Genomic DNA, 56602 nt, shown 5'->3' with positions numbered 1-56602 from the left:
CAAGATGGAAGCGGTGTTTCCGGGATCGGCCGAATAATCCTCTCGCGCGATCCTGAGCACCTGTTCAAGGCACCAGGCGACTTGACGGCAACCGTCCGCCGCTGCCCGTTCCGGTCGCTGAGCAGGTTCCATCACTCCACGGCGTCGCCTGACCTTCCTCAGTCTGTTGCGCTGCAGGCCGCCGAGGCCGATCTCGCTCATCGCGGCCGAGCGCAGGCGCGGCAGTACTTCTACGGTTTATGATTTTCACACACGGATAACGATAAGCGACGATATTTTCGTAAACAGAGGAGAACCTGATGTTTACGTTTGAAACGACCGACCAGAAAGAGGTCCGGCGTTTTCGCATCGCGCAGTTCAACGGCCGCACCGCAACGGCCAGATCCGGCGGGTCGGCGGTCACGGGCCACGTGCGATCGGTGCTGGAAAGCAAGTCGAGCGTTCCGCCGCGGTGGATCATCACGATCATCCCGGCCGAGGCCAAGATCAGGACCGGGAACCTGCGGCCCTCGCCCCGCGTGCGCGCCTTCGCGGAAGACCTCGACTGAGCGGCTCTACACGGCACCCGGATGCAGCAGCGCGGTGCGGACGAGGTCCGCCGTGTTGCGCGCGCCGAGCTTTCGCATGGCTTCGGCACGATGGCTTTCGAAGGTCCTCGGGCTGATGCGCATCCGCAGGGCCCCCTCCTTGTTGGAGCACCCCTCGCTGATGAGGTTCAGAACCTCGCGCTCCCGCCTGGTCAGGGGTTTCTGACCCGGCTCCGACGCGAACAAGACGCCCGGTGCACGCTCATTGGCGCGGCCGGTTCGCGTCTCCCACCCGGCCGCGCGGCCCGGCACGGTGACGGTTTCCTCAGTCGTTCCGGCAATCTGCTTTATCATGGCGCAGACGCGCTCGGTTTGCTGAAGCGCATTCTCCACCACTTTCTGCAGGTAAACCCGATTGCCGTCGGTCTGCGAAAGCTGGTGGCTGTGTTGCTTGATTTCGCCCATGTAGAGCAGCAGCGCGGTCAGCGGCCCGTTGAGCTGGCGCGCGATTGCAGCCCCCGCTTCGTCCATCGCCTTGGATCGCGCGGCCGACAGCCGGATCATCTCGAGTTCGTCGCTGCCGACCGGCGTGCCGCCTTCCGTCCACTTCGAAAAGGGCGAATCAGCAATTCGGTTTTCCTGTTGCGACATACAATTTGTTTAACGAGCCGGTCCTGTATGAGGGTTAATTTTGTAGTCAGTAAGACTACTGGGATTTTAGCGAACCGTTCAGCCGCCGCCGGCCGCGATTTCCCGCCAAACCGCTGGTCCAGCGCCCGAAATATACGACTACCGCCGGAAATGCCATAATCCTACGGGTCGTAGAAGTCCCTCTGAGCCCCGGGCATTTCCCCGTAGTTTCACGGGACCGTCCTTTAACGTCTTAATCTGCCGCCAACTGTTTTCATGCTTCCATGCAGGGCACGGTCCCGCCCGCAGGCGGCGGGCCGATCGCTGACGTCGACTCCAATCGCGAACTCATGTGGCAATGGCACTAGCCGACCGGATTCAGGAATTTCTGCAGCGTCTGTCGCCGGTGACGCGCGGCACCCTGCTGACCGAACTCGAGCGGCTGGAAATCTGCGGCGCTGAAATTCCCGGCGCAGCTCCGGTGCTGGAGAAATTGCGCGCGGAGTTCCGCAAGGACGGATCGACCCAGATCCGCGTCAGCAATCCCTCGCGATATTTCTTCGCGCCGCTGGAGCCGCTGTTGATCGACGCCGATCCGGAGCACGCCAATTCGGGACGGATATCGCGTGGTTCGCTGGCTCCGATATGGGAGTGGATCAGCCGGGATTTGCTGCCGACGATGGCGCGCGACTACATCAAGGAGATCAACGATCTGATCGCCAGCGACAATCAGCGCGGGGCCCGCAAGGCGGCCGCCACGTTCCAGGTCAAGGTCGTCAAGTCTCTCGAGAACACGATCGGTTCGCCGGATGCCGCCACCCAGACCCGGGCCAAGCTCGCGGCCTACACCACCGCGCGTTCGGCCTATGACGATCTGGTCAAGATGCTTGCCGTGATCCGCGCGCAGGAAGCTCTTGCCAAGTTCAACGAGGGGCTGCCGGACAGGATCGCCAAATTCGACGACGCACAGGTCGCCAAGATTGCGTCTCTGCTGGATGCGTTCGCCAAGAAGAACGCCGAGGTTCTCCCCTTTGCTCTGACGCTGGTGGCCAGGCGACTGAAGACTCCCTGGGAGTTGATCCGCCTCGCCACCAAGGCGGCGCCGAGCAAGAACGCTTCCGACATCGCCGCCACGCCCTACGCAATCACGGTCACGATGGTGCTGGACCGGCTCGACAACAGGCGGACGACGCTCCGCGTCGCCCTGAAGAACAACCGCGTGCTCGTCGCCAAGGAAATCCTGACCGAGATCTACGACACCGAATACGCCCTGCGGGTCCGCATCGATCGGCTCGACGAATCCGAATGGGGGCAACGGCTCGACAGGCTGATCGACGCCATCGCCACTCTCGTTGCACTGGAGATCAGCCGGTTTCCCGAAAAGATCGGCCACGTGCTGGGATCGCGCAGCCTGCGCAGCCACCAATCGCTTTCCGGACGCCTGACTTATCTGGCGTGGAAGGGGCGCGACGCGCTGGCCGAAGGAGCCGCCTTTTGCCGCAAGCTGGTCCGCGCGGCCTGAAAAATCCGCACGCCTCAAAGCCGGTATGCGATCGCCGCTGCCGCAAGGCGCACGTAGCGCGCCTGCAGCGCGATCCGGCCACAGGGCGCGTTACGGGTTCTTGACGCTGCGCAGGTTCAGGAACTTCTCGAGAAAGCGTCCCGAGACCACGAACCTTAGCCACCAATACGCCATCCGCCGTGTGTTCATCTGCCCGGTCCTCGAATGCTGGAGCGTCCCCCGGCCGGCCCGTGCTTAGCGCCGAACCCCTCGGCCGCATGTGACATGCTTCACAATTGGCCCGACAAACGCGCGCGGCGGCGCCAGCAATATCGCACGAAAAAGCCCGCCGGTTTCAGCCGGCGGGCTCTGATCTCATCTCGCTGCAAGCGCCACCGATCTGGGATCCCGGTACGTCCGCGGTAATCCCGAATCGGCCTGCGTCACATCGCGCGGAGGTTTTCCGCGCTGGTCTTGCCGCGCTTGCTGTCGACCGTCGCTTCGAACGAAAGCTTCTGGCCTTCGTTGAGCGAGCTCATGCCGGCACGCTCGACGGCGCTGATGTGCACGAACACGTCGTTGCCGCCATCGTCGGGCTGAATGAAGCCGAAGCCCTTGGTCGCGTTGAACCACTTAACTGTTCCGGTAGCCATTTTTACTTCTCCAAGATGCGCAAAAGCGCGAACTGCCCGCACGACCTTCGCGCGAGCTTAGATCCGATTTCAGCGATGTCTTGGGGAGTAGAGCCGGTTCGGCGCGATCAACAAGCAAATCGATTGTTCGAATGGCATGCGTTTACGCCACACTACCCGAAATAGCAAGCGAAACCGGCCAACATGACAAAATGCTAATAAAAGCAATGGCCGTCGTTCAACGGGGCCGCCGATCTAGGTCTCGATCATCGGCCACGCCCGATGTTCCCGTCTCGCTCGATCCGAGCACGCTGCAATCGTGAACAACCTCCGCAAATTTTATTCGCATTGCGCGGTTTAACGTTACTCGAATAATTCAATTCTGCGCGCAAGATCACCATATTTGGAGCCACGCACGCCGCTAAGAAACTTTTCGCTTCAGGAGGAGGAGACTAGCGATGACGGATCAGATGTTCCGCGGCAAGCCGGAGGGAATTCACACAACCTTTGGGCGCCGCAAAGTCTCTCCTCGTGCATGTGTTGCAGACAGCAAAAAGCACCTTCGCGCGTTCCTTGCCGACGTCCTTGAAGATCTCGGCTTCGTCACCAGCGAATGCGCGAAGGCCGACGAATTGGGAGAGATCCTCGCGACCCAACTTCCGGATATTATTATCCTCGGAGTGTCGGTCGATGGAATCGAGGCCGGCAGACTTCTCGAAATCCTTGTCCGCCGAGAGTTCAGCGGCAAGGTTCTCGCCATCGGCGCCCGCGAGTCGATCATCGTCAAGGCGGTACGCCAGGTCGGCGAGGAATACGGCCTTGCGATGCTACCGCCGATCACCACGCCGTTCGCCGCCGAGACGTTGCGTGAACGCATTGCCATGCTCCTGCCGGAGGATCCAGTACCGAGCCCGGCAGTTCACGTGGCGGAAGCATTGCACGCCGGCTGGCTCGAATTGTGGTACCAGCCGAAGATCGATGCCCGCACCCTCGTGCGCTGCGGCGCCGAAGCGCTGGTACGAATGCGGCATCCGACCTGGGGCGTAGTGCCACCGGCCTATTTCATCCCGGAAGACGACGATCCACATCTGCTGCGCCTGTCGGAGTTCGTGATCGACCGCGCCATGGAGGATTGGCGACACCTGCTCGAAAGGCAAAATCCGACCGACATCTCGATCAATCTGCCGGCCTCCTTTCTCATGGATCGCCAGGCAGTGCGCGATCTTTGTCGAAGGATGCCGGCTCATCCGGCGTTCGGCGGCCTGCTCATCGAGATCAACAGCGCCGAGGTCGTCCTCAATCAGAAGCTGCTGATCGATGTCGCGAGGGAAGTGCGCCTTCACAACGTTGCGATTTCGATCGACGATGTCGGAGCCGACTGGCCGGCGCTGATGGGGATCGAAACTTTCCCCTTCGCCGAACTCAAGGTCGACCGGCAGTTCGTCACGGGCTGCGCAAACGACCGGCTAAAGCAGACGGTATGCCGCAGCATCATCGAACTCGCCAAGAGTCTTGGCGTCCGGGTCGTTGCCGAGGGAATCGAGACCCGCGCCGATTTCGTCGCGGCGAACGAGATGGGTTTCGACCAGGTCCAGGGCTATCTGTTGGGCAAGCCCATGGGGCTCAAGAAATTCGCGCGTTCCGCCCTGATCCAACCGGTGCTCGTGGCGAAGTGAAGTGAAGCCGATTGGCGCAGCAGGGGGCTACGGTCGAAGTCCATCCTCATCAGGCGCCGAAGCTGAGGCGGCAGATCAGCCGAGCCGGCTGATCTGTTCCTCGGTCACCACGCGCTCGACGTTCTCGGTCTTGCTCTTGATGCGGTAGCGCGGGCGGCCGTCGGCCTCGATCGGCAGGCAGGTGACGATGGTGTAGACGCTGCGCGGCTTGACGCCGGCGCGGCCCTGCGGCCCCTGCAGCTGGTGGAGGACGTCGTCGTTGATCGCGTAATTATGGGCCATCGCCTGATTTTTCCGGGTGAGACCGGGCTTTTAGGCGCAATGGGCCGAAAACGCAACAAAATTCGCTGGTTAACAGGGATGCAGATACGCTATTCGGGCGCGGTTCCGGCGGTATTTTCCGGGCCTGACGGCGCAGCCGCCGCCGTTATCGGCCGGTAAAGCGCGCCGGACGTTTCTCGACAAAGGCCGCCGCCCCCTCCCGCAGGTCCTCGGTGACGAAGGCACGGCTCTGCGAGGAGGCCTCGTCATCGAGCGTGGATGCCAGCGACGCGTTCCAGGCGCTGTCGATCTGGGTCTTGATCAGGCCGATGCTGACGGGCGGGCCGTCGGCAAGCCCCTGCGCGACCGCCAGGGCCTCGCTCGGCAAGTCGGCATCTTCCACCATTTTCCAGATCAAGCCCCATTGCTCCGCCTTTTCGGCAGCGAGCGGCTGGCCCGTCAGCGCCAGCGCGCGGGCGCGCGCGACGCCGATCGACCTTTGCAGGAACAAGGACGTCCCGCCATCGAGCGCGGCGCCCAGCCGCACGAAGCTCAGGATGAAGCGCGCCGAGCGCGCGGCGATCACGATGTCGCCCGCAAGCGCGATACCGACCCCCGCTCCCGCCGCAGCGCCATTGACGGCAACCACGATCGGCTTGGATGAAGCGCGCATCTTCTCGATCACGGGATTGATGCTCGCGCGCATGCTCGCGCCGATCTGCTCTCCCGCCGCGAAAGTATCGCCCCCGCCCAATTGCGCCCCGGCGCAGAAGCCCTTGCCGGTCCCGGTCAGCAGGATCGCCCGCACGCCGGAATCTTGAATTGCCGCATCGAGCGCCCGGCCCAGGTCGTTCAGCAGGCTGCCGGCGAGGGCGTTGTACTGCGCGGGATTGTTCAGCGTCAGGATCGTGACGGAACCGCGCCGTTCGGTGAGAACCATCGACATGCTATCTCGTTCCCTGGTCAATCGCTGGCGCCGCCAGCCGCCGTCTGGTTGTCCGTTTCCGGACCGGATGCCCGTTACAGGGAACGCGCGATCAGGAGCTTCATGATCTCGTTGGTCCCGCCGTAGATCTTCTGGATGCGGGCGTCGACGAACATCCGAGATATCGGATATTCCTGCATGTAGCCGTAGCCGCCATGAAGCTGCAGGCATTCGTCGGCGGTCTCCACCTGCTTTTGCGAGCACCACCACTTCGCCATCGATGCGGTGACGGTATCGAGTTCGCCGGCGATCAGACGCTCGATGCACCAGTCGACGAAGACCCGCGCGATCGTGGCCTCGGTCTTGCGTTCGGCAAGCGTGAACGCGGTGTTCTGGAATTCGATGATCGGCTGACCGAACGCCTTGCGCTCCTTGGTATAATCGGCCGTCAGCTTGATCGCGCGCTCCATCGAAGCCACGGCGCCGATCGCGAGCAACAGCCGCTCCTGCGGCAATTGCTGCATCAACTGAACGAAGCCGCTGCCTTCCTCGCCGCCGAGCAGGTTTTCCGGAGGCGCCACCGCATTGTCGAAAAACAGTTCGGAAGTGTCGGAAGCGTTCAAACCGATCTTGTCGAGATTGCGCCCGCGCCGGAAGCCGTCATTGTCGGCGGTCTCGACGACGATCAAAGAGAGGCCCTTGGCGCCCGGCCCGCCGGTTCGCGCCACCACGATGACGAGATCGGCGGCCTGGCCATTGGTGATGAAGGTCTTCTGGCCGTTGATCACGTAGTTATTGCCCTGCTTGCGCGCCGTCGTCCGCACCCCCTGCAGATCGGAGCCGGTTCCGGGCTCGGTCATGGCGATGGCGCCGACGAACTCGCCGCTTGCCATCTTCGGCAACCAGCGGCGCTTCTGTTCCTCGGAGCCGTAGTTCAGGATGTAATGCGCCACGATGCCGCTATGCACCGAAACCCCCGTGGTGACTTCCGGCACCACGCTTTCGATGTCCTCGATCACGGCGGCGTCATAGGCGAAGCTGGCGCCGAGGCCGCCATAGGCTTCCGGCACGCTGGGCAGCAAGGCGCCCATCTCGCCCAGCGCCCGCCAGGCCGAGCGGTCGACCATCTTCTGCCTACGCCAGGTCTCGGCGTGCGGCGCCAGGTCCTTGGCGAGGAATTTGCGGAACTGGTCGCGGAAGACGTCCAGTTCCTCGGTCATCCAGGACGAACGGTAGCTCATTCGGTATCGCCTCACACGAGAGAATGGTTGCAACGATGCGCTGCGCGACGGCAGCCGCATGTAACGCCAATATCCGCGACGGGACCAGAGCGTCCCGCTTCGAAATATCTGCGCCTCAAATCAGGAGGCCGCCGCCGGCGACCACCACCTGGCCGCTGATGTAGTTCGATTCCGGACTGCAAAAGAGGTAGACGGCATCGGCGGCTTCTTCCGGCGTACCGCCGCGGCCGAGCGGAATCATCCGCGACATGGCGTCGAGCATCTGCGGCTGGACGCCGACCTTGATGTCGCGCCCGGCGACATCGATGGTCTTCTGCTGGGCCTCGATCGGCTGGGTCAGACGGGTATTGATCAGGCCGAAGGCCACGCAATTGACGTTGACCTTGTAACGTCCCCACTCCTTGCACATCGTGCGCGTCAGCCCGATCAGCGACGCCTTGGCCGAGGAGTAGCTCGCCTGCCCGGCATTGCCGTAGAGCCCGGCGATCGACGAGATGTTGACGACCTTGCGGAATACCTCGCGGCCGGCTTCGGCTTCCTTCTTGGCCATGATCCGGATCGGTTCGGACGCCGCACGCAGAATGCGGAAGGGCGCGACCAGATGCACGTCGAGCATGGCCTGGAACTGCTCGTCGGTCATCTTCTGGATCGTCGAATCCCAGGTGTAGCCGGCGTTGTTGACGATGATGTCGAGGCCGCCGAAGGTCTCCATGGCCGCATTGACGAAACGATCGGCAAAGCCGGCCTCCGACACGCTGCCATTGACCGCGATCGCCTCGCCGCCGGCCGCCTTGATTTCGGCGGCGACGGCGTCACCGGGCGCCGCATCGAGATCGTTGACCACGACCTTGGCGCCCTCGCTCGCGAGCTTCAGGGCGATGGCGCGGCCGATGCCGCGTCCCGAGCCGGTGACGAGCGCGACTTTTCCCTTGAGTTTCGGCATTTGGTTTCCTCGATCAGAGCGCGATGATGGCTTCGCCGGCGAGCTTGACCTCGCCGCTGTCGTCCTTGGTGGTCAAAGCGAGCCTGGCCCGCTTTTCGCCCTTGTCCTCGAACAATTCGGTGACGCGGCCCTCGCAGGTCAGGCGCGCGCCGAGCTGCGTGATCGCCGCAAAGCGCGTCGAGAACGAGCGAATGCGATCCGGGGCAACCGCATCGGTCAGCGCCTGGCCGAGATAGGCCATGACCAGCATGCCGTGCGAAAATACGTCCGGGAAACCCGCGGCCTTGGCGAAATCGATGTCGACATGGATCGGATTGTGGTCGCCCGAGGCGCCACAATAGAGCGCCAGCGTGTGACGCGAGATCGGCGGGAAGGTCTTGTGCACGATCCGCTCGCCGACATCGGGAGCGTTGGTTGCCGTTTCGCTCATGATGCCCCCCGGTTCCGCACCACAATGGTGCGCGCGGTATCGGCGACGCGAACGCCGTGCTGATTGGTGACCTCGGTTTCGACGACCACCATCGTCATTGCGCCACCCTTCTTGTCGGCAACGTCGGTGACACGCGACTTGAAGGTCAGGGTGTCGCCGACCACCACGGGGGCGTGGTAGGTGAAGCGCTGCTCACCGTGCAGCACGCGGGCCAGATCGATGTTGAGATCGGTCAGAAACTCGAACGGGCGCTCGTTATCCATCAGTTCGAGGCAGAACAGATAGGTCGGCGGCACCGGAATCGCGGAATAGCCCGCGACGTGCGCGGCCGCCTCGTCGCGATAGACCGGATTGCGCTCGCCGAGCGTGTTGAGGAAATAGCGCAGGCGTCCGGGCTCGACATGCGCGGTGACCGGCGTGAAGCTGCGCCCGATGGCGGATTGATCGACCATATCCGCTGCCTCACGCGCGCTCGTACAAGGTCACCACGCAGGCGCCGCCAAGACCGAGATTGTGCTGCAGGCCCAATCGCGCGCCGTCGACCTGGGTGGCCGCGGCCGTTCCGCGCAATTGACGCGTCAGCTCGTAGCACTGCGCCAGCCCGGTCGCGCCGAGCGGATGGCCCTTCGACAACAGGCCGCCGGAAGGATTGGTGACGATCCTGCCGCCATAGGTGTTGTCGCCGTCGTCGATGAATCGCGCCGCGCCGCCCTCCGGACAGAGACCAAGAGCTTCGTAGGTGATCAACTCGTTCTGAGCGAAGCAGTCGTGCAGCTCGACCACGTCGAGATCCCCGGGGCCGATGCCCGCGGCTTCATAGACCTTGCTGGCGGCGTCGCGCGCCATGTCGAAGCCGACGACCTGCATCATGTCGCTTGCGCCGAAGGTCGACGGCGTGTCGGTGGTCATCGCCTGCGCGGCGATCCGGACGTCCTTGCGCAGGCCGTGCTGGCTGGCGAATTTCTCCGACACCAGAATAGCGGCCGCGCCGCCGCAGGTCGGCGGACAGGCCATCAGCCGCGTCATCACGCCCGGCCAGATCACCTGATCCTTCATCACGTCATCGGCGGTGACCTCCTTGCGGAACAGCGCCAGCGGATTGTTTTTGGCGTGCCGGCTCGCCTTGGCGCGGACCTTGGCGAAGGACTCCAGCGGCGTGCCGTACTTGTTCATGTGGCTGAGGCCGGCGCCGCCGAAATAGCGCAGCGCCAGCGGCACGCCAGGGGCGTCGACCAGCTTGGCCGCCGCGGCGTCGAAATCGTCGAACGCGCTCGGCCGGTCGGTGAACACCGCACCCAGCGCACCGGGCTTCATCTGCTCGAACCCGAGCGCCAGCACGCAATCGGCGGCACCGGATTCGATGGCCTGGCGCGCGAGGAACAGCGCGGTCGAACCGGTCGAGCAATTGTTGTTGACGTTGACGATCGGGATGCCGGTCATCCCGACCGGGTACAGCGCGCGCTGCCCGCAGGTGGAGTCGCCATAGACGTAGCCGACATAGGCCTGCTGGATCTGGCCGTAGTCGAGGCCGGCATCGCCGAGCGCGAGCCTGGCCGCCTCGGCACCCATCACATGATACGGCTCGTTGGCGCCGGGCTTGACGAACGGGATCATGCCGACACCGGCAACGTAGGCGCGAGATGACATCGGACCCTCCGTAAATTACCCGTTGGACTTCTTATTACCCATGGGTAATATACGTCGGATAAGATCGAGTCAACGCGAGGCGGCCGGAAATCGATATGGACGCGCGGGACCTGCCTTCCGATTCTTCGCCCTGGATGCCGTTCGAGAGCCGCCGCCGCGCCCGCGACGAGAAGCGCGATGCCGTGCTGCGGACCGCGGTGCAGCTGTTTCTCGAGCAGGGCTATCATCGCGCGACCCTGAACGAGGTGGCCGAGCGGCTGAACATCACCAAGCCCGCGCTCTACAACTACTTTCGCAGCAAGGAAGAAATCCTGTTCGAATGCTGGGCAATCGGGCAGGAGCGGGTCGACGACTTCATCGCCGAGATCAATGCCAGCGGCGACAGCGGCCTCGTCAAGCTTCGCAGGCTGGTGCGCGCCTATGCCGGGAACATGGCGACCGACTACGGCGCCAGCCTGGTGCGGTTCGACCCGCGCGATCTCTCCGAGAAGAACGGCAGGATCGTCCGCGCCGCCAAGCGAGGCATCGACCGGACGTTCCGCAAGTACATCGCGGAAGGAATGGCGGACGGCTCGATCAAGCCGTGCGACCCCAAGATGACCGCCTTCATGATCGCGGGATCCCTGAACTGGATCGGCCACTGGTTCCAGCCCGGCGGCGAATTGTCGGCGGAGGCGATTGGCAACGAATTCGCGCTCCGGCTCACCGAGGGGCTTGCCGCGAAACCGGCGAGAAAACGGGCGGCGGCAACGCCCGCCAAGCGCAGGCGGGCCGGCGGCGGATCACGGTAAACGCCGCGGCCGGGAAGCCAAGATCGGCTCGGTCGAATCGGAAAAAGCACATAGCTGACAATCAGCTGACATAGATCAACAGCATCCTGTCAGCCCGCACGGAGCATAATGGTCTGCACGGGCCACAACTGGCCGACTTGATTGACACAAATCAACGGCTGCAGGGGCGGACCGGAATAAGCCACCTCCCGACGAAAGCCCGATTTCGCTCGATCGCCAATACATGGAACTGATGATGCATCTCCGCCAGGCGAACTTGTGTCTGCGCTCTTGGCAGATTTTGGCGCGAACCATGCTCGCATTCGCGTTCATGGGCCTTCCATCCGTTTCGATGGCCGAGGACGCGGTGAAGCTCAGTCCCGCGCAGGCACAAACCCTGGGCGTTCGCGTCACCCATCCGGTCTCGAGCCGAACCGATCAGACGCTGCCCTATCCCGCCCAGATCGTCATCCCCACCCCCCAATTGTGGGTCGTGAGCGCTCCCCAGGCCGGCATGGTCACCAATCTTTCGGTGGCGCGCGGCGACCATGTCAACTCCGGCCAGCCGCTGGTCACGCTCGAGAGTCCGAGCTTCGTGTCGCTGCAGCGGGAATACCTGCATGCCTTCGCGCAGGAGGCTCTTGCCGCCCAGCAGCTCAAACGCAACGCCGAACTGTTTGAAGCGAAGGCGGTACCGCTGCGCGTTCTGGAAACCAGCCAAACCGAAGCCCGGCAGGCAAGCATCGCGGTGGCGGAACGGCGGCAAATGCTTCGGCTCAGCGGCCTCTCAGATGCGGCGATTTCGCGCCTGACCGGCGAGACTGCGATTACGGCGACACTTTCGGTGGCGGCACCGCAGCCGGCAACGGTGGTTGAAATCGTGGTTTCCCCGGGCCAGCGGGTGGAGCCGTCGGCGCCGCTGGTCAAGCTCGCACGATTGTCGGTCTTGTGGGCCGAGATTGCGATTCCGGCATCGAGCGTCCGCGCCATCCGGCCGGGCGCGCGGGTGGAAATCGACGGCTACGCCACCCCGGGCCAGGTCATACTGGTTTCGGAGACGACTGACGCTGCGACCCAAACCATTCTGGTGCGGGCGGAAATGCCGAATAATGGCGAGCTGCGCCCCGGGCAAACGGCCGCGGCACGGATCGGCTTTCTTTCCGCCGGCGAAAGTGCGTGGGAAATCCCCTACAGCGCGCTGGTCCGGCGCGGGGAATCGACGTCGGTCTTCACTGCGATCGAGGGTGGATTTCGTCTGCTGCCGGTGACGCTGCTGGCCGAGGACCAGGACCATGTCGTGGTCGCAGGCGCGATCACGGACAAGGACGAGGTGGCCGTCAGCGGCATCTCTGCCCTGCGGGGGATCCTGCTGCGGCTCGGGGCCGGCGAGTGATGCTCGCGCGCCTGGTCGCATTCGCGCTCTCGCAGCGCATGTTCGTCGGCTTGAGCGTCCTATTGCTGATCGGCGCGGGCGCCGTCGTGCTGCCCGGTCTGCCGATCGACGCGTTCCCCGACGTCTCGCCGGTTCAGGTGAAGATCATCATGAAGGCGCCGGGCCTCACCCCGGAGGAGGTCGAACAGCGGATCACGGTTCCAATCGAACTCGAATTGCTGGGATTGCCCAACAAGAAGATCCTCCGCTCGACGACAAAGTACGCGCTCGCCGACATCACCGTCGATTTCGAAGACGGCACCGACATCTACTGGGCGCGCAACCAGGTCTCGGAACGGCTGTCCAATATCGCGCGCGATCTTCCTGACGGCGTCACCGGCGGGCTTGCTCCGATCACGAGCCCGCTCGGCGAGATGTTCATGTTCACGATCGACAGTCCCGATCTCTCGCTGGCGGAGCGGCGAAGCCTGCTCGACTGGGTGATCCGCCCGGCACTGCGGACCGTTCCGGGGGTCGCCGACGTCAACTCGCTGGGCGGTCATGTCCGCGCCTTCGAGATCGTCCCGCTCAGCGATGCCCTCGCCGCACGCGGCATTTCGTATGACCTGTTCCGGCGAGCGATTGAGACCAACAGCCGCAACGACGGCGCCGGCCGCGTCAATCAGGGCGAAGACAGCGCGCTGGTCCGCATCGAGGGCAGCATCCGCTCGATCGATGACATCAAGGCCATCGTGGTCGACACCCGGGACGGCGTTCCGATCCGGGTCAACGATATCGCCCGCGTCCAGGTCGGCTCGCTGACGCGCTATGGCGCCGTCACGACCGACGGCCGCGGCGAAACCGTCGAGGGACTCGTGCTCGGCCTGCGCGGCGCCAATGCCGGCCAGCTCGTGCGCGACGTCCGCCAGCGCCTGCAGGAACTACAGCCTTCGCTGCCGAAGAGCGTTTCCATCAACGTGTTTTACGACCGCAGCCGGCTGGTCGGCCGCGCCGTCGGAACCGTAGTCCGGGCGCTGGGCGAAGCCACGGTTCTGGTCATCGTCCTGCTGCTGCTGTTTCTCGGCAACTGGCGGGCCTCGCTGGTGATCGCGCTCAGCCTGCCGCTTGCGATCATGATCGCGCTGATCGTCATGCGCGCGGTCGGCATGTCGGCCAACCTGATGAGCCTGGGCGGGCTCGCGATCGCCATCGGCATGCTGATCGACGCGCTGGTGGTGGTGGTCGAAAACATCGTTGGGAATCTCAGCAAGGATCAGGAAGGAAAGACGACGCCGCTCGTCCATATCGTGTTCCGGTCGGTCTGCGAGGTGCTGGAGCCGGTTTCAACCGGCGTGCTCATCATCATCATCGTGTTCGTGCCGCTGCTGGCGCTGCAGGGCCTCGAGGGAAAGCTGTTTATCCCCGTGGCGCTCGCCATCATTTTTGCGCTGGCCGGCTCGCTGTTGCTGGCGCTCACGGTGATTCCGGTGGCGACCTCGTTTCTTCTCAAGGCTGCCCCGCACCGGGAACCCTGGCTGATCCGCCTGGCCTCCCGCGGCTATGCGCCCGCGCTCGGCTGGGCACTGGCCAATGAGCGCAAGGTGATGGCCGCGGCCGTGGCGGCCCTCGTTGCGGCGGGCTTTGCCTATACCCAGCTCGGCAAGACCTTCATGCCGACCATGGACGAAGGCGACATCATCGTCAGCGTCGAAGCCATTCCGTCCGTCAATCTCGATCAGGCCAACGCGATCAATGCACGGCTTCAGGCCGCGATTCTCGCAAGGGTACCCGACGTCGCGGGAATCATCGCCCGAACCGGATCGGACGAACTCGGCCTCGACCCGATGGGGCTCAATCAGACCGACACGTTCCTGGTCCTGAAGCCGCAGGAGGAAAGAAAGACCGCAGACAAGTCCGCTCTCATTCGGCAGCTTCGCGAGGTGCTCAATGACTTTCCGGGACTGTCACTCGGCTTCACGCAACCGATCGACATGCGGGTCCAGGAGATGATCAGCGGCGTGCGCGGCGACGTCGCCATCAAGATCTTCGGTCCCGACATCGCCAGGCTCAACGAGATCGCCAGCAAACTGTCCGCGATCCTGTCCGGCATCGATGGCGCCGAGGACGTATACACCACGCTCAACGAAGGCGCGCAGTATTATACGGTCGCGGTAAATCGGCTGGAGGCGGGCCGTCTCGGTCTGGCGGTGGATGCGATTGCCGCCTCGCTGCGCACCCAGATCGAGGGCCGCACCATCGGCACGGCGCTGGAAAACGGACGCCGCACCCCGATCCTGGTTCGCGGCGGCGAGAATACCCGCGAGGCGCCGACCTTGCTGGCCAACCTGCCCCTGACGCTGGCGTCCGGGCAGCATGTGGCGCTGTCCCAGGTTGCCCGCATTCACCGGGTCGACGGTCCCGTCAAGATCGACCGCGAGGACGGCGCCCGGATGAGCGTGGTTCGGACCAATGTCCGGGGGCGCGACATGGTCGGCTTCGTCGAGGCGGCGCAGCAGAAGGTGGCGGCGGAGCTGGCGCTGCCGCAGGGCTATCGGCTGACCTGGGGCGGCCAGTTCGAGAACCAGCAACGCGCCGCCGCGCGTTTGTCGGTCGTCGTGCCGGTTGCCATCGGACTCATCTTTGTTCTGCTCTTCACCACGTTCGGCTCGATCCGCCAGGCGCTGATGGTGCTGGTGAACATCCCCTTCGCCCTGATCGGCGGCGTCTTCGCGCTGGTCGTGACCGGCGAGTACCTGTCGGTTCCGGCTTCGGTCGGATTCATCGCGCTGCTCGGCATCGCCGTGTTGAACGGCGTCGTGCTGGTCTCCTACTTCAACCAGCTGCGCGCCCGTGGCATCCCGGAGGATCGCATCGTCGTAGAGGGCGCCAAACGCCGGCTTCGGCCGGTGCTGATGACCGCCAGCATCACCGCGCTCGGACTGATCCCGCTGCTGTTCGCTTCCGGCCCCGGATCGGAAATCCAGAAGCCGCTGGCAATCGTGGTGATCGGCGGGTTGCTGTCGTCGACGCTGTTGACGCTGATCCTGCTGCCGATCCTCTATCGCCGCTTCGGCAGCGTCGCGAAGGGGGCCCAATGAGCGAACCGGTATGCCTGACGCTGATCGCCGCTCGCACGCTTCGCGAGGAACTGTTCGATTATCTCAGCGAGCAGCGCGACCTGGTATCCGGCTTCACGGCAACCGACGGCGCCGGCCACGGCCCAACGGTACAGCTGCAGTCGACGGCCGAGCAGGTCAAAGGTCACGCCGACGAGGTGCAGGTGCGGACCATTCTGCAACGGCAAGACGCCGCGCGATTGCTCGCCCGGCTCAAGACCGCCTTCGCGGGGACGCGACTCGTCTATTGGATCACCCCGGTCGTGGAGTTTGGTGTGGTTGAGGACCACGAGGACGAAACGGAGAACTGACGTCCAACTCCATGAGGGGCTGCGCATCACCCAAACCGCGACAGTGGATATGCCTAATCGCCCGGCTTCTTCGCGCTCGCGCCTTGATCTGTCGCGATGCAGGAAATCAAGAGAGTAAATGCTCGTGCATTTCGCATGATGTCTGAAGTTTTCAGTTCAGTTTTGGTATCAGCCGTTTGATAAGACTTGAGCGATGATATCTTGATTCATGATCACCTCAGAACCTCACGGCGAAGTTGCCGCGCACGGTCTGGTCGGTGACACCGGAGCCGAACTGGCCGCCATAGGTGAGGCCAAGCGCGGCGTTCGGGGTGAGGTTGAGATCGAGACCCAGGTCGGCGACGGCGCCGTCCCTGGCGACCGGCACGCCAGCGATACTGAAGGGCGATCCGCCCGTGAAGGCCACGGTCGAGACCGGTGTGGTGTCACCGAAGGCGTGGCGCCAGCCGAGCATGCCGCGCGCGGCCATGTTCACACCATTGCCGAGGGTAAAGCCCGTCGAGGTCCGAAGGCCGAGCGTGGAGAAGGTGACGCCGGTATTGCCGCCCTGGCTGGTGAGCGCCGCGGCTCCGCCCTTCTCGGTGAACCCATTGGTCGAAAGGTTGACATAGGCGAGATTGGCGAAGGGCTCGAAGGCGAGATTGCCGAGAGGATTCTGCCCCGCCTTGATGCGGTAGCCGAGTTCGCCGAAGGTCTGGGTGGTGCCGGCGCTGTAATCGCCCTTGAGCGTGTCGGCGAAGCCCGGGAAAGCAACGGAGCGACCGGTCGAGATATCGTGCCGCGTGTAGGCGAGGCCGGAGCGGAAGGCGAGATCGCCCCACTGCGTGCCGCCATAAAGGCCGGCATGGTAGTTGTCGCTGGAGCCGGAGGAGTTGCGATCGGCGACGCGGAAGTTAGATCGGCTGTAGCCGCTGACAGCACCGACCCGCCATGTGTCGGCGACGAGACCGTCGGCGCCGACGAAGAAGCCGCCGATATCGCGCTTGATGGTGGCGGCGTTGCCGTCGCCGTTCCACTGACCCCAGGACCCGAAGCCGCGGCCCCAGGCCGCGAAGCGGTCGGTGGTGGCGGGCGCAAGCATGGGCTCGCCACCGGCATAGGCCATGACCGGCATCGCGACCGCGCCGACGCCATCAAAGGCCGCGCGCAGGCGATCCATGGCGGCTTCGCGCAAGAACCGGCTGTCCTCGACCATCACTCCCTTGGCCGAGGCATGCACCTCGCCGGAGAGCTGGTCGAGGGCCCCGCTGGCCTGTGTCAGATCGAGATACGCCAGGGCGCCGACCAGCGAACTGCCAAGCGCAAGGCTGTCCGCGCCGCCGCCGGTGGCGATCTGGTTCGGGGTCAATCCCGCCGAGGCGAAGGTGACATTGCTGCGGCTGATACCGAGATAGACGTTATTGGGATCGTAGGTCAGGCCCAGGGCCAGGAAGGGCGTCGCGGTCGTCGCGCTCGCGCCGGCAAAGGCGCCATTGATGCCGCCGGCTGCCGTCAGGATGGTGTATTGGCCGCCGAGAGTGAAGGCGCCGGGTGCGATGAGCACTGACACCGTGCCGCCGTTCAGCGTCGCGGTTCCCGATGCGGCAATCTTGTCGGACTGCCCCGCCGCGTTCACTTCGACCTGATAGGTCGAACCGGCTGCGAAGGCGACGTTGCCGTTGACGTTCAGCGTACCGATGGAATTGCCCGGTCCGATGATGCCGCCGGCATTGGCAACGATGCCCCCGACGATGCCATTGCCGCCCAACATGCCGCCGCCCGACGCCGTCACAATCGAGTTGGCCAGCGAGCCGTTCACGGCCAGCCGGCCGCCGCTCACATTGGTTGCGCCGGTGAAGCCGCTCGAATCGGCGGTCAGGATCGTCGTGCCGGCGACCTGGTTGATTGTGCCGAGACCGCTGATCGCCGAGGCGAATGCATAGCTGGTGCTCGTGTGGTTGAAATTGATCGCGCCGGCGCCGGCGCCGAACTGGATGGTCGCAGCGTTGAGCGTGCCGGCCGCCACCGCCGCCGCGCCGGCTGCGCCGCCGATGTTGAGCGTGCCGACGGAGCCCGCCATGGTGGCGAGGGTAACGAAGCCCGCGGCGGAGACCGCACCTCCATTCGCAATCGTCAGTACACCGCTGCCGGATCGGCCGACATCGACGTCGCCGCTGTTGGTCCAGACCGAGCCGGCACCGGTGACCGTCGCCGTACCGGAGGATCCAGCCTGGTAGCCAAGCACGACGTTGCCCGCGACAGAGACCGCGCCGCCATTCGCAATCGTCAGCGAACCGATGCCATTCTGACCGACATAAAAATCGCTTGCGTTGCTCCAGCGCGAACCGGCGCCGGTGATCGTCGCCGTGCCGACGGAGCCGGCGCTATGGCCGATGATGCTGGTCCATTTGGTGGCAGAGACCGTACCGCCGTTCGACACCATCAGCGTGCCCGTGCCGCCATTACCGACAACAATATCGCTGCCGGTCAGAGTCGAGCCTGCGCCATCGACCGTCACCGAACCCGACGAGCCGGACTGATCCCCCATGGAGACCTCCCAGTCGGTGGTGTTAACCGCGCCGCCATTCAGGATCGCCAGCGTGCCCGCACCACGATAGCCGACCGCCATGCCCTGGGCGTTCCAGAGCGAGCCCGCGCCGGTGATCGTCGCCGTGCCGGTCGAGCCCACCAGATTGCCCACGGAGGCCAGATTGCTCATCAGGGTGCCGCCGTTCGAAATCGTCAGCATGCCGGTGCTGTTGAGACCAACCGACATGCCATCGGCGACCGCATTGCCCCCGTTGATGATCACTGGATTGGGCAATGTCGTATTGACAACAACTGCACTGCCCGCTGTCGGGACGACACCGGTGCTCCAGTTCGTGGTCATAAACCAGTCCGTCGAGGTGGTGCCCGTCCAGTCGGCCGCCGCCGCCGGAGTCAACAAGGCAACGCCGACGAGCGCCGCGCAACCGATCGCAAGCGCCAGGTGGCTGCAATTCGCGAGGTATCGACGCGGTCTTCTGTCGGTGTCGAGTAGAGAACTTGACGGCATCCATCGATCCTTGCGATTTGGTAAGGCTGCGCCTTGTGTCGCATTGCCGCCCTGCGGTGTCTTGGGCAGGAATGCAGCGGAATTGTCCTGCAGAGCGACGTCTTGCTTTCCCGCGCGGTGTGCCCACCGGGCAACGCTTGCGTCAGGACGCAACGATGACGCCTATCGCGCACTGCTCGGCGTGCAGCCGAAGCGACGGCGGAAACAGCGATTGAAGTAGGCCACGTCGTTGAAGCCGCAGATCATGGCGATTTCGCTGACCCGCATCGCGCCGCGATGTCGCTCCGACAGCATCTTGTAAGTTTTCTGCAGCCGCAATTCGAGAATGCGCTCGGAGAAGCTCACACCGGTCTCCTGCAGGAGATCGTGGACATAACGGACCGACAGCTTGAGCTCCCGCGCGACGCCCTGCGCAGAGATGCCATGGTTGGTGAAATTGTCTGCGATCTTGGTCAGGACCGCCTGCAACCTGGCTGCTCTCAGGCCGCGCAAGCCCGCCAACTCGGCCATCTCGCCTTTCGCGCCAGTCGCGAGGCCGATTAGATCGACGATCGTTGTTGTTGCATGTGTTACGAGATCGGCCCCCATGAGAGGACGGCCGGTTTCAAGAAGTTGACAATAGCGCTTGAGAAGATCGAGAGCTTCGTTTTCGGCGCCGATCTTCAACGCCAGTCTGGCATCGATCTGCGGGAATGCCTGCGTCAGGACATCTCGCGGGATCACCACGTTCATCCAGACATTCTTGTCGGCGCCGAGCATCTTTAGCGATTCCGACGCAGTGACCAGGGCCGCTTCTCCCTGGCCGACGGCGTATTCGCGGCCAACCTGCACCCCGGTCAGCAAAGTGTCGGCCTTGTTGATCAGCAGCAGGTAACCATCATTGCCATCATCGGCGATATTGCTCGCCTTTCTCGTCGCGCGCTTGATCGTTCCGGCCATCTGGCCAAGAACCAGGGGCCCGAGAGTCGTGGCTTCGATCACAGCTTCGAAAGGCAGATTTTCAGATACGGCATATTCGACCGACCATATCTCCGCGACATGGATGTCCTGCCAAAGGTCAAACCTGGCCGCCTCGCCAAGATGATCCGGCAGGTCGTTGGATGAAAACACAGTTTTTTGCATCGAGCGGGCCCTTCTCACCATTCAAAAAGTTCTCATGATATTCGACGAAAAGCCCCAGCCATGCGATACGGCAACACGGCGCTTGGGCTGCCACATCGGCGCACTCCCATGAAAACCAACTACATTCACGGAATCACAACCGACTCATCGGACCCAACAACTTCGTAGACCGGTCCACAGATCAGCGTTACGACGTAGCAAGAACGCCCGATCGAATCTGTCGCGTTGAGATTGCAGTCGGTTCGAGCTCAGGCGAAAGAAATGTTCGCAATTCTTGCAATGGACGCTTTCCATTCCGGAGCGCACAATAAGTCAACGATGCCGCGCGCTTCTTCACATTGCTTGAAATCGGCGCATCATCATCGAACTCGAACCGCACCAGTCTCGTGGAGCCGAGCGCGTAAACTGGTATCGTTCGCGCTCAAACGGCAGCACGCATTGCCGCTGTCCCAAGCAGCATACCCTGGTCAACAGTTCGAGCTCTACTTGACGTCACCGCGGATTGGCGTGGCGAGGCGAGCGACCTGCCCGCGCGAGCGTCCGATCAGGTTAATCACTTCGTGACCGTCCTTTCAGTACTTGAAAACACCGTCGCGAATGCAATGCGCTTGAAGCGCTCTAGCGGCTCGGGATCGCGCTCGACCTTCATTCGCAGGATCGCTCCTTCCCAGGAGGCGAGCAGAAATTCCGCCAAATCCTGCGGAGAAAACCGGGCGTCAATCTCCCCCGATCGCTGCCCTTCGGCAATACAATCCGCGAAAGGGACGAGCCATTCCCGATAGATTTCCGCGAGCCGCAGCCGAAGCGCATCGCTTGCCTGCGAGACTTCGATACTGAAATCGCCGATCAGACAGCCGCGCATATAGTTGTCGGCGGCCAGACGATCCGTGATGACATCGAGGTAACGGCGAAGCCGGTCGCGCGGCGTCAGCGAGGAATCGCCCAGGGCAGCCACCACAAGCCCGCGCGTGCGGTCGAAATAGTGATTGAGAACCGCCTCCGCGAACGCCTCCTTCGAGCGGAAATGATTGGTGAATGAGCCTTGCGGCGCCCCGGCCTCGGCCACGACGTCGCGCACGCTCGCGCCCTCGTAGCCCTTGCGGAACATGACCCGCAATCCGGCGGCGATGATCTCGTTTTTCAAGGATGGTTTCGGCATGTCTTTACAATACGTACGTCCGTATTGTACGTCAAGAACAATCACGGCACGAATGACCCGCGTGCAGAGACGAGCCGTCACCGGTGCCATCACAGAAGGAAGGCGAGACGCAATGACCATTTCGCAGAACCAAACAGCCATATCGTTGTCTGGCAAATCCAGGCAGGCTCCCGCCCTTCTCGTCTTCGTCGGGACACTGCTTGCGTTCAACGTCATCCTGTCCAAACAGGCTGCCGCAAGCGGTGCGGCGATGCTTTGGTATCTTACGGTCTCGTTGAGCGCTTCAGGGCTGGTCCTCATCCTCTTGGCGGCGCGCGGCGGCGATCTGCGGCGAAGACTGGTGGGCGTCCTTCCCTACAGCATCGCGGCCGGGGCCCTGCTGGCCTTGGGCATGGCACTCGGCTATCTCGCCGTGGGGCATGTCGGGGCTGCCTTCATCGCGTTGGCCATGGCCTTCCCGACCCTCCTGACCTACCTGATGTCACTCGCTCTCCGGATGGAACGCCACAGCGGATTCCGGTTGTCCGGCGTTGCGCTGAGCCTTGCTGGCGGCCTGTTGCTGGCACGGGCCAAGGGCGGGGAGATCGTTCCCGTCGATCGGCTGGCGGTTCTTGTCGCCTGCATGATGCCGGTCGTTCTGGCCATTGGAAACATCTTCCGCTCGCGGTATTGGCCGCACGGCGCAACGCCGTTGCTGCTGGCCGGTTCAATACTGCTGTGTGGGGCTGTCGCCACCTTTCCCTTTGCGATCTGGATCGAGGGAGGCGCGGTGCGTTCCCTATGGACCATGCCGGCGGTCACGGCGATCACGGCGCTCGCGACCCTCTCGTTCACGATCCAATATGTGGCCGTCCTGCGCCTTCAGCAGATAGCAGGGCCAACCTATCTGAGCCAGATCGGGTCGGTGGCGGCCATTTCCGGTACATTCATTGCGGTCGCTATCTTCGACGAGCGATTGCCTGACGGGTTCGGGACGGCGGCCATCATGATCGCACTCGGCGTTGTTCTCTTTCAGCTCTCTGCGCGTCGGCGTTGATTGGCGCGCTTATCTGTGTTTGGCCACCTCCCGTTCAAACGCCGCCGTCAGCTCGCGATGACGCGGCTTGGCGCGACGCCCCAAGGGCGAGAATATGGACTGCCGAACAGCTGATGTCAGAAAACACTGAGAAATAGCGCTCTTGAGCGATGGCGGAGAGGGAGTCCGCCGCAATATTGATATAAGGTATTGATTTCGTTGCATTATCTGATGGCGTGCCGACAAATGGCCCTACCCTTGGCCCCACCCGTTTGAAAGGTTGTTGCCCCCTGCTTAGGTCCCGCCGCAAGCCAAGCGCGGCGCTACACTGTCCCCGCAGACGCACCTCTGATGATTGCTGAGATATGAGGTTTGAGCTTATCGGGAATTTCGCCGGTATCGGTAAAGGGCTCGTAGCGAAACGTATTGAGATCGAATGGAACGGCCTTTTGCGTATCCGTCGGTTGAAACATAAAGATTAATCGATTCTGCTCATGGTTTCGCAAAGCGTACCCGGCTTCGACGCACACGTTGGGGCGAACGCCGGTTAGATCGATAACGATAATATCGGCAGACGCGATTGCATCGTACATCGCAGAGTGAATCGGAAACGTTCCACCCGTTTCCGTTCCCATATCTACGAGCGATAAACTAACGTCGAGTTCCGCACTACATTGATCAACGGCCGATTGCACCCCTTTTAGCCGGAGTTTGCCTCGGGTGTATTCTTCTCCATCCTTTTCGGTCGGATACCAACGTGCAAGAAATACTCGTTTGGGTAATCGCGATCGCACAACGGTGAATATTTCTAGTATTTGCGCACTAAGCGATTGATGGTCTCTAAGGGCGATCATTCCATCTTTGCCTAGCCATTCTCCAATTTGTGCAAGAATGGCGACTGAATTGTTCACGCGGAGATTGTGCTCCGATTGGCCCTCCGTCGATTTCCACACGCGAGCAGCCAATTCGATAAAGAATTCCTTCTTGCACAGTTGCGGCTGATCCGGCTCCAATCTCGTCACTATGTCAGTCAATGAAGCAAGCAGTGTCTGTGAATGGGTGCGCAGTGTAGGCAGATCTTTTGCAAAGCCCGGATCTAATTCTAACAACCCATGCACCGCAGCGCGAAGATTTGTAAGCGGTCTCGCTCCCAGCCGTTCTTGTGTAGGAACGGGTAGGTTTAAAAGACCGTCACGAAGTAGTCGAGTGAAATGCAATTCCGGGCTGAACGCAAATTCGCTCTCAGCGCTCATATCGTAGTCAGAAGGCTGTCCGAGAATTAGTTTCAATGCGTGCTCCGACTCCAGGGCCAGAGCCGTGCTGTTAATCGTATGAAAGATCAACGATTCGGAATAATCATCGGCCTCTTCGGAGGCTGGCCCCAAAAGCACAAAACAAAACGACGCCAAAAACTTTGTCGGTACCGCGGGATCATCTTTTAAATCAGCCGCCAGCGCCAAGCGGTGGTTGCCATCAACGCGTCGGATCAACTTATCAGTTCTTATCGATTCGATTTGCTTCCGTTCCACTCTCAATCTGTGAACTCGAATACTCGGACTTTTCAAGACACGGCCGATCTTTAGCTTATCGTCGTCGGCTGACCTCACACCTATTGGATTACCATTCTTGTCCGTCTCTTCATCAAGCTTGCATCTAATCGAAAGAATCACCTCAGGAAGAAACCTCTGTTCACCGCCCTCAAGATACTTTCTGATCAGTTCAGCGTGTTGAACGTCGAGCTTTCTCTGCTGGCCAATCACTGTTCCGCCAGTGGCGTCTTCCATCTCGTACGGGACTGATATCTCCGCCAAGTCTTTGAGGTTTGCAAAACCTCGAATAATTCTAAAGGCGCCGAGCACTCCGCTCTCGAATTGCCCATCAAACGTAAGATAGCGCGAGGTAACAGCCATAATCACTCCGTTAAATCGATTTGATACCAAGCACGATCTTCTCGAGCTCGCTTTCTGCTTCAAGAAGTCGCAACTTCGCCTCTTTAATCGATACAAGCGCGGAGCTTCTCGCTTTCGCAATCTCCTCCTGAATCGAGCGGCTCACGGGGGGAACTACTATCCGAAGTAAGCTCTCCGCATACAGCCGCTGCTTGACACCACCAACTCGATGCACATCCACGAGCTTCAAAAAGAATTGGGTGTTAATGAGTGTTGCGATGTATCCAACAGGTGTTTCGTCAGTTAAGCGCCACACTTGATATTCTGGGCTTGTGAGCGCATCGTCGGGCACGTCCGAAACAACTCCAAGGGAGCCCACATTGGCTCGGGTTGGATTATGAAAGAACCAATTCTTTCTGATCCTTTTATAGGGCGCATTGAAATCTGAGCCCTTTTGGTTGTGACTGAAGAACACTCCCTCCGTGTTATTCACGCCAAATACTGGCCATTCTTTATCCGGATCTTCCCAAGGCCGCACGAGGTCGCTTATCTCTTCGGCGATTTCCGACAGCGGGGTGAAATTAGGACAGGCAAGTCGATAGGCAACTGCCCGAGCACTCTTGCCATCCCATTGGTCCATGTCCTTCCATTCGAGAGAAAATGAACGCTGGGCAAGCATATCGACCGACGTCGCCGTTTGATAAATCGACCATAGCTGTTGGTTTAAGCTGGCTACGATTGAATCCAATCGCCCACGAGCCTCCATCAAAGCTCCCTGAGCTTCCCGCCAGAACGCGACAATCTTCTCTTGCTCAGACTTGCTGGGCAAGGGAATCGGTACATTCTCCAAATCTTCTGGCTGAACGCGTTTTCTTCCGCTCGCCCCGCTGACCATTCTGTTTATTATCGAACGGAACGTGGACGTCCGAAAAACAATTTGCACATAGTCACGAAGCGCCACATTTTCCTTAATGTGGTATACAGGAAACTCGCTCGTCACTACGGCGCGAACTACCGTTTCCGGAACGATTCCAATGGCTCCGTTTCTTACGTCAATCTTCGAATAAACTATGTCGCCTGGAGACGCAAAAAACAACGCGCCCTTGAACTCAGACTTTCCGTGAAGATCGCGCGGCTCGATCTCTCCCGAAAACCGAATCGAGATGAAATGCTCGGGCCGCAATTCGAACTGTCGCTTGTCAACCGGCTCCACGGATCGCTCGATGGCCTCCGACAACGGCCTAACTACTTCGCGAGGCCAATGCCATACGGTGGTTCTTAGCGAGTTAACGCTCCAGCGGTCTAAATCGGCCCACCAAACAGCAAAGCCTCGTCTTTCGACGCCATTGGCCTGCGACATCGGTCAGCTCGCAATCAGGGCTTGGGGATTTGTTAGGAATGCTTGGTAACGCTCCAAGCATGACTGTTCTAATCCTTCAGGGAGATTGTCGTTTGGATAGAGCTCATTTTGGTCCTGCTCTCCCGTGGCTGTTATTCCAGCCTTATCCGCCTCATAGACGAAGACAGGATACGCAAACGTCTTCTTCAGACGATCGCGCGCCTCTTTAACAATCAATTGTTCAATACTGCGCTCGAAATCGAAAAGTTCCTTTTCAAGGAGCCTTCGCTGCTGGGCTTGGCCAGCATCCCTCGCACGTATAATTTCAGCCTTAAACCGAGCGACTTCCTTGCGTCTACGTCCAGCGTATTTTGCCTCAGCAAAAGCAACAGCCTCTTTATTTTTTGCATTGAAATCGGCGGCTTGATCCTCTGTAAACTTCTGCAGAAATAGCAGAGATGCCTTGACGCTTGCGCCTGATGAATTGAACGTCTCCGCGGGCAAGCTAACTATTGCTCGAATGTAGGCTCTATTCTCACAGAACTCTCGAACATAAGCTAACGAGGAGTTGTTAAAGACCCCTTCTGGAAGAACGATACCCAACCGGCCACCCGGCTTGAGAAGAGAGATGCACCGCTCGATAAATAATATTTCGGTTTTAATGCGACTCTTGGAGCTCTTGGGCAACTCAAATAAGCTGGCTATCGGCTGCCCGACAGCGGAACGCACCCGCTCAATTGCATCGATGTAAGTATCACCAAAGGCTTCAACATAACGCTTATGCGCTGCCCGACTTACGTTGATATCCGCTTCATGGACTACGTCTGACGGCTCAACGCTCGCACCAAATGGCGGATTGGTCAGAATTATATCAAATCGCCCCTCGAAGATTCCATTGACGTTCAAAAATCCGTCGTGGTGGTGCACTCCTCCATGGCCATCACCATGCATGATCATATTCATTTTGCTCGTCCGAGCCATGCGTTCGTTTGCGTCCGTTCCATAGATGCAACGATTTGCAAGCTCCCACAAACGGGAATCACGTCTCTGCTGATCGAGCGTCAACTGAATTTCAGCGAATTTTTTTCGAAGCGCTTCGGCCCTCTTAGCGGAAGGAATCTTCTTGCGCTCAACCTCCTTTCGGAACCGTCCATACTCACGATCAGCATCTAACAATATTTTCTGCCGAACTATCTCAAAGAATCGAATCAAAAATCCACCGGAGCCGCTCGCGGGATCGCATATTAACTCCCCCTCCTTGGGGTCGATCATTCGGATCATAAATTCCACGATTGTACGAGGCGTAAAAAACTGACCTATCTCACCTCGAAATGTTCGACCTAAGAACCGCTCAAACGCAATGCCCTTTATATCTTCGCTCGTGTCTGAGAGATTATAGACTTCCAATAATTTGATTATCTCTCGGCCGGTTGCTGGCCTTAAACGTATTTCTTCGTCCTGTTCAAAAATGTTGTCATCAGCATAAGCATCCTTTGTTTGATCAAAGAGCGTCGCAAGTGGGTTCTTGCCCAGCTGCTCATCGAGAAATTTCGCACTAAAAATATTTTTACGCTGTCGTTTAGCCCGAAGTTCACGCTCCACGAACACCTTTACGAAAAGGATTTTCGCAATTTCATCAAACGCGGCGGCCGGATCAAGTTTCTCGCGATTCCTGATGACATTATGACATTGGTGCAGAAGGTCGGCGAACTCGTCTTCCTTAAATGTCTTAAGCTCTGAGATTAGAGCTTCTATTTCTTTGTCGGTCGCCTCCGCGTGGGGAATGTTGGCAATCTCTTCGAGACTCTTAGGCATTTTCTCATGAACGACACGCCAGAATTTTGTTTCTTGGGTATTGTGCGTCACGAAAAACCTTGCGCCGGTTAGGCGCGCATAGTTGTCACCTTGACCATAGTCATCGGCGCTAATCGTAACGTTGTCGGACTTACACTCGACAACAATGAGCGGAGAGTTTAGGTCGGATTTGTCGATCGCGGAACGCCAAATGACAAAGTCTGCTCGAGCGTGCCCTGACCCCCTACCCGTGACTTCAAGCTCCTCACCTATTTGCCCCAGAGAAAACCCATACTCTTTCAGAAGGGTTGATACGAGATACTCTTGCCTAACCGTTTCCTCTGGAGTTTCGTCGAGCCATTTCTTTCGTAGATGACTCCAGATCTTTCCACCCTGCCTTAGGACAACCGGCTGCTCAGCCGCGGACGTCGATGACTTGATTGATGTGGAATTATTCTTCTTGGGAAGCTTGCTCATTGCTTATCTCAGGTCCCACTTCGTCGTCCCGACTAAAACGCTCAGCAAAAAGCGCTTTGTCCATTTTAGAGTTTCAACCGGCCGCCGTTTTACGCCAACTTCATGCTTGATGCACAAGTCTAACAGAGTTTTCCCGTCAATCAGCGTGATCAGAGCCGCGCCAACGAATAGGCGCGCCCTGAGCACCCTCCGCGAAAGCGCCCACACGAGTGACGACATCAGCCCCGTGCGTTCGTTGGGCTACATACACATGCTCGTAATCCATCGCGTCCAACACCTCTCTGACGATCAATCGCCGGGCCCCATGATTTCTAAGCAACGATCACGGACCGCGGCAACCGAAATGTAGCCGTAGCCCAGTTCGCGCCACTTTCCTACTACAGGTTGTTGCCCCGCAGTGCGATCTTTGGAGGAGGCAGAAACCTGCTAAGCATCAGGTAACGCGTTTTAGAAACTTCTCTCTGCTGCACGCGCCCGCTTAGGTAACAGGTACCCCGACTCAAAATTCTCCATAGCTGCGAAAGCATCGCGCCTCCGTTCTGCCCGCATTGCTTTTTTGGCGCGGAGGGACCCGTAACTTTCAAAATATTTCGACGATCAGGACTCCAGCCGCGCTTATTGCTTATCACCATTGAAAATATTTCGACGGGTGAGTGAGGTTCGGCGACGATGCGATACCAAGTGTCACACGTGTCCCCGAAGTGTCACAGCATCTCTAGGGACGCTTAGGCTTTTGATTTCAGTATATATTCTCCTTATTTTATAGACTGTCACAACGTCACAGCACTAAACTAGATAGAGCATCGCGCTATAGTCCGTATCATCACATGCGCTGCCGCAGATGTAGCTACAAGGATTCTCCCGGAGCTAGGTGGAAACGCTGTGACGCTGTGACAGTGGCCAGAATCGACCTATTTCACAATGAAATCAGCGCACTAATTGGCACAAGGGCTGTTGTGACACCGTGTGACACCTTGTGACGCTATTGGTCTTCCGCCGCGCTCCATCCGGCCTTGAGCTTCACACCGGCAAACCCGCGCATCTTCACACCCTCACCATGCTTCCATTCCGCAAGCGCCCCATCCGGCCGCCGACGCCTTTGAGTGTATCGCACACCGCGTTCGGTCAGCGCCGCCATCAGGTCGTTCTTGAAGTCGGATTTGTTTCGCGTCTCCCGTGCGCTCATGCCCTCAATAGAACGCGCCCAATGTTCATAGACGGGGAACAGCACATCGTCCGGGATGAAGTCAGCTTTGTCGCCCGTCACGATCAAGGATTCGTTAGCGAACCGCAGCGCCGGGCTCTGAGACTCCGCAAGCTCGCGTTGCGCCTTGCGCCCGCGCTCCCCAATGGTGAACTTGTTGCCGCTCGCCCGCAGCCGTCGCAAGCCTTGGATCGTCCAATTCGCGATGCCGCTCAATTCGGCCTTCAGCTTGCCGCCTAGCTCCGTGTCCTTCGTCTTGGCGAATGACGATTCGAACACCAACACCAATTCACGATCCGCCAACGCGCCGGACTCGTCTAGGAATTTGGGATGTTTGTTTGCAACCAAGACGATTTTGGCCGGGACCTTCAGAGAGAGCATGGATTGATTCTTGCGATTCACGCTCACTTCGTCGTTGCCGGTGATGCTCTTGATACGCTCTATTGCAGCCGAACGGCGCGACATGTCCGCGTCGTGCGCGTCGGGGATGAAGATCGCGCGCTTATCCATCAAGCCCGCGAGTCCAAAGTCACCGGCCAAATCGTTCAACATCACTGAAGCGTGGTGCTCCTTGCCAACAAGCGCTTGCATGATGCGCGTGATAGTGCCCTTGCCGCCACGCTTCGCGCCGATCATAGCCAAGAGCACTTCGATTGAAGTGTCTGCGGTGAGCATGTAACCGAAAAATTCCTGTAGCGTTGCATGGAACGATGGGTGCAGCCATTCCCCAAGCTTCTCTAGCCAAAGCGGACAAGTCGCTTCAAGATCATATTTCCAATCGGGAAGCCCCGTCGCGAAGTAACGCCCGGAGTGTGGGATAAGCTCACCCGTTTTCAGGTTCAAGATTCCATTGGAGGCTAGAATCAGATCGTTCGCGTCCGGTGCGCCTTCCGGCCTATCGATCCATTCGAATGGCCGCGCCTTGGTGAAGCGCACAAGATGAATCGCGTTGACCATCTGATAGATTTTGCCGACATCAAGAATCGTCGTCGGGTCCGTTGCCCGAATCTCTGCGGCCAGTTCGTTGTCATCAAGCCGACGCCAAATGCGGTGGCCTTCCAATGTGTAAAGCACGCCATCGGACGAAAGCAGCTTGTCCGGACGTTCGGCAAGAAAGCCTTCAGCGCATTTGCTGGCGTTGTCCTTGCCCTGATACGTCAACGGCTTCGGCCATACGTGCGGCGCTTCGTCGCCGTCAACGGCAGCGGTCCATGGGTTGTCATCGTCCGATGATACCAAGGCGGCAACAGCGTTCGCATTCGCACGGGCCGCACGGCTCAACACACCGGGGATGCTCATTGCGGCCAGGTACGCGCGATGGCATTCCAGAGAAATCGACGCCTTGGAGATTTGACTTGTGCAGTAGCGGTCCATCAAATCAATGGCCGTCCGCTCGCTAATACCAAGATCGCGGGCGTCATGAGAAAGCTGATAGAAGAACGCCAGCCCCTTGGCGTTTGCCAACGGAAAGTGCGCCGCGTCCTGACAGCGGCGCTTGAACTCGGCTACATCGATTGCGTTATCCCAGCCGTGCTTGGGCGCGGGGCCGTGCTCAGGTTCGGAAAAGAACTCGATTTCGGAGTCGGGCGCTTCGACCTTTGTTACTTGGAGCCGTATTTGGATTTCGGTATTGTCGCGGTCGGTCATGTCTAACAGCTTTCCCACCCTCGTTGCATTGCCGTGCTTCGAGGGTTTTTTGTTTCGTACGGAGGAAAACTGTCTGGCCCCGCGAACTAGCGGGAGCGCTTCTTGTGCTTACGTGCCCAAGCTTCGGCCGTGGATCGCTTCCAAAAGAGAATCTGCCCGACCTTCCCGTGGTGCTTTGGAAAATCGTACATCTTGTAAGCGTGGTATTGGTAGGCCGTTCCAAGGGTCACACCCGCCAACTTTGCGAGTTCGTCCATTCGCACAAATCCTGACATCATAATCATGCTCCTTAAAGTAGCGCTGCTACTCCGCGTGAATCGTCGTACCGCTCATGAGCGCGTAAACCTCCGGCGTGACGAAATCATATTGATGTGGCACAAGCACCAACCACCGGCCGGACGCCGCAAGACGGCAAGAGATGAACGCCAGCGTTTCAGCGGACGGCGTGTCATCAAAGAATGATCCATGTGCAGTGGCAACGAAGCCGCCACCCTCACCATCGGACGCGACCGCTTCACCAACCTTGGCGAACTTGAAGGGAAGATGCTCGCCCCGCATTTCGTAAATCGCCATGGGGCAATCGGCTTTTGCGCGCACATCATAGATCAGGAAATTGCGGGGCTTGCACGAAGCCAAAATCTTCGCGTACCGATCGCGTTCTGCGTGCCACATGACTGCGAACCCGTCCGGTAATTGTTCGTTGGCTTCAAAGCGCAAGTACTCCGTCGGACTCGCGGCGTCGTGCCCGTGATCCAATTCAAGCGAAAACGACTCGCCTTCAAAGGCAGGCATCGGCAATCCAACCGGCGGGTATCCGTCCAACGACAATGCGCCCGTGTCCGGATCGCTGTACGCCACGTGCCCTTCAAAGCCGCGCGCCGCCAACTTGGCGAATAGGTATGGGATGTCTGCGGCGGTGACATTGGAGTCGAAGAAGCCCGAACCGATGCGCTCACCATCCTTGTTCACAAAGAACTTGGAAAAGCGCTGCCCATGCTCCGCTTGAAACGCCAGTGTTGCTTCAACGCGCTCCGTGACCTCCGCGTGTCCTTCGCGGTCAGGCGCTTCAAACCCGGTGGCGATAGCCTCCACGTGGGTTGCACCGCTTGCCCATTCGCGCCAAACAAGGTTGACCGCGCGGAACCGCTGGCCAAGCCCAAATGGATTTGCCGGATAATGCACATCACGCGCCATGGCTTCCGCCTCTGCCTTCGCTTTGGCGTCCGCTTCGGCATCGGCAACCGCTTTCTTTGCAGCGTCCGCTAGCCGTTGCGCTTCCTTCGCGGCCTTGGCTTTAGCTTTGGAGCGCATCGCTTCCTTTTCACGCGCGGTCGGCGGGCGAACGAATCGCATCTGAAAACTCATGTCAGCAGCCCTTCAATGTAAATCGGCCCGAAAGCCACTTCTGGACTTCCTCGCCCCACCAAAGGATGCGACCCGAGTCCACGGTAGGGCGCGGAAACCCTTCACGCGCAATCGCGCGATTGATCTCCGCATAACGCATGCCGGTAGCGCGCGTTAGATCATCAAGTGTCAGCATTTGGCGATCCTATAGTGAGGCCTCGTTTCCCTCCAAAACTGCGCGATATCTGCGCGATCATAAAAGGCTTCACGACCATGCTTCAGCACCGGCCGTGGGAAGCCCGGTTCGGAGCGAAGGCGAAGGATGTAGCCGAATCGAATTCGACGCTCATTTGCGTATTCCGCAAGCGTGATCAGTTTAGGAGTCGCCATATTCCCACCTCTCATCCTTCGTGAGGTAGCGCCGCTGTCCGCCGGGGCTCGTTTCTGACTTGCGATTGAACTTGTCGAAGATGTCCGCTCGGATGGCAGCGATTCCACGCGCGCGCGTCGGTGCATTCTTGAAGCGGGAGACGTCCGGTAGGCTGGCCATCGCTGCCATCTTCAACGGTGCTTCGATTCGATCCGCAAAGCCAAGCCGCACCGCCTCTTCTGCGGATAGCCACGTTTCCTTGTCCATCATGGCGCGGATTTGGTCCACCGCGAGACGTGTGCGCTTGGCGTATGCGCCTACAATATTTTCCCTCATCGTCTTCAGTGCCGTGCCGAACGATTCAATCTGTTCGACACTGCCAGCGACACCACCCCATGGGTTGTGGATCATCATCATGGCGTTGGAAGGCATGATGATTTCATCGCCAACCATCGCGATCACCGAAGCCATGGATGCCGCAAGACCATCGATGCGCACAATTTTCTTTGCGGGGAAGCGCTCTAACATGTTGAAAATATGAAAACCGATTGGAACATCTCCGCCGTCACTGTTGATGCTGATAATCAGCGTCTTCACGCCCCGTGCCCTCATTCGGCTAAGTTCCGCGTGGAAAGCTTCAGAGGTAACGCCACCGCCGCCGATGTCGCTGAAAATCTGAAGCTCACCGACCGGACCGCCCGATGCGCGCATTGAGAACCATGACTTGGACATAATAGACTCCGTGAAAAATGAACCTGTGAAAAATGTCTGAGGTATCAGGCCGGAAGCGACGCGGAGAAGCACGGCGCTCCCGGCCGTCGTTGGGCAATCGCGTCATGAACACCGCGACTCCCCGAGCTGTTTACGCAGGTGCGATTCCGAGCACGGCCAGCGGATGCGCGTTCGGACGCCGCCAAATGGTCATGCCCGCGTCTTCGGCCATGCGAATGAACGCCTCTTCCTGACGCTCGGCTTCGAGAATTTCGGCATCGATTTCCGCAATGCGCCGCGCCCGCTCTTCGGCGGACATTCCCTTCGCGTTGCCATAATGCTTCTTCAATTCGGCGGTGCCACGGGCAATGATTTCATCGCGGAAGAGCCACGAAACGAGCGCGTTACCTTGATCCATCTCCACCCGCCGCCCGCTTTCGACAATTTCCTCTGCCGAAGGCCATTCGACGTGCCCTTGCATTTCGGAGTGGCGTCCAACGCGGTGGGAAACGTAGTCATTTACCGAAGTCTTGAGCCTCATGGCCGGGCGCACATCCATAGCGCGGGCTTTGGCGTCCACGTCGGCTATGACCCGCGCCAGAGCGTCTTCGAATGGCACGGGCTGCTTCACTACGGCCTGTTTCTCGCCGTTCAAGTCGCGTTGGCGGTTGCGCAACTCTTCGACGGCTTCGCCCTGCGTCTTGCCTTTGGGCAAGGTCGTCACCTTCACTTCGGCATCAACGAAGTTAACTTTCGAATCCCGAATCCATTCGATGATCGTATCATCGGGAAGGTTGGTCGATTGGGGCGCATTCCGGAGCGCTGCAATTTCGGCCATGATCGCGGCAATCTTCTGCTCCGCTGCGGCTTTCCGCTCCATTTCTTTCGGAGGGTACTGCATGCCGCGCGCGATCTCGCGTTCCATATCGCGCACGAAGGCTTGTGCGTCTGCTTTCTTGGCTTGCAGCGTCTGGATTCGCTGACCCTTGGCCGTGTACTCGGCGCTATGCTTTTCGGCTGCGGCCTTGACACGCAGAAGATTGGCAAGCGCGGAAGTGCCCGCGAAACGCTTTTTGAGCGCGTCCTTAACTTCGAAGTCGATTTCGTCGTCGTCCGCCAAAGTTATCAGATAAATATTTTTGGTCGAAAGCATTGCGTCTACTCCGGTGCGTTGTTGATCCAAAGATAGAAGCTATGGCGGCGATCTTCGACCTACGGAGTGGTGGGAATTCCCACGGCGTTGTGGGATTGCTCTTCGGCTTGCAGCCTGCGTTGTCGCTTTGCTTCTGTGTGTGCTTTGCCGTAGCCTTTTCCTTTGGCGAGGATTTCCACCATGTCGCGAGCACAGCCGAGCCATGACGCAGTTTCATCTATGGCTTGTTCTGATGGAACGCCGATGTCACGCAGCCGCTTATAGTGGAGAATGACAGCCACGTTACGAGCGAAGCCGTCATCCCATATTTCGAGATGTGCAATTATCCTGCGGTCCACGCCGTGATCACGCAGAGCTGCGAGGATCGATGCCCGATGTCCGCTTACTGCCCTGCGCTGGATTTCAGTCTCTTGAGTCACGTGGGTTCATCTCAAAATATTTTACGAGATGAAATTGTGGCCCATGGCGTCGCGGCGGTTCCAGTAACGAAGCTCTAGCGATGATCGTACGAAGCAGGACTAACGATCACGCATCGCGCGAACCAAGCGCCGCAACACGAACACCGCTCGCTCCCTGCGATTCATGGAATCCCAATCGGATTGTTCGCCCAGCGCGATCAGCGCAAGGTTCGCTTCCTGCGTGCCCTTCTCGCGAAGATCGGCGACGGTGTAGGTTCGTGGTAAATTTCTATCGAAAGGGATCACGCCGAATACGACGGCGAAACGGTAGGGCGCTAATACCGGCTGAGATTCGTAGAGTCGAGAAATTAGGTCGAATCGCGCGTCGGCGAGTTTCGCCAGATATGACGCGGCGTCTGGATAGGTATCGCGGCGCGCGAATGAGTCCAGTTCACTTGCTGAAAAGAATTCAGCGGATAGCAGCGAATCTACGGCGGCTTGCACGCGGCGCAAGCATGGGCGAGGTTTCGGCAGGGTCATGCGTTAGCTTCGCATTCACCCCGGCACTTCCGGATAGCGCGGCCGGTGACAATGGTGCGCGTTCCCAGCTTGACAATTTCAAGCCGCCCGGCCTTTACAAGTTTGTATCCGGTGCCTCGCGAAATCCGCAGATGATCGCGGCACGCTTCATCGAACGTGAAGGCACGATCCTCAAAAGCAATAACATCGGACACGGCGCGACTCCGGGAAACGTGGGTTCGTTTCCGTGCACCCTAGGCCGCCGCGCGTTTGAGATTCCAGTAACGAAGCTCTAGCCCTTGGACCGCAGATAGGTGGACCAATCGGACAAGAGCGCGCGGCGCTTTTCCAGCGAGTCGCCGCGACGGTACGCGGCTTCGGCCTTGTTGCCGATAACGTGCGCCAAAGAGAACTCGCGCGTTTCGGCATCGTGTGCAGTCTCGTTGCCGCACCAATCGCTGAAGGCGCTGCGGAATCCATGCACCGTGACTCCGCTTCGCATGCCCCGCAGTAATTCGAGCATCGACATATTCGAGAGCGGTTTGCCGCGCTGCGCACCGGGGAACACATAGTCGGTTGGCTTCGTGTTCGACGTGCGGAGCGATTCCAGAATCTCGATTGCGCGATCCGTTAGCGGAACGCGATGCTCTTTACCGGCCTTCATGCGCTCGCCGGACACGATCCAAACCTTACGGGCGATATCAAATTCCGACCACCGCGCGCCGATTGTGTCGCCAGTCCGGGCCACCGTAAAAACGGTGAATTCAAGCGCGAGCGCCGAAATGCTGTTGCGCTGGCGTAGTTCGGCCATGAACGCCGGAAGCTCAGGGTATGGAATCGCCTTGTGGTTGGCGGTTTTCTCGCGCTTCTTCGAAAGGAGCTTGTCAAGGTGTCCGGTCCACGCTGCGGGATTGTCGCCGCTGCGGAGCTTGTCAACCTTCGCCGCGTCAAGAACGCGGGCGATGCGACCGCGAAGGCGGGAGGCGGTTTCGCGCTTTGAGTCCCAAATCGGCCGCAGCACTGAAAGGACATCTTCGGTCGTGATTTGGTCCAGCGGCTTCGGTCGCAATGTCTTGGCGTAAATCTCCAGCGTCATTTTCCATTGATCAACGTGCTTTGCGTTCTTCGCCTCTTTCTCCACCACGCTCTTCACATAGCGGTCAGCATAGACGCCAAAGGCGACGCTCACCGACGCCCGCCGATTGCGCTTGTCGGTGAGCGGGTCAACTCCATCGGCCAACAACGAGCGGGCCGCAGCGGCCTTGCGGCGGGCTTCGGCTAGGGTGACACCGGCCTTGCCAGCGCTGCCCAATCCCATCTCACGGGGCCGCCCTGTGGCTCGCTCCTTGTAGAGGAACGTCCATCGCCGTTGGCCCTCACCGCCGACATTGAGGTAAAGGTTCCCACCATCCGGATATCGGCCGGGCGCAAGGTCTTTCGCTTTGACGGTGGTGGGTGAAAGGCGGTCGTACAGGCGGGCCATGACAAGCACTCCGGTGTTCTGGCCCTACCCTTGGCCCTACCGGATTGGCTTGACAAGGGTGAACACCGGGAAACGCCCGTGAACCTAAAAATTCAGTTAATGCCTGCGCTGCAATGACTTCTTGAACTAGCGTGAACTTCGGTGAACAGCCCTACACAGACATCTGGCGGAGAGGGAGGGATTCGAACCCCCGATAGGCTTGCACCTATGCCGCATTTCGAGTGCGGTGCATTCGACCACTCTGCCACCTCTCCAGGCGCCATTTCGGGTGATTCATCGGACCCGCGGTCGGGGCGAGTTCTAGGCGAGGACGGCTGGGCAGACAAGGCGCTGAAGGCGGGAAATTGCCGGTCCGGGGGTTCAAAGCTGCGGACCGCAAGGGTGGGACCGCCAGACGCGACAAAACCCCGGCGGTCCCGTGTCGCCTCGTTGAAATTCTGGCCGGAAGTGCGGCTTCGCTGGCCAGCCTGAGCGACGATTTGACGGTAGCGATCCGCCGGCGAACCGCAATGCGAACCCGGTTTTAACGTAACCGGTCAAGGTTACCGGGGCGGCTTCCGATCATGTCGGCTCAATCTCTTCCCTTCCTGCGGTCCTTGTCTTTGCGGCGGTTGGCGAAGCACGCATCGTTCCATCCGGAGCCGATAGCGGGCGCACTCCAGCGCCCGACATCCCTGCATGAACGGAACTTCCGAGAGGCCGTGGGTCACACCGTCATTGTGCATCAGCACCGCGGTGTCGTGGTCGCCGATCGCAGGGATCGCCTCGACCAGGCTCGCCAGCAGGTTGAATTTGCTGCTCTCCCAGTTGCCGGGCAGGTTCCGGAAACAACGGTGCGGGAACCCGATGGGCTCATGAGGGGCAGTAGCGAATGGCGAGTGGCGAGTGGCGAATAGACCCTTCCGTTCGCTGTTCGTCGCTCCCTACTCGCCGTTTGCGGCCACAAATCCCGCTATTTGACCCATTTTTGCCCCTCTTTTCCTTGACTCAGGGCCTCCACGGGCTATAAGTCCGCCCAATCCGGCGCGGGATCTTCTCGCGCTGTTTGTTTTTGCGTGAAATTCAGGGGATCGCTCCCCGGCCCGCGCGAAAATTGAACCCATAACGACTGAAGAAAAAGCCGGCCCGGATCCGTCCGAGGCCGGGATCGAACACGAAGGAATAAAACGATGTTCGCAGTCATCAAAACCGGCGGCCGGCAATACCGCGTCGTTCCGGATGATGTGCTCGAGATTGGCAAGATCGCCGGCGATGTCGGAACGATCGTGCAGCTTGGTGAAGTTCTGCTGGTCGGCGGTGAATCGCCGGTGCTCGGCACGCCGACGGTGGCCGGTGCTTCCGTTGCGGCCGAAGTGCTGCAGCACAAGCGCGGCCCCAAGGTCATCGCGTTCAAGAAGCGCCGCCGCAAGAATTCGCGCCGCAAGCGCGGCTATCGCGACGAGATCACGGTGCTGCGCATCACCGAGATCCTGACCAACGACAACAAGCCGACCATCGGCCCGCGTCCGAAGCGCGAGAAGCCGGTTGTGGCCGCCCCCGCCGATGGCGACGACGAGGCGCCGAAGGCCGCCACGAAAAAGGCGCCCGCCAAAAAGGCCGCGGCCAAGCCCGCTGCCAAGAAGGCCCCGGCGAAGAAGCCCGCCGCGAAGAAGTGATAAATTTTGAAGCGTGACAAAAAGTGAAATGATTCCGTCAAGGAATTGATCTAGAGATTAAAGCGAAGTTGGAGACGGGCCATGGCTCACAAAAAAGCAGGCGGTTCATCGCGGAACGGACGTGATTCGGCAGGCAAGCGCCTCGGAATCAAGGCGTATGGCGGCGAGCACGTGATCCCCGGCAACATCATCGCGCGTCAGCGCGGCACCACCTGGCATCCCGGCCTTAATGTCGGCATGGGCACCGATCATACTCTGTTCGCCAAGGTCGAAGGCCATGTCGAGTTCCGCGCAAAAGCCAACGGCCGCACTTTCGTATCGGTTGTTCCGATGACGGAAGCCGCGGCCGAGTAAACGGTGGGCAAATCGAGTCCGCCGGGTCCTGATGAACCGGTGGAGTTCCTGAAAGGCTCCTAAGGGGAGGCGGGAAACCGGCCTCCCTTTTTTATTGCGCGTGTTCCGCAAGAGCGGCCACCGGTTTTGCGACCGGAACACGCGCCGTAATTCAAGAATTGCGTATTGCGTTCGCAACCAGGAGCCCGACATGCTGCAGGATATCCCGACTCCGACATGGCGCGATGCGAGTAGTTGCGTCCTCGAGACCGAACGGCTGATGCTGCGCAGGCCGACGCTCGCGGACGTAAAAGCGATCGCGCGTCTGGCCAATGACCGCCGCATTGCGGAGATGACCCGCCGCCTGCCGCATCCCTACCTGCAGGATCATGCGATCGAGTTCGTGCGCGCGACCGCGAACGATCCTCGCGAGACCGTGTTCCTGATCGAAAACAATTTCGTGCCGGTCGGCATCGTCGGCGTCGACTGGCGTGAGCCGAAGACGCCGGAACTCGGCTACTGGCTCGGCGTCGAGCATTGGGGCCAGGGTTTTGGCACCGAGGCGGCGCGGGCGGTGATCGATTTCACCTTCGAGGAATTCGAGGTCGAGCACCTGGTCTCCGGCGCGCGGGTCGCCAACCCATCATCGCGCAACATTCTGGAGAAATGCGGCTTCCAGTGGAGCGGCGTCGAGCTGCACCGCTTCGAGGCGCTGGGCTCGTCGACCCCGGTCGATCGCTTCAGGCTCTCGCGCAGCGTCTGGTCGTCGCTGAAAAATTGGGCCTCGTCGACACGGCGGGAGGTATAGAAACAACGGATCGCAAGAATCCTCCATTTCCTCTCCCGCATGGGAGAGGAAATGGGCTCTTAGGCGTGTTGAACATGTCAAGATTGCGGAACGGGGTAAAATTGAAAATCGGAGTATCGGGTGATCTGTTCGAAACTCGGATGAAGACGATACTTCTCCAATCGCCGCCCTTTGTAATGGACGGGTTGCTGCTGCATCACATCGACCACGGGATGGAGGAATTGATTCAAATGGCGGCCGTCGCAGACACGGGAGGCCCGCCGAGCTATCTTCCACAGCCAAGATTCCATCTCATCCGAGATGACTACCTTCATCTCATCAAGACTTTCGATTACATCTGAGTGAAGCGCTTTCAATTTTTCTTCGTAAAACGCCAAGCGTGTCTTGCTCCTTATGCGATCAACCATAGCCAGCAGACTGACGTCACCCAGAAACTCATGAAGATATGTTCCGCCTATATTGCTATGAACTCCTGGCACCCAAATTTGCTCGCCATTCTTCCCTGAGCCCGTAGTCCAAAGTATCGGCCGAAAGAACGTGCGGCGATCGTCGAGCGAGACGATGTGTACCGCATGTTGAATGTTTCCAGGCAATCGATCGTTGTGGAACCCCAACCGGCGAAGGCGCTTCTCCTTGCTGTCGTTGCCTCCATACACGGTATCGAATACACCAAGAAATTCGATACCCCCAGCATCATTGTAGCATTTCTCGGCGAGTTCGTCGGTCGGCACATCGCCGCTGCGATAAGTCTCCCAAACATCCTTGTAACAATTGATGTAACGATCCTTGAGAAGACCAACCGTCCCGATAATGCCGGCAACTGCCCTCGCAATCACCGCGCCTCGCGAGAAGCCAAATAGATAGATCTTGTCGCCCGCCTGGTAGTTCGATGCCAGATTGACGTATACATCAGCAATTTCTTCGTCGAGGCCCGCCGCAAAGCCACCTGCCGTATATCGCAAGATTTTCTTGCCCTGCGCCCCCAATCCTCGCGAGTAAAAAATTATGTTGTCTTCGAGAACCGCTCCCAGCTTCGAATAATTCGAAAGGAGCATTCCGAGCTTATATATGTTCGAGTAGGTTTGATTGAGAACCGACGTGTCGGCCGAGACCCATGTGCCATCAATGAGGCAGATAAGATGACGCGTCATAATATCCCTCCTAAGAAACGCAATCCGCAAGACTAAATCGAACGCGGTATTTGCGCAACTATCGGTTGTTTTTTCTTATGTTGACCTTCGATTGGAGGATTTGCCAAATTAAGCCTTCCCTTCACACAGGCGGGCTGACCACCGCTTCCTTGCGCCCGAGCCGCTGCTCGCGCAGGAAAATATAGAACCCTGCGCCGATGATGATGGCCGCGCCGGCGATGGTGGCAGGCTCCGGCACGTCGCCGAACACGAAATAGCCGAACATCACGGCCCAGACGATCATCGAATATTGATACGGCACCACCACGCTGGCCGGCGCGAGCTTGAGCGAGCGATTGACGCACAACAGCGCGCCCACCGAAATGAAACCGGCCGCTGCGAACAGGCCGAGGCTGCCGAGGCTGGGCGTCACCCAGCCGAACGGCGACAGTAGCGCGCCCAGCGCAAAGGTGCCGGCAAATTGCGACGACGCCAGCACGATATCGGGCGTCGCCCGCAGCGAGCGGGTGATCAGCATCAGCACCGAAAACGACAGGCTGCCGCCGAGCGCGATCATCGCGGGCCAGCTTATCGTCTGCGCCGACGGCCGCAGCGCGATCAGCACGCCGCAGAACCCGACCAGCACCGCGCTCCAGCGCCGCCAGCCGACATGCTCGCGCAGCACCAGCGGCGACAGCGCGGTGACGAAGATCGGCGCCGCCAGGTAATAGGTGATGACGTCGGCGAGCGGCAGATAGACGGTGGCGAGAAAGAACGCCGCCACTTCGAGGGTGGAAAGCGTGACCCGCAGCAATTGCAGCCACGGCCGCTCCAGCTGCGTGAACGCGGCGCGTTGCCGCCAGATCAATGGCGCCAGCACCGCCAGCGCCGCGCAGGCGCGCAGCCACAGCAATTGCCCGACCGAATAGGTCGCGACCATGAACTTGCCCAGCGCATCGCCGAACGAGAACATGAAGATCGCCAGCAGCATCAGCCCGATGCCGGCAAGCCGCGCAGGGCGCTCGTCCAGGCCAGTCGAGATTTTCGAAAGCAGACTCATTGGTGGCCGGAGCGTTTCCTCGTCTTCGTCATGGCCGGGCATAGCCGTCTGAAGGACGGCGTCGCTTCCGCTCGCCTATGCCCGGCCATCCACGCCTTCTTGCCGTGCTGTTGTAAGGACGTGGATGCCCGGGACAAGCCCGGGCATGACGAATTGAACCAATTGTCGCAGGATCGGCCCTGCGATAACCGTATGCCATTAGCGGCCATACAAGAAAACTGCAGGAAACCGCCTATGACAGAGTTCGATCCCGCCGGGCACCGCATGGTGCCGCAGCAACGCTGGTTCGAGGATTTCGTGCTCGGCGAGCGCTTCGTGATTCCCAGCCGGACCCAGACCTCGGCGGTGTTCGCGGCGTTCCAGACCGCCAGCGGCGACGCCCACCCTGTTCATTACGATGTCGAATATTGCCGCGCCCGCGGCATGCCGAACCTGCTGGCGCATGGTTTCCAGACGCTGGTCCACACCGCGCCCGGCGCCGGGCTGTTTCCCTATCTCGTGGAGGAGTCGCTGGTCGGCTTTCTCGAACAGTCGAGCCGGTTTCTCAAACCGGTCTACGCCGACGACACCATCTATCCGGCGCTGGAAGTAACGGAGCTGGTGCCCGGCCGGACCACCGGCGTGGTGACGCTGCGCAGCACCGTGTTCAATCAGCGCCGCGAGCTGGTGCTGGAGGGATTGCAGAAGTTCCTGATCCGGAGACGGCCGGCCCGGCCGTAAATCGCGACCGATGCGCAAGTAAGCGCGCTCCACACGGCGAGATAGTTAACCGCCGCGCCGGGCATCCGGGAAAGCCCGAAAATATTGGCTTTTTGCGATATTTGGACCGCCCAGAGGTTGCCGCATCGGCCCCTCTGGCTTACCTATACAACATGAAATTCCTCGACGAAGCCAAGGTCTATATCCGCTCCGGCGACGGCGGCAACGGCTGCGTGGCGTTCCGCCGCGAGAAGTATATCGAGTTCGGCGGACCCAGCGGCGGCAATGGCGGCCGCGGCGGCGACGTCGTCATCGAGGCGGTCGACGGGCTGAACACGCTGATCGACTACCGCTATCAGCAGCACTTCAAGGCCCAGAAGGGCACCAACGGCATGGGCAAGGACCGCCACGGCGCCAACGGCAAGCCGATCGTGCTCAAGGTGCCGGTCGGCACGCAGGTGTTCGACGAGGATCGCGAGACGCTGCTGCACGACTTCACCACGCTCGGCGAAAAATTCGTCATCGCCGAGGGCGGCAATGGCGGGTTCGGTAACGCGCATTTCAAATCGTCGACCAACCGCGCCCCGCGCAACGCCAATCCCGGCCAGCCGGGCGAAGAGCGCTGGATCTGGCTGCGGCTGAAACTGATTGCCGACGCCGGCCTGGTCGGCCTGCCCAATGCCGGCAAGTCGACCTTCCTCGCCGCGGTCAGCGCGGCCAAGCCGAAGATCGCCGACTATCCCTTCACCACGCTGCATCCGCAGCTCGGCGTCGTGAACGTCGACGGCCGCGAATTCGTGCTGGCGGATATTCCCGGCCTGATCGAGGGCGCACATGAGGGCGCAGGTTTAGGCGATCGCTTTCTCGGCCATGTCGAGCGCTGCCGTGTCTTGCTGCATCTGGTGGATGCAACCTGCGAACATGCCGGCAAGGCCTACAAGACCGTACGGAACGAGCTCGAGGCCTACGAAGGACATCTCGCCGACAAGATCGAGATCGTCGCGCTCAACAAGATCGATGCGGTGACGCCGGACGAGCTGAAGAAACAGAGGGACCGGCTGAAGCGCGCCGCGAAGAAGACGCCGCTCTTGATCTCGGGCTTTACCGGTGACGGCGTCAAGGAAGCGCTTCGGGCGCTGGTCGAGGTGATCGGCGAGGCCCCGGTGTCGGTGAAAGCCAAGGGACCGGCGAAGGCCGAGCCCTGGAGCCCGGCGACGCCGCAGGGCTGACTTTCAACGCTTGCGCGTGTTTGACTTGCGCCGATTCCCTCCGGCTGCAAAAATCCGCCATTCCAGAACTCTCGCCGGGAGAACGATCGATGATCGGATACGTCACATTGGGCACCAAGGACCTCAAGAAGGCCGCGGTCTTCTACGACAGGATCGCTGCCGAGATGGGCATTGGACGCTTTATCGACTCGGAGACGTTTATTGCCTGGGGCAAGCCGGGGCGTGGCGCGGGCCTGGCGTTGACCAAGCCATACGACGGCAAGCCCATGACGGTCGGCAACGGCGTGATGGCTGCCCTGGCCGCCAAGGACAAGGCCCAGGTCGATCGCATCTACCAGCTCGCGCTGTCGCTCGGTGGCACCGATGAGGGCCCTCCCGGACCGCGCGGCGAAGGGTTCTATGCGGCCTATTTCCGCGACCCCGAAGGCAACAAGCTCAACGCCTATGTCGTGGGCTGAGCTTCCGTAAACTTCCACTCCCCGCGCCACTTCCAAATCATGGAGGTGGCGCGTATTGCTTGCCAATCGCCCGCTTCACCCGACCGCATCCATGGCCCGCCCCAAGCTCAAGAATTTCCGCCGCATCGTCGTCAAGGTCGGCTCGTCGCTGCTGATCGATTCCGACGCCGGCGAAGTGCGGGCGGCGTGGCTTTCAGCACTGGCCGCCGATATCGCCAAATTGCACAGCGAGGGCCGCGACGTGCTGGTGGTCTCGTCGGGCTCGATCGCGCTCGGGCGCAGCCGCTTGAAACTGCCGCGCGGCGCGCTGAAGCTCGAGGAGAGCCAGGCCGCCGCCGCGGTGGGACAGATCGCGCTGGCGCGGATCTGGTCGGAGGTGCTGGGCGATCACGGCATCGGCGCCGGGCAGATTCTGGTGACGCTGCAGGACACCGAGGAACGCCGCCGCTATCTCAATGCGCGCTCGACCATCGCCAAATTGCTGGAATGGCGCGCGGTGCCCGTGATCAACGAGAACGACACGGTCGCGACCAATGAAATCCGCTACGGCGACAATGACCGGCTCGCCGCCCGCGTCGCCACCATGGCGAGCGCGGACCTTCTGATCCTGCTGTCGGATATCGACGGCCTCTACGATGCACCGCCCGGCGCCAATCCGAACGCCAGGCTGATTCCGATCGTGGAATCCGTCACCTCGGAGATCGAGGCGATGGCGGGTGCGGCGGAATCCGAACTGTCGCGTGGCGGCATGTACACCAAGATCGAGGCGGCCAAGATCGCCACCACCGCCGGCACGCATATGCTGATCGCCTCCGGCAAGATCGAGCATCCGCTGCAGGCGATCGCCGAGGGCGGGCGCTGCACCTGGTTCCTGAGCCCCGCCAATCCCGTTACCGCGCGCAAGCGCTGGATCGCGGGTTCGCTGGAGCCGAAGGGCACGCTGACCATCGACGCCGGCGCAGTTGCGGCACTGCGGGCGGGGAAAAGCCTGTTGCCGGCGGGTGTGATCCGGGTCGACGGGCAGTTCGCGCGCGGCGACGCCGTCGTCGTGCGCGGCCCCGATACCCATGAGATCGGCCGCGGCCTCGTCGCCTACGACGCCGAGGACGCCGACAAGATCAAGGGCCGCTCCTCGCCGGATGTGATGGTGATCCTCGGCATCAGCGGCCGGGCGGAGATGATCCATCGCGACGATCTCGTGGTCGGCCCGAGCGGCGCCATTTCCGCCAAGTAGGCCAATGGCCTAGCCGCCCGGGCGCGGCGTACGCCAGCCATGCCCTCTCCACCCTTCGCAGAACGTGGATTTCCGTGCTAAGACATGACCTTAACTGACCACGGAACGGCCATGAGCGCGCCACTGAAGGCTATCGACGGAACTGCCGATCTGCCGGTCCTGATGATCGAGCTGGCCGGCCGGGCGCGCGCGGCCGCGCGGGTGCTGGCGCTGGCCTCGCCGGAGCAGAAAAATCGGGCGCTGGAAGCGATCGAACGCGCGATCCGCGCCAATGCGGCCGCCATCCTCGCGGCCAATGCCGAGGATGTCGCGGAAGTCCGCAGCACCGGCGCCACCTCGGCCTTCATCGACCGCCTGACACTGACGCCGGCGCGCATCGACGCGATGGCCGACGGCGTCGCCACCGTGCGCGCCATCGCCGATCCGATCGGCGCCGTCACCGAGAGCTGGCAGCGCCCGAACGGCATGATCATTGAACGCGTCCGCGTTCCGCTCGGCGTCATCGCCGTGATCTTCGAAAGCCGCCCCAACGTCGCCGCCGACGCCGGCGTGCTGTGCCTGAAATCCGGCAACGCGGTGATCCTGCGCGGCGGCTCCGACAGCTTCCGCTCCTGCCGCGCGATCCACGATTGCCTGGTGCAGGGCTTGCGCGAAGCCGGCCTGCCCGAAGCCGCCATCACGCTGGTGCCGACGCGCGACCGCGCCGCCGTGGGCCTGCTGCTGACCGGATTGAACGGCGGCATCGACGTGATCGTGCCGCGCGGCGGCAAGAGCCTGGTGGCGCGGGTCGAAGCCGAAGCGCGGGTGCCGGTGTTCGCGCATCTGGAAGGCGTCAACCACGTCTACGTCGATTCCGCCGCCAATCTCGAAATGGCGAAGTCGATCGTGCTGAACGCCAAGATGCGGCGCCCCGGCGTCTGCGGCGCGGCCGAAACCCTGCTGGTCGATCGCGCCGGCGCGTCCACCGCGCTGAAGCCGCTGGTGACGATGCTGATCGACGCCGGCTGCGAGGTGCGCGGCGACGACGCCGTGCAGCGCACCGACGCCAGAGTGAAGCCGGCTTCCGACGAAGACTGGGACACCGAATACGAAGACGCGATCATGTCGGCGAAAGTCGTCGACGGCGTCGACGAGGCGATCGCGCATATCCACAACCACGGTTCGCACCACACCGATGCGATCGTGACCGAGGACGAAGACACCGCCCGCAAATTCCTCAACGAGGTCGATTCGGCGATCGTGCTGCATAACGCGTCCACCCAGTTCGCCGACGGCGGCGAATTCGGCTTCGGCGCGGAAATCGGCATCGCCACCGGGAAATTCCACGCCCGCGGCCCGGTCGGCGCCGAGCAACTGACCAGCTTCAAGTATCGCGTCCACGGCACCGGACAGACGCGGCCGTGATAACAACATCGCGGTGGTCCCGTTGAAGCCAGCTTCAGTCGCCGCGCTTTCGGTTGCTCAGTCTATTCCGCTCTATACCAACGGCATGCGCATCGGCCTGCTCGGCGGCTCGTTCAATCCGCCCCACCTCGCGCACCGCGCCATCAGCCTGTTCGCGATCAAGCGGTTGAAGCTCGACCGCGTCTGGTGGCTGGTGACGCCCGGCAATCCGCTCAAGGAGCACGGGGCCCTGCACGATCTCGATGCACGCGCCGAGGCGGCACGCAGAATGGCGGATGATCCGCGCATCGACATCAGCTGTCTCGAATCCGTCATCGGAACCCGATACACTGTCGACACCATCAGCTATCTGCGCCGCCGCGCTTCCGGCCTGCGCTTCGTCTGGATCATGGGCGCCGATAACCTTGCGCAATTCCACCGCTGGCAAAACTGGCGGCGCATCGCATCCGAGGTGCCGATCGCGGTGATCGACCGGCCGCCGCAGAGTTTTCGCGCGCTGGCGGCGCCGGCGGCACAGGCGCTGGCGCGCTATCGCCTGCCCGAGAACCAGGCCGCCAGGCTCGCGGACCACCGCGCGCCGGCCTGGGTGTTTCTGACCGGCATGAAACTGAGCCTGTCATCGACCGGCCTGCGGAACCCGGACGGCAGCTGGAAGGCAAAGAAGTGACAGTCGGGATGGAAGTAAACGCCGGGGTTCACTGGAATATTGAAACCATTAACCCCACATGCCTAGAATAGCCCGTGGACGCCGAGATTCGGCGTTCGCGATACAGTGAAAGGAATGGTCCCTGGCCACATCTGTATTGTCCAAGTCTGTTTTACCCAAGGTTTCCAAGACCACTGCCAAAACCGCGCGTAAAACATCGACCCAAGCTGCGGCCTTGAAGGCGCAACCCGACGCCGACAAGACCCTGAATATGATCCTCTCCCGCCTCGACGACATGAAGGCGGAAGAAACGGTCACCATCGACCTTCGCGGCAAATCTGCATTTTCCGACTACATGATCGTCACCAGCGGCCGGGCCAACCGGCACGTCGGCGCGATCGCGGAGAATGTGGCCAAAGGCCTCAAGGAAAACGGAATCAAGAATCTCCACGTCGAGGGCTTGCCCAATTGCGACTGGGTGCTGATCGATTCCGGCGATGTGATCGTGCACGTGTTCAGACCCGAGGTGCGCGAATTCTACAATCTGGAACGATTGTGGACGCAGGGCCCGACGGCGGCATAGGCGATCCGGGCTGTTGAGCCGATGTGACGTCGGCTTTGGCGCATGCTGGCGTGCGGCGCGCGTTGGAGCGCGCGCGATTGGTCGCTTTGACGCCTTCTGCGGCAAGCAGGTTTCCAGATTGCCGGAAGAACACCCATGCGCCTTCTCGTCATCTCGATCGGCCGGCTGAAGCAGGGCCCGGAGCGGGAACTCGCCGAGCGCTACCGTGAACGGTTCGACGACATCGGCCGCAAACTCGGCTTTCGCGGACTCGAGGTTCATGAAATTCCGGAAAGCCGAGCGCGCGACGCCGCAACCCGGATCTCGGAGGAGGCCGCGGCGATTTCCGCTGCGATTCCAGACAACTCGGCGCTAGTGGCGCTCGACGAGCGCGGCGACAATATCGACAGCGCGACATTTGCGCGGCAGCTTGGCCGCTGGCGGGACGATCAGGTCGCCAACACAATTTTCATGATCGGCGGCGCGGACGGACTTTCGCCCGATTTGCGGCGCAAGGCAAAGTTGAGGCTTGCGTTCGGCGCTGCGACCTGGCCGCACCAACTAGTTCGCGTGATGCTTCTGGAACAGGTTTATCGGGCCGCGACCATCCTGGCCGGTCACCCCTATCACCGCGCCTGAACGGCAGCGGCGGAAACTCTAGAGAGCACAGATCGGGATCGATGCGGCCGCCACGGACCATTCATTCGTACCCAGACACCGCCCGCCGCGGCCTGCTGTGTTCGGTCCGCATTCCGCTTTCGATCGCGCTATTGTCCGCAGGCCTTGCCGGCATCCATTCCTTGCCCGCAGCCGCCCAGGTCGCGGCGGCGCCGCCGCAGGCGACGGCGGTTTCACCTGACGCCATCAAGCAGCGCGAGCAGGAACTCGAAGCCACCCGCGCGCAGCAGAAGAGTGCGGCGGAACTGCAGGCCCGGCTCAAGGCCGATATCGCCGCGATCGGGCAGGATCGCAGCAAGCTCAATGCGCAACTGATCGACATCGCCGCCCAGGTGCGCGGCGTCGAGACCCGGATCGACGACGCCGAAGCCCGGCTGCGCCCGCTCGATAGCCGCGAGCAGCAGATTCGCGGCTCGCTGGATTCGCGCCGTTCCGAGATCGTGGAGGTGCTGGCAGCGCTGCAACGCGCGGGACGGCGCACGCCGCCGGCCCTGCTGGTAAGACCTGAAGATGCGCTGCAATCGCTGCGTACCGCCATGCTGCTCGGATCGGTGGTGCCCGAATTGCGCGGGCGCGCGGAGAAACTGGCCGGCGATCTCACCGAGCTGGTGACGCTGCGCAAGACCATCGCCGCCGAGCGCGACCGGCTCGCGATCGACCGCGACAAACTGAAGAATGACCAGACGAGGCTCGCCGCGCTGGTCGACGAGCGGCAGCGCAAGCAGAGCGCGATCGAGAAGGACATGGAAGCGGAAGGCGCACGCGCCATCGCACTGTCCAGGCAGGTCGACAGCCTGCAGGGCCTGATCGGCAAAATGGAGCAGGACTTGAAGAGCGCCGCGAAGGCGGCTGCAACCGCCAGCCTGCAGGGCGCGCCGGCCGGCAAGCCCAATCTGGGCGCCCTGAAGGATCCGGCCCGGCTCAGCCCGGCCGTCGCCTTTGCCTCCGCCAAGGGCCTATTCGCATTGCCGGTTAACGGCACCAAGATCAGGGAATTTGGCGGTTCCGACGGTGCCGGTGGCGTAGAAAAAGGCATTTCTTTGGCAACCCGGGCCGGGGCCCAGGTCACAACACCGTGTGACGGCTGGGTTGTCTATGCCGGCCCGTTCCGCAGCTACGGACAACTCTTGATCCTCAATGCCGGGGGCGGGTATCATGTATTGATCGCCGGGATGGAGCGCATTTCGGTTAACATCGGCCAGTTTGTACTTACGGGGGAGCCGGTCGCGACCATGGGAACGAGATCCCAGGTTGCATCCATCCTCGCGACCAATGCGAGTCAGCCCGTGCTCTATGTCGAGTTCCGTAAGGACGGCACTCCAATCGATCCAGGCCCATGGTGGGCCGCAAGTGAAGGCGAAAAGGTTCGCGGATGATGCGCAAGACTTCTGTAATTCTCCTTAGCGCCGCTACCGGCGCGGCACTGACGCTCTTCGTGACCCAGCCCCGCGCGGTGCTGATGGGATCGAGCGCGCGCGCCGCGACCTCGGACACCTATCGCCAGCTCAATCTGTTCGGCGACGTGTTCGAGCGGGTCCGCAGCGACTATGTCGAGAAGCCCGACGACAGCAAGCTGGTCGAATCCGCCATCAGCGGCATGCTGACCGGCCTCGATCCGCATTCGAGCTACATGGACGCCAAGAGCTTCCGCGACATGCAGGTACAGACCCGCGGCGAATTCGGCGGCCTCGGCATCGAAGTCACGATGGAAGACGGGCTGATCAAGGTGGTCTCGCCGATCGACGACACGCCTGCGTCCAAGGCCGGCATCATGGCCAACGACATCATCACCAATCTCGACGACGAAGCCGTGCAGGGCCTCACCCTCAACCAGGCCGTCGAGAAGATGCGCGGCCCCGTCAACACCAAGATCCGGCTGAAGATCGTTCGCAAGGGCCAGGACAATCCGATCGAGGTCACGCTGGTCCGCGACAACATCCGCGTCCGCTCGGTGCGGGCGCGCGTCGAAAGCGACGACATCGCCTATATCCGCATCACCACCTTCAACGAGCAGACCACCGAAGGATTGAAGCGGGAAATCGCCAACCTGACCACGCAGCTCGGCGACAAGCTGAAAGGCTTCATCATCGACCTCAGAAACAATCCCGGCGGATTGCTGGAGGAAGCGGTGACGGTTTCCGACGCCTTCCTGGAGCGCGGCGAGATCGTCTCGACCCGCGGCCGCAACGCCGAGGAAACCCAGCGCCGCGCCGCGCATGCGGGCGACCTGACCAAGGGCAAGCAGGTGATCGTGCTGATCAATGGCGGCTCGGCTTCGGCCTCCGAAATCGTCGCCGGCGCGCTGCAGGATCACAAGCGCGCGACGCTGGTCGGCACCCGCTCGTTCGGCAAGGGCTCTGTGCAGACCATCATTCCGCTCGGAAGCGGCAACGGCGCGCTGCGTCTGACCACCGCGCGCTACTTCACGCCGTCGGGCAAATCGATCCAGGCCAAGGGCATCGTTCCCGATATCGAGGTGGTGCAGGACGTGCCCGACGAGTTGAAGGCGCGGACCGACACCAAGGGCGAAGCCTCGCTGCGCGGACATCTGAAGTCCGAGGGCGACGAGAAGACCGGCTCGCAATCCTATGTGCCGCCGGACGCCAAGAACGACAAGGCGCTGAAGATGGCCGCCGACCTGCTGCACGGCGTCAAGGTCAATGCGTCCGCGCCGACCGGCGACAAGGCCGCGATCGACAAGCCCGCCAACAAGGTGGCGAACTGATTTAGGCCCCTGACGGGCTGATGCGAACAGGGCGGCCTTCGGGCCGCCCTTTTTGCTGGGAGGGCTCCCTGGGCCGGGCCCGAATCAGGGGCTCTCGCAGCGGCGCATCTGCCGCGGCCTTGCCCCGCCGTGGTATCGTCAGATCGGTTGATTCGGGGAGGCCCATGGCAGATACGGCCGACGATCTGAGCGCGCCGCTCGGACAGGATACGGTGCGCCGGAAGCGCCGTTTTCGGCTGCCGTTTACCGGTATTCAGGTGCTAGCGGTTCTGCTTGGCCTGTTTCTGCTCGCCTTTGCCGGCTTCGCGATTTTCGGCGACAATCCGCTGGGCGGCGAGCCGGTTGCGCGCATCGCGATCCGGCAGACCGCTTCGCCGGGCGAAAAAGCCGTCACGGCGGCCCCGGGCGATCATGCGGGCAGCGCCAAGTCCGCGCCCCAGCAGGCGGCGCCGGGCGAACACAAGACCGTCACCATCATCGACGGCTCCAGCGGCAAGCGCCAGGACGTCGTGATCGGGGCCGGCGACGCTGTCGACAAGGCCGAGGCGAGCGCCGCGCCCGCCGCCATGATGGCCGCCGTCGATCAGCGGCTGCTGGAAAAATCGCGCTACGGCATGATCCCGGTGGTCGCGGACGGACTGAAGCCCTTCACGGCCTACGCTGCCGAAGCCGACCGCGCCAAGGCGGCCAAAATGCCCGTGGTCGCGATCGTCGTCGCGGGCCTCGGCGTCGGCGCAGCCAAGACCACCGACGCCATCATGAAGCTGCCGCCCGCGGTGACGCTGGCGTTTACGCCATACGGCTCCGATCCCTCCAAACTGGCCGAACGCGCGCGCGCGCAGCGCCATGAAATCCTGCTGCAGGTGCCGATGGAGCCGTTCGACTATCCCGACAACGACCCCGGCCCGCAAACCCTGTTGACGACGCTGGCGCCCGAACAGAACATCGACCGGATGTACTGGCATATGAGCCGGTTTCAGGGCTATGCCGGCATCGCCAATTTCATGGGCGCCCGCTTCGTGGCCACCGACGCCGTGATGCAGCCCATCATCCGCGAGGCCGCCAGGCGCGGGCTCGGCTATTTTGACGATGGTTCGCCGCGCAGCACCGCCCCCACCCTGGCGGCCGGCCAGGCGATGCCGTTCGCCAAGGCCGATTTCACCATCGACGCGGTGCCGACCGCCGTGGAGATCGACCGTACCCTGGCCAAACTCGAGAGCCTTGCGAAGGAACGCGGAACCGCGGTCGGGGTCGCCTCGGCGCTGCCGATTTCGATCGAGCGGATCGGCGTCTGGATCAGGGCGCTCGAGAGCCGTGGCATCATGCTTGTGCCATTGACAACCGCGATGCTGAAATCAAAATCGGGCTGAGAAAAGCGGACGGGGCCGTCTCCGCCGGACCCGGCCGTGTGTGACAGCTCGAGGCTTTGACGACGAGAGGCTTAGACGTAATGGCGCGTTACGAAGACCTGCCCTATCGGACATGCGTCGGCATGATGCTGATCAACGCAGCGGGGCTGGTCTTCATCGGTCGCCGCGCCGGCGGCATCGAGCATGTCGACGAGACCCACGTCTGGCAGATGCCTCAGGGCGGCGTCGATCCCGGCGAGGATACCTGGGCGGCGGCGAAGCGCGAGCTCTATGAGGAGACCAGCGTCCGCTCGGTGGAGAAGCTCGGCGAGGTCGCCGACTGGCTGATCTACGACATTCCGCGCACGGTGGCGGGGCGCACCTGGAAGGGCCGCTACCGCGGCCAGCGGCAGAAATGGTACGCGGTCCGGTTCACGGGGCAGGACAATGAGATCAACGTCGCCAGCCCCGGCGGCGGCCATAAGGCGGAGTTCGTGAGCTGGCGCTGGGAGCCGATGAAGAATCTTCCCAACCTGATCGTGCCGTTCAAGCGGCCGGTCTATGAGCGCGTGGTGAAGGAATTTTCGAAACTCGCAGGCAGCTAGTGTTATTTGAAATTGACGCGTTTTCTTTACGCGAACCGGTACCCCCTTCGCCTGAAAACGCTTTGGCCGATGGCAGATAGCAAGCCCTACCGCCCCAATGTGGGGATCGCCCTGTTCAACGCTGCCGGTCAGGTTCTGATCGGCCGGCGTTTCCGGGACGACGGACCGGAAATCATTCTTCCGGGCCTGGAGTGGCAGATGCCGCAGGGCGGCATCGACGCCGATGAAAACCCCCGCGACGCGGTGATGCGCGAATTATGGGAAGAGACCGGCGTCAAGGGCGCGAGCTATCTCGGTGAAACCGATTGGCTGAATTACGAATTTCCGCCGTTCCCCGGACCGTCAACACAACGGCTGGCGAAATTCCGCGGCCAGCGCCAGAAATGGTTCGCGCTGCGCTTTGCCGGAAGTGACGACGAGATCGATCCGCTGACGCCGCGCAACGGCCAGCCGGCGGAATTCGATCAGTGGCGCTGGGAGCGGCTCGATCGGGTCGCCGATCTCGTGGTGCCGTTCAGGCGCGAGGTGTACCGGACGGTGGCGCGGGAATTTGCGAAATTCGCGCAGCCGTTTCCTACCTAGTTCGGCCCGACCGCAAATGGACCGATCGCGATCACGTGGCAATCGGTATCGCGCTTGACGCAATTGCCGAGCGCCTCATTCACGGCATCCTGCTCGTTCGATGCCTGCAGCGCCAATCCCGGCCGGCCGCTGGTACCGACCGCAACCGCGTTCCAGCCAGACGGCGCGTTGGAGAGGCGCTGCGCAACATCCGCCTTCGCCTCCGACGCAATCGATGAATTGGTCGCGACCTGGAAAAATCCGATGGCCTTGAGCGTGGTCGGCACCGGAACCACGAAAGCGTCGTCCAGCGCCACGACCATACAGGGCACGCCGGACACCGCGGCGCATCCCTCGAGGGTGCGGCGCGCCGCCTCGTCGGCGGATTCCTGACCGCTGAGGTAATGGAACTGTCCGCCCGGCCCGATCGCCAGCGCCTTGGCATTCTTGGCCGGCGGATAACCGGTCTCGATCCGTCCCTTGCCGGCCTCGCGCAGCAACGGAACCTCCCGGGCGACGAACGGCTTTTCGGTCAACGGATCGCGCCTGATCCAGGGTGTGGGAGGCACCGGCGGATGGCCATGCCGATAGACCACCGCGTTCCCGACGGCGTAGAGCTCGCATTTACGTGGCTGCTGCAGATTTTCGGCCCGCTTCTGGCATTGCTCCAGCGCGCCGCTTTTCGCGCCTTCCTCGCTCGGCTGATTGACGACGAAAGCGTTAATGCCGCCATTGGTCATGGCCATGGCCTTGAAATCGCCGGCCGGCGCATATTCCCGCGCCAGCGTGATGCGGGACCTGTCGCTGACGATCGGCACCGTCTCGGCCACGAACTTTTCGGTCGGCGGAATCGGCGGCGGTGAGGACGGCGGAGGCGCCGCCGCGGTCGCGACCTGGACCGGCGCGGGCGATGCGGCCGCCGGCGCGAGCGTGCTCACCGAAGATGCCACCTTCGAATCGCTCAGCATTTCGATCTTGGCGAAGTACAGCCAACCGCCGACGCCGATCGCCGTGAGGGACACCAGCGTCGCCGCCACCGGCCACATCCAGTTCGGCTGCGCCGCGCCTTGCGGCTTGGCAGGCTTCTTGACCTGCGGCGTCGCATAGGTGCCGTCCTCGCGCCGCATCGCCACCATATAGGCGTGCACCGGGGTCGGGATGTTCTTCACCTCTTGCGCGCCGATATCGGCGAACTGCACCGACAGCTTGTTGGCGACCTGTTCGTGAACCGCGCGCGAAACGCAGATGCCGCCGACCTCCGCGAGCCCCTCGAGGCGGGCTGCGATATTGACGCCGTCGCCGAGCAGATCGCCGTCGCGCTCGACCACGTCGCCAATGGTGATGCCGATACGAAAGCTCATCTGGCGGCTGGGCGGATAAGCCATGTTGCGGGTGCGCAGGCTTTCCTGGATGTCGATCGCGCAGCGTACCGCCTCGACCGCGCTCGGAAATTCGGCCAGCACCGCGTCGCCCGCGGTGTTGAAGATGCGGCCGCCATATCGGGCAATGAAATCGTCGGTGACCTGCCGGTAGGAGGCGAGACGCCGCAGCGTTTCCTCTTCGTCTTCGGCAACGAGTCTGGAGTAGCCGGCAATGTCAGCCGCAAAAATCGCCGCGATCTTGCGTTTCATGAAGCGGGCCCCGGACGACGATCTGTGGCAGCAGAATGCCGCCATAAGTCGCGGGGCGCAACCGGGTTGCGGCCGCCGTCACTCCTGCCGGAGCTCTGTATTTGCTGGATTCTTCGAAGCGCGAGGCGCAGCCGGCGGCCTAGTGCATCGCCGTCGTGCTGAGTTCGTTCTGGATGCTCTTGAAGTGATCGAGCCGCTCGATCTCGCGGTCCAGTTCCGAGCCATCTTTCTCGGCGAGCTTGGCTTCCATCTCGGCAATGGTATCGGCGAACCGGGTGTGATCGAGGTCCTCGAGCGAAGTGGCGACGTCGGCCAGCACCGTAAGTCCCTTGTCGGACACCTCTGCGAGACCGCCGAGCACGATGATCTTCTGCTTCGTACCGCCCGATGTAACCGTCAGGATCCCCGGCCGGATCGCGGCCACGACCGGCGCATGGCCGGCGAGCACGCCGAAATCGCCCTCGATGCCGGGAACATCGACCTGCTCGACTTCGCCGGAGAAGGCGAGTTTTTCAGGCGAGACGAGATCGAAGTGAAAGGTGGCCATGGAGTAGTCCTGCGAATGGCGAATGGCGAATGGCGAGTAGTGAAGGAAGGGGAATGGCTCTCAACTATTCGCCACTCCCCATTTCGCTATTCGCCCTCTTACGCTGCTTCGGCCGCGAGCTTCTTGCCCTTTTCGACCGCCTCTTCGATGTTGCCGACCATGTAGAAGGCCGCTTCGGGCAGATGATCGTACTTGCCTTCGCAGATGGCGCGGAAACCCTTGATGGTGTCGGCGAGGTCGACGAACTTGCCGGGCGAACCCGTGAACACTTCAGCGACGAAGAACGGCTGCGACAGGAAGCGTTCGATCTTGCGCGCGCGCGCCACGGCGATCTTGTCCTCTTCGGACAGTTCGTCCATGCCGAGAATGGCGATGATGTCCTGCAGCGACTTGTAGCGTTGCAGCACCTGCTGAACCATACGCGCGGTCTGGTAGTGCTCCTCGCCGACGATCAGCGGCGAGAGCATGCGCGAGGTGGAGTCGAGGGGATCCACCGCCGGATAGATGCCCTTTTCCGAAATCGCGCGGTTCAGCACCGTGGTGGCGTCCAAATGCGCGAACGAGGTCGCGGGCGCCGGGTCGGTCAAGTCGTCGGCCGGCACGTAGATCGCCTGCACCGAGGTAATCGAGCCCTTGTGCGTGGTGGTG

Annotated in this window: 54 protein-coding genes, 1 tRNA gene and 1 pseudogene (2 of these 56 only partly in view); 25 read left to right on the top strand and 31 right to left on the bottom strand. The window is 61.3% G+C overall.

The annotated features are described in order from the left end of the window. Positions 1 to 37, top strand: partial view of a response regulator gene (locus KMZ68_RS02230; protein WP_215604528.1) — the 3' portion only. The gene continues 356 nt to the left of window position 1, outside the view; the window shows 37 of its 393 coding nt (coding positions 357-393); its start codon lies beyond the left edge, outside the window; its stop codon occupies positions 35 to 37. Between the two features lie 262 nt (positions 38 to 299). After that, positions 300 to 548, top strand: coding sequence for a hypothetical protein (locus KMZ68_RS02225; protein ID WP_215614289.1), 249 nt, complete (start codon positions 300 to 302; stop codon positions 546 to 548). Positions 549 to 554: 6 nt separating this feature from the next. Here KMZ68_RS02225 and KMZ68_RS02220 read toward each other — a convergent pair whose 3' ends face one another. Next, entirely contained in the window at positions 555 to 1178 is a 624-nt protein-coding gene (locus KMZ68_RS02220) for a LuxR C-terminal-related transcriptional regulator (protein WP_215614288.1), read from the bottom strand. 337 nt (positions 1179 to 1515) lie between these two features. Here KMZ68_RS02220 and KMZ68_RS02215 point away from each other — a divergent pair, with 337 nt between their 5' ends. Beyond that, positions 1516 to 2679: a hypothetical protein gene (locus tag KMZ68_RS02215; RefSeq protein ID WP_215614287.1), complete on the top strand. Its 1164-nt coding sequence runs from the start codon at positions 1516 to 1518 to the stop codon at positions 2677 to 2679. 422 nt (positions 2680 to 3101) lie between these two features. Here KMZ68_RS02215 and KMZ68_RS02210 read toward each other — a convergent pair whose 3' ends face one another. After that, a complete protein-coding gene (locus KMZ68_RS02210; protein WP_215614286.1) occupies positions 3102 to 3311 on the bottom strand; it encodes a cold-shock protein in 210 nt (69 codons plus the stop codon). A 437-nt stretch (positions 3312 to 3748) separates the two neighbouring features. Here KMZ68_RS02210 and KMZ68_RS02205 point away from each other — a divergent pair, with 437 nt between their 5' ends. Then, complete coding sequence (locus KMZ68_RS02205; RefSeq protein WP_249779494.1) at positions 3749 to 4966, top strand: EAL domain-containing response regulator; 1218 nt, start codon at positions 3749 to 3751, stop codon at positions 4964 to 4966. Positions 4967 to 5041: 75 nt separating this feature from the next. On the opposite strand, the gene KMZ68_RS02200 is transcribed toward KMZ68_RS02205, so the two are convergent. The 7 genes from KMZ68_RS02200 to KMZ68_RS02170 all read right to left on the bottom strand — a co-directional run bounded on the left by KMZ68_RS02200 (position 5042) and on the right by KMZ68_RS02170 (position 10413). Next, a complete protein-coding gene (locus KMZ68_RS02200; RefSeq protein WP_215604523.1) occupies positions 5042 to 5248 on the bottom strand; it encodes a hypothetical protein in 207 nt (68 codons plus the stop codon). Positions 5249 to 5393: 145 nt separating this feature from the next. Next, positions 5394 to 6173, bottom strand: a complete 780-nt coding sequence (locus KMZ68_RS02195; RefSeq protein ID WP_215614285.1) for an enoyl-CoA hydratase-related protein — start codon at positions 6171 to 6173, stop codon at positions 5394 to 5396. 74 nt (positions 6174 to 6247) lie between these two features. Beyond that, entirely contained in the window at positions 6248 to 7393 is a 1146-nt protein-coding gene (locus KMZ68_RS02190; RefSeq protein WP_215614284.1) for an acyl-CoA dehydrogenase family protein, read from the bottom strand. A 115-nt stretch (positions 7394 to 7508) separates the two neighbouring features. After that, entirely contained in the window at positions 7509 to 8336 is an 828-nt protein-coding gene (locus tag KMZ68_RS02185) for an SDR family NAD(P)-dependent oxidoreductase (protein WP_215604520.1), read from the bottom strand. Positions 8337 to 8349: 13 nt separating this feature from the next. Then, positions 8350 to 8766, bottom strand: coding sequence for a MaoC family dehydratase (locus tag KMZ68_RS02180; protein WP_215614283.1), 417 nt, complete (start codon positions 8764 to 8766; stop codon positions 8350 to 8352). Beyond that, positions 8763 to 9218 (bottom strand): MaoC family dehydratase N-terminal domain-containing protein, encoded by a 456-nt coding sequence (locus tag KMZ68_RS02175; RefSeq protein ID WP_215614282.1) that lies wholly within the window; start codon positions 9216 to 9218, stop codon positions 8763 to 8765. The genes KMZ68_RS02180 and KMZ68_RS02175 overlap by 4 nt, the downstream gene beginning before the upstream one ends. Before the next feature lie 10 nt (positions 9219 to 9228). Then, entirely contained in the window at positions 9229 to 10413 is a 1185-nt protein-coding gene (locus KMZ68_RS02170) for a lipid-transfer protein (protein ID WP_215614281.1), read from the bottom strand. Positions 10414 to 10508: 95 nt separating this feature from the next. Between KMZ68_RS02170 and KMZ68_RS02165 the strand changes: the two genes are divergently transcribed. The 4 genes from KMZ68_RS02165 (at position 10509) to KMZ68_RS02150 (ending at position 15982) form a co-directional block, all read left to right on the top strand. Further along, entirely contained in the window at positions 10509 to 11204 is a 696-nt protein-coding gene (locus KMZ68_RS02165; RefSeq protein ID WP_249779493.1) for a TetR/AcrR family transcriptional regulator, read from the top strand. 292 nt (positions 11205 to 11496) lie between these two features. Next, positions 11497 to 12576: an efflux RND transporter periplasmic adaptor subunit gene (locus KMZ68_RS02160; protein ID WP_249779492.1), complete on the top strand. Its 1080-nt coding sequence runs from the start codon at positions 11497 to 11499 to the stop codon at positions 12574 to 12576. Continuing rightward, positions 12576 to 15653, top strand: a complete 3078-nt coding sequence (locus tag KMZ68_RS02155) for an efflux RND transporter permease subunit (RefSeq protein ID WP_215616151.1) — start codon at positions 12576 to 12578, stop codon at positions 15651 to 15653. The genes KMZ68_RS02160 and KMZ68_RS02155 overlap by 1 nt, the downstream gene beginning before the upstream one ends. Beyond that, a complete protein-coding gene (locus KMZ68_RS02150; RefSeq protein WP_215614279.1) occupies positions 15650 to 15982 on the top strand; it encodes a DUF3240 family protein in 333 nt (110 codons plus the stop codon). Before KMZ68_RS02155 ends, KMZ68_RS02150 begins: the two co-directional genes overlap by 4 nt. A gap of 217 nt (positions 15983 to 16199) precedes the next feature. Here the strand turns inward: KMZ68_RS02150 and KMZ68_RS02145 are convergent, their stop codons facing one another. The 3 genes from KMZ68_RS02145 to KMZ68_RS02135 form a co-directional block, all read right to left on the bottom strand. Next, the gene (locus KMZ68_RS02145) at positions 16200 to 18851 is read right to left on the bottom strand and encodes an autotransporter outer membrane beta-barrel domain-containing protein (RefSeq protein ID WP_215614278.1); all 2652 of its coding nucleotides are present in this window, start codon (positions 18849 to 18851) and stop codon (positions 16200 to 16202) included. Positions 18852 to 19178: 327 nt separating this feature from the next. Next, on the bottom strand, positions 19179 to 20138 hold the full coding sequence (locus tag KMZ68_RS02140; protein WP_215614277.1) for an AraC family transcriptional regulator: 960 nt from the start codon (positions 20136 to 20138) through the stop codon (positions 19179 to 19181). Between the two features lie 553 nt (positions 20139 to 20691). Continuing rightward, positions 20692 to 21297: a TetR/AcrR family transcriptional regulator gene (locus KMZ68_RS02135; protein ID WP_215616150.1), complete on the bottom strand. Its 606-nt coding sequence runs from the start codon at positions 21295 to 21297 to the stop codon at positions 20692 to 20694. Between the two features lie 112 nt (positions 21298 to 21409). On the opposite strand from KMZ68_RS02135, the gene KMZ68_RS02130 reads away from it, so the two are divergent. Continuing rightward, positions 21410 to 22333, top strand: a complete 924-nt coding sequence (locus tag KMZ68_RS02130; protein ID WP_215614276.1) for a DMT family transporter — start codon at positions 21410 to 21412, stop codon at positions 22331 to 22333. 302 nt (positions 22334 to 22635) lie between these two features. On the opposite strand, the gene KMZ68_RS02125 is transcribed toward KMZ68_RS02130, so the two are convergent. From KMZ68_RS02125 to KMZ68_RS25945, 14 genes and pseudogenes are all read right to left on the bottom strand, one after another. Next, positions 22636 to 24222 (bottom strand): hypothetical protein, encoded by a 1587-nt coding sequence (locus KMZ68_RS02125; RefSeq protein ID WP_215614275.1) that lies wholly within the window; start codon positions 24220 to 24222, stop codon positions 22636 to 22638. 10 nt (positions 24223 to 24232) lie between these two features. Beyond that, complete coding sequence (locus tag KMZ68_RS02120) at positions 24233 to 25561, bottom strand: restriction endonuclease subunit S (RefSeq protein WP_215614274.1); 1329 nt, start codon at positions 25559 to 25561, stop codon at positions 24233 to 24235. A gap of 3 nt (positions 25562 to 25564) precedes the next feature. Beyond that, positions 25565 to 27811: a restriction endonuclease subunit M gene (locus KMZ68_RS02115; protein WP_215614273.1), complete on the bottom strand. Its 2247-nt coding sequence runs from the start codon at positions 27809 to 27811 to the stop codon at positions 25565 to 25567. 982 nt (positions 27812 to 28793) lie between these two features. Next, a complete protein-coding gene (locus KMZ68_RS02110) occupies positions 28794 to 30662 on the bottom strand; it encodes a DNA primase family protein (RefSeq protein ID WP_215614272.1) in 1869 nt (622 codons plus the stop codon). 86 nt (positions 30663 to 30748) lie between these two features. Beyond that, positions 30749 to 30919, bottom strand: a complete 171-nt coding sequence (locus KMZ68_RS02105) for a hypothetical protein (RefSeq protein ID WP_215614271.1) — start codon at positions 30917 to 30919, stop codon at positions 30749 to 30751. A gap of 46 nt (positions 30920 to 30965) precedes the next feature. Further along, positions 30966 to 32027, bottom strand: a complete 1062-nt coding sequence (locus KMZ68_RS02100) for a hypothetical protein (protein ID WP_215614270.1) — start codon at positions 32025 to 32027, stop codon at positions 30966 to 30968. A gap of 355 nt (positions 32028 to 32382) precedes the next feature. Next, positions 32383 to 33108: a head maturation protease, ClpP-related gene (locus KMZ68_RS02095; protein ID WP_215614269.1), complete on the bottom strand. Its 726-nt coding sequence runs from the start codon at positions 33106 to 33108 to the stop codon at positions 32383 to 32385. A gap of 130 nt (positions 33109 to 33238) precedes the next feature. Beyond that, positions 33239 to 34240 carry a hypothetical protein gene (locus KMZ68_RS02090; RefSeq protein WP_215614268.1) on the bottom strand — a complete coding sequence of 334 codons (1002 nt, stop codon included), beginning with the start codon at positions 34238 to 34240 and terminating at the stop codon, positions 33239 to 33241. A gap of 59 nt (positions 34241 to 34299) precedes the next feature. Then, positions 34300 to 34659 (bottom strand): hypothetical protein, encoded by a 360-nt coding sequence (locus tag KMZ68_RS02085; protein ID WP_215614267.1) that lies wholly within the window; start codon positions 34657 to 34659, stop codon positions 34300 to 34302. A 99-nt stretch (positions 34660 to 34758) separates the two neighbouring features. Next, the gene (locus tag KMZ68_RS02080; protein WP_215614266.1) at positions 34759 to 35178 is read right to left on the bottom strand and encodes a hypothetical protein; all 420 of its coding nucleotides are present in this window, start codon (positions 35176 to 35178) and stop codon (positions 34759 to 34761) included. After that, positions 35175 to 35372 (bottom strand): helix-turn-helix domain-containing protein, encoded by a 198-nt coding sequence (locus KMZ68_RS02075; protein ID WP_215614265.1) that lies wholly within the window; start codon positions 35370 to 35372, stop codon positions 35175 to 35177. The genes KMZ68_RS02080 and KMZ68_RS02075 overlap by 4 nt, the downstream gene beginning before the upstream one ends. Before the next feature lie 77 nt (positions 35373 to 35449). Beyond that, complete coding sequence (locus tag KMZ68_RS02070) at positions 35450 to 36640, bottom strand: tyrosine-type recombinase/integrase (RefSeq protein WP_215614264.1); 1191 nt, start codon at positions 36638 to 36640, stop codon at positions 35450 to 35452. 164 nt (positions 36641 to 36804) lie between these two features. After that, positions 36805 to 36894, bottom strand: a tRNA-Ser gene (locus tag KMZ68_RS02065). 317 nt (positions 36895 to 37211) lie between these two features. After that, positions 37212 to 37464 (bottom strand): annotated as a pseudogene (locus tag KMZ68_RS25945) (ROK family protein); the annotation flags it as partial. A gap of 345 nt (positions 37465 to 37809) precedes the next feature. On the opposite strand from KMZ68_RS25945, the gene rplU reads away from it, so the two are divergent. The 3 genes from rplU (at position 37810) to KMZ68_RS02050 (ending at position 39436) form a co-directional block, all read left to right on the top strand. Beyond that, a complete protein-coding gene (rplU, locus tag KMZ68_RS02060; protein ID WP_215614263.1) occupies positions 37810 to 38295 on the top strand; it encodes a 50S ribosomal protein L21 in 486 nt (161 codons plus the stop codon). Between the two features lie 81 nt (positions 38296 to 38376). Continuing rightward, positions 38377 to 38649, top strand: coding sequence for a 50S ribosomal protein L27 (gene rpmA / locus KMZ68_RS02055; RefSeq protein WP_079566029.1), 273 nt, complete (start codon positions 38377 to 38379; stop codon positions 38647 to 38649). Positions 38650 to 38839: 190 nt separating this feature from the next. After that, positions 38840 to 39436 (top strand): GNAT family N-acetyltransferase, encoded by a 597-nt coding sequence (locus tag KMZ68_RS02050; protein WP_215614262.1) that lies wholly within the window; start codon positions 38840 to 38842, stop codon positions 39434 to 39436. A 77-nt stretch (positions 39437 to 39513) separates the two neighbouring features. On the opposite strand, the gene KMZ68_RS02045 is transcribed toward KMZ68_RS02050, so the two are convergent. Together KMZ68_RS02045 and KMZ68_RS02040 are read right to left on the bottom strand one after the other, a co-directional pair. Then, positions 39514 to 40587, bottom strand: a complete 1074-nt coding sequence (locus KMZ68_RS02045) for a phospholipase effector Tle1 domain-containing protein (protein WP_215614261.1) — start codon at positions 40585 to 40587, stop codon at positions 39514 to 39516. A 121-nt stretch (positions 40588 to 40708) separates the two neighbouring features. Further along, the gene (locus KMZ68_RS02040; protein ID WP_215614260.1) at positions 40709 to 41626 is read right to left on the bottom strand and encodes a DMT family transporter; all 918 of its coding nucleotides are present in this window, start codon (positions 41624 to 41626) and stop codon (positions 40709 to 40711) included. A gap of 234 nt (positions 41627 to 41860) precedes the next feature. Between KMZ68_RS02040 and KMZ68_RS02035 the strand changes: the two genes are divergently transcribed. From KMZ68_RS02035 to KMZ68_RS01975, 13 genes are all read left to right on the top strand, one after another. Further along, positions 41861 to 42346 (top strand): MaoC family dehydratase, encoded by a 486-nt coding sequence (locus tag KMZ68_RS02035; RefSeq protein ID WP_215614259.1) that lies wholly within the window; start codon positions 41861 to 41863, stop codon positions 42344 to 42346. 152 nt (positions 42347 to 42498) lie between these two features. Then, positions 42499 to 43554, top strand: a complete 1056-nt coding sequence (gene obgE / locus KMZ68_RS02030; RefSeq protein WP_215614258.1) for a GTPase ObgE — start codon at positions 42499 to 42501, stop codon at positions 43552 to 43554. Between the two features lie 89 nt (positions 43555 to 43643). Beyond that, entirely contained in the window at positions 43644 to 44012 is a 369-nt protein-coding gene (locus KMZ68_RS02025) for a VOC family protein (RefSeq protein WP_215604506.1), read from the top strand. Between the two features lie 91 nt (positions 44013 to 44103). Then, on the top strand, positions 44104 to 45246 hold the full coding sequence (gene proB / locus KMZ68_RS02020) for a glutamate 5-kinase (RefSeq protein WP_215614257.1): 1143 nt from the start codon (positions 44104 to 44106) through the stop codon (positions 45244 to 45246). Between the two features lie 111 nt (positions 45247 to 45357). After that, entirely contained in the window at positions 45358 to 46650 is a 1293-nt protein-coding gene (locus KMZ68_RS02015; RefSeq protein WP_215614256.1) for a glutamate-5-semialdehyde dehydrogenase, read from the top strand. An 85-nt stretch (positions 46651 to 46735) separates the two neighbouring features. Beyond that, the gene (locus tag KMZ68_RS02010) at positions 46736 to 47317 is read left to right on the top strand and encodes a nicotinate-nucleotide adenylyltransferase (protein WP_215616149.1); all 582 of its coding nucleotides are present in this window, start codon (positions 46736 to 46738) and stop codon (positions 47315 to 47317) included. Positions 47318 to 47531: 214 nt separating this feature from the next. Beyond that, entirely contained in the window at positions 47532 to 47879 is a 348-nt protein-coding gene (gene rsfS, locus KMZ68_RS02005; protein WP_215604503.1) for a ribosome silencing factor, read from the top strand. Positions 47880 to 48014: 135 nt separating this feature from the next. Continuing rightward, entirely contained in the window at positions 48015 to 48497 is a 483-nt protein-coding gene (rlmH, locus tag KMZ68_RS02000) for a 23S rRNA (pseudouridine(1915)-N(3))-methyltransferase RlmH (protein ID WP_215614255.1), read from the top strand. 41 nt (positions 48498 to 48538) lie between these two features. Further along, the gene (locus KMZ68_RS01995) at positions 48539 to 49912 is read left to right on the top strand and encodes a murein hydrolase activator EnvC family protein (protein ID WP_215614254.1); all 1374 of its coding nucleotides are present in this window, start codon (positions 48539 to 48541) and stop codon (positions 49910 to 49912) included. Further along, positions 49909 to 51261 carry a S41 family peptidase gene (locus tag KMZ68_RS01990; RefSeq protein WP_215614253.1) on the top strand — a complete coding sequence of 451 codons (1353 nt, stop codon included), beginning with the start codon at positions 49909 to 49911 and terminating at the stop codon, positions 51259 to 51261. Before KMZ68_RS01995 ends, KMZ68_RS01990 begins: the two co-directional genes overlap by 4 nt. Positions 51262 to 51425: 164 nt before the next feature. After that, a complete protein-coding gene (locus KMZ68_RS01985; RefSeq protein WP_215614252.1) occupies positions 51426 to 52631 on the top strand; it encodes a divergent polysaccharide deacetylase family protein in 1206 nt (401 codons plus the stop codon). Positions 52632 to 52711: 80 nt separating this feature from the next. After that, positions 52712 to 53215, top strand: coding sequence for an RNA pyrophosphohydrolase (locus KMZ68_RS01980; RefSeq protein WP_215604498.1), 504 nt, complete (start codon positions 52712 to 52714; stop codon positions 53213 to 53215). A 69-nt stretch (positions 53216 to 53284) separates the two neighbouring features. Beyond that, on the top strand, positions 53285 to 53797 hold the full coding sequence (locus tag KMZ68_RS01975) for an RNA pyrophosphohydrolase (protein ID WP_215614251.1): 513 nt from the start codon (positions 53285 to 53287) through the stop codon (positions 53795 to 53797). Here the strand turns inward: KMZ68_RS01975 and KMZ68_RS01970 are convergent. The 3 genes from KMZ68_RS01970 to atpD form a co-directional block, all read right to left on the bottom strand. Then, a complete protein-coding gene (locus KMZ68_RS01970) occupies positions 53794 to 55407 on the bottom strand; it encodes an adenylate/guanylate cyclase domain-containing protein (protein ID WP_215614250.1) in 1614 nt (537 codons plus the stop codon). The two genes, KMZ68_RS01975 and KMZ68_RS01970, sit on opposite strands and share 4 nt — an antisense overlap. Before the next feature lie 139 nt (positions 55408 to 55546). Further along, positions 55547 to 55954, bottom strand: a complete 408-nt coding sequence (locus tag KMZ68_RS01965; protein ID WP_215614249.1) for a F0F1 ATP synthase subunit epsilon — start codon at positions 55952 to 55954, stop codon at positions 55547 to 55549. A gap of 98 nt (positions 55955 to 56052) precedes the next feature. Further along, positions 56053 to 56602, bottom strand: partial view of a F0F1 ATP synthase subunit beta gene (atpD, locus tag KMZ68_RS01960; RefSeq protein ID WP_215614248.1) — the end only. Its footprint extends 881 nt past the window's final position; the window shows 550 of its 1431 coding nt (coding positions 882-1431); its start codon lies off the right edge, out of view; its stop codon occupies positions 56053 to 56055.

The organism is Bradyrhizobium sediminis (genome assembly GCF_018736105.1).
GTDB lineage: Bacteria > Pseudomonadota > Alphaproteobacteria > Rhizobiales > Xanthobacteraceae > Bradyrhizobium.
The sequence above is the reverse complement of the archived record's forward strand: the minus strand, read 5'-3'. Positions and strand labels throughout refer to the sequence as shown.

Coding starts and splice junctions, on each gene's coding strand:
- KMZ68_RS02095 (WP_215614269.1), bottom strand. CDS start 33,108: ATGTCCAAGTCATGGTTCTCAATGCGCGCATCGGGCGGTCCGGTCGGT.
- KMZ68_RS02155 (WP_215616151.1), top strand. CDS start 12,576: ATGCTCGCGCGCCTGGTCGCATTCGCGCTCTCGCAGCGCATGTTCGTC.
- KMZ68_RS01985 (WP_215614252.1), top strand. CDS start 51,426: ATGGCAGATACGGCCGACGATCTGAGCGCGCCGCTCGGACAGGATACG.
- KMZ68_RS02220 (WP_215614288.1), bottom strand. CDS start 1,178: ATGTCGCAACAGGAAAACCGAATTGCTGATTCGCCCTTTTCGAAGTGG.
- KMZ68_RS01980 (WP_215604498.1), top strand. CDS start 52,712: ATGGCGCGTTACGAAGACCTGCCCTATCGGACATGCGTCGGCATGATG.
- KMZ68_RS01970 (WP_215614250.1), bottom strand. CDS start 55,407: ATGAAACGCAAGATCGCGGCGATTTTTGCGGCTGACATTGCCGGCTAC.
- KMZ68_RS02050 (WP_215614262.1), top strand. CDS start 38,840: ATGCTGCAGGATATCCCGACTCCGACATGGCGCGATGCGAGTAGTTGC.
- KMZ68_RS02080 (WP_215614266.1), bottom strand. CDS start 35,178: ATGACCCTGCCGAAACCTCGCCCATGCTTGCGCCGCGTGCAAGCCGCC.
- KMZ68_RS02130 (WP_215614276.1), top strand. CDS start 21,410: ATGACCATTTCGCAGAACCAAACAGCCATATCGTTGTCTGGCAAATCC.
- KMZ68_RS02190 (WP_215614284.1), bottom strand. CDS start 7,393: ATGAGCTACCGTTCGTCCTGGATGACCGAGGAACTGGACGTCTTCCGC.
- KMZ68_RS02140 (WP_215614277.1), bottom strand. CDS start 20,138: ATGCAAAAAACTGTGTTTTCATCCAACGACCTGCCGGATCATCTTGGC.
- KMZ68_RS01990 (WP_215614253.1), top strand. CDS start 49,909: ATGATGCGCAAGACTTCTGTAATTCTCCTTAGCGCCGCTACCGGCGCG.
- KMZ68_RS02010 (WP_215616149.1), top strand. CDS start 46,736: ATGCGCATCGGCCTGCTCGGCGGCTCGTTCAATCCGCCCCACCTCGCG.
- KMZ68_RS02180 (WP_215614283.1), bottom strand. CDS start 8,766: ATGAGCGAAACGGCAACCAACGCTCCCGATGTCGGCGAGCGGATCGTG.
- KMZ68_RS02135 (WP_215616150.1), bottom strand. CDS start 21,297: ATGCCGAAACCATCCTTGAAAAACGAGATCATCGCCGCCGGATTGCGG.
- KMZ68_RS02040 (WP_215614260.1), bottom strand. CDS start 41,626: ATGAGTCTGCTTTCGAAAATCTCGACTGGCCTGGACGAGCGCCCTGCG.
- KMZ68_RS02185 (WP_215604520.1), bottom strand. CDS start 8,336: ATGCCGAAACTCAAGGGAAAAGTCGCGCTCGTCACCGGCTCGGGACGC.
- KMZ68_RS02035 (WP_215614259.1), top strand. CDS start 41,861: ATGACAGAGTTCGATCCCGCCGGGCACCGCATGGTGCCGCAGCAACGC.
- KMZ68_RS01965 (WP_215614249.1), bottom strand. CDS start 55,954: ATGGCCACCTTTCACTTCGATCTCGTCTCGCCTGAAAAACTCGCCTTC.
- KMZ68_RS02090 (WP_215614268.1), bottom strand. CDS start 34,240: ATGCTTTCGACCAAAAATATTTATCTGATAACTTTGGCGGACGACGAC.
- KMZ68_RS02115 (WP_215614273.1), bottom strand. CDS start 27,811: ATGAGCAAGCTTCCCAAGAAGAATAATTCCACATCAATCAAGTCATCG.
- rpmA (WP_079566029.1), top strand. CDS start 38,377: ATGGCTCACAAAAAAGCAGGCGGTTCATCGCGGAACGGACGTGATTCG.
- proB (WP_215614257.1), top strand. CDS start 44,104: ATGGCCCGCCCCAAGCTCAAGAATTTCCGCCGCATCGTCGTCAAGGTC.
- KMZ68_RS02145 (WP_215614278.1), bottom strand. CDS start 18,851: ATGACCACGAACTGGAGCACCGGTGTCGTCCCGACAGCGGGCAGTGCA.
- KMZ68_RS02105 (WP_215614271.1), bottom strand. CDS start 30,919: ATGGACGAACTCGCAAAGTTGGCGGGTGTGACCCTTGGAACGGCCTAC.
- KMZ68_RS02195 (WP_215614285.1), bottom strand. CDS start 6,173: ATGTCGATGGTTCTCACCGAACGGCGCGGTTCCGTCACGATCCTGACG.
- KMZ68_RS02165 (WP_249779493.1), top strand. CDS start 10,509: ATGGACGCGCGGGACCTGCCTTCCGATTCTTCGCCCTGGATGCCGTTC.
- rplU (WP_215614263.1), top strand. CDS start 37,810: ATGTTCGCAGTCATCAAAACCGGCGGCCGGCAATACCGCGTCGTTCCG.
- rlmH (WP_215614255.1), top strand. CDS start 48,015: ATGCGCCTTCTCGTCATCTCGATCGGCCGGCTGAAGCAGGGCCCGGAG.
- KMZ68_RS02015 (WP_215614256.1), top strand. CDS start 45,358: ATGAGCGCGCCACTGAAGGCTATCGACGGAACTGCCGATCTGCCGGTC.
- KMZ68_RS02215 (WP_215614287.1), top strand. CDS start 1,516: ATGGCACTAGCCGACCGGATTCAGGAATTTCTGCAGCGTCTGTCGCCG.
- KMZ68_RS02120 (WP_215614274.1), bottom strand. CDS start 25,561: ATGTCGCAGGCCAATGGCGTCGAAAGACGAGGCTTTGCTGTTTGGTGG.
- KMZ68_RS02160 (WP_249779492.1), top strand. CDS start 11,497: ATGCTCGCATTCGCGTTCATGGGCCTTCCATCCGTTTCGATGGCCGAG.
- KMZ68_RS02225 (WP_215614289.1), top strand. CDS start 300: ATGTTTACGTTTGAAACGACCGACCAGAAAGAGGTCCGGCGTTTTCGC.
- KMZ68_RS02150 (WP_215614279.1), top strand. CDS start 15,650: ATGAGCGAACCGGTATGCCTGACGCTGATCGCCGCTCGCACGCTTCGC.
- KMZ68_RS02170 (WP_215614281.1), bottom strand. CDS start 10,413: ATGTCATCTCGCGCCTACGTTGCCGGTGTCGGCATGATCCCGTTCGTC.
- KMZ68_RS02125 (WP_215614275.1), bottom strand. CDS start 24,222: ATGGCTGTTACCTCGCGCTATCTTACGTTTGATGGGCAATTCGAGAGC.
- KMZ68_RS01975 (WP_215614251.1), top strand. CDS start 53,285: ATGGCAGATAGCAAGCCCTACCGCCCCAATGTGGGGATCGCCCTGTTC.
- KMZ68_RS01995 (WP_215614254.1), top strand. CDS start 48,539: ATGCGGCCGCCACGGACCATTCATTCGTACCCAGACACCGCCCGCCGC.
- KMZ68_RS02100 (WP_215614270.1), bottom strand. CDS start 32,027: ATGAGTTTTCAGATGCGATTCGTTCGCCCGCCGACCGCGCGTGAAAAG.
- KMZ68_RS02175 (WP_215614282.1), bottom strand. CDS start 9,218: ATGGTCGATCAATCCGCCATCGGGCGCAGCTTCACGCCGGTCACCGCG.
- KMZ68_RS02070 (WP_215614264.1), bottom strand. CDS start 36,640: ATGGCCCGCCTGTACGACCGCCTTTCACCCACCACCGTCAAAGCGAAA.
- KMZ68_RS02200 (WP_215604523.1), bottom strand. CDS start 5,248: ATGGCCCATAATTACGCGATCAACGACGACGTCCTCCACCAGCTGCAG.
- obgE (WP_215614258.1), top strand. CDS start 42,499: ATGAAATTCCTCGACGAAGCCAAGGTCTATATCCGCTCCGGCGACGGC.
- KMZ68_RS02110 (WP_215614272.1), bottom strand. CDS start 30,662: ATGACCGACCGCGACAATACCGAAATCCAAATACGGCTCCAAGTAACA.
- KMZ68_RS02205 (WP_249779494.1), top strand. CDS start 3,749: ATGACGGATCAGATGTTCCGCGGCAAGCCGGAGGGAATTCACACAACC.
- KMZ68_RS02025 (WP_215604506.1), top strand. CDS start 43,644: ATGATCGGATACGTCACATTGGGCACCAAGGACCTCAAGAAGGCCGCG.
- KMZ68_RS02210 (WP_215614286.1), bottom strand. CDS start 3,311: ATGGCTACCGGAACAGTTAAGTGGTTCAACGCGACCAAGGGCTTCGGC.
- KMZ68_RS02045 (WP_215614261.1), bottom strand. CDS start 40,587: ATGACGCGTCATCTTATCTGCCTCATTGATGGCACATGGGTCTCGGCC.